The sequence below is a fragment of the Spirosoma koreense genome, assembly GCF_054777875.1.
Map to the genome: position 1 here is coordinate 2,768,233 of NZ_BAAHAC010000022.1, position 57,671 is coordinate 2,825,903.

General features: G+C 54.5%; 48 protein-coding genes (2 of these 48 only partly in view). 24 read left to right on the plus strand and 24 right to left on the minus strand.

Annotation, left to right across the window (positions count from 1 at the left end; translation table 11 throughout):
• The 6 genes from ACYVC2_RS25000 to ACYVC2_RS25025 all read right to left on the minus strand — a co-directional run.
• A protein-coding gene (locus ACYVC2_RS25000; protein ID WP_461106923.1) for a bifunctional YncE family protein/alkaline phosphatase family protein crosses the window boundary here: on the minus strand, positions 1-400 show its 5' end (the start). The gene continues 2,036 nt to the left of window position 1, outside the view; 400 of the gene's 2,436 nt are visible here — the first part of the coding sequence; it begins with the start codon at positions 398-400; its stop codon lies off the left edge, out of view.
• 115 nt (positions 401-515) lie between these two features.
• Positions 516-3,257, minus strand: coding sequence for a YncE family protein (locus ACYVC2_RS25005; protein WP_461106925.1), 2,742 nt, complete (start codon positions 3,255-3,257; stop codon positions 516-518).
• Positions 3,258-3,415: 158 nt separating this feature from the next.
• The gene (locus ACYVC2_RS25010) at positions 3,416-4,453 is read right to left on the minus strand and encodes an aldo/keto reductase (RefSeq protein ID WP_461106927.1); all 1,038 of its coding nucleotides are present in this window, start codon (positions 4,451-4,453) and stop codon (positions 3,416-3,418) included.
• A gap of 124 nt (positions 4,454-4,577) precedes the next feature.
• On the minus strand, positions 4,578-6,149 hold the full coding sequence (locus tag ACYVC2_RS25015) for a sensor histidine kinase (protein ID WP_461106929.1): 1,572 nt from the start codon (positions 6,147-6,149) through the stop codon (positions 4,578-4,580).
• 22 nt (positions 6,150-6,171) lie between these two features.
• Complete coding sequence (locus tag ACYVC2_RS25020) at positions 6,172-6,969, minus strand: alpha/beta fold hydrolase (RefSeq protein WP_461106931.1); 798 nt, start codon at positions 6,967-6,969, stop codon at positions 6,172-6,174.
• Positions 6,970-7,194: 225 nt separating this feature from the next.
• Positions 7,195-7,782 carry a methyltransferase family protein gene (locus tag ACYVC2_RS25025; RefSeq protein WP_461106933.1) on the minus strand — a complete coding sequence of 196 codons (588 nt, stop codon included), beginning with the start codon at positions 7,780-7,782 and terminating at the stop codon, positions 7,195-7,197.
• A 436-nt stretch (positions 7,783-8,218) separates the two neighbouring features.
• Between ACYVC2_RS25025 and ACYVC2_RS25030 the strand changes: the two genes are divergently transcribed.
• From ACYVC2_RS25030 to ACYVC2_RS25040, 3 genes are read left to right on the plus strand one after another with little or no spacing between them, the layout of a single operon-like run.
• Entirely contained in the window at positions 8,219-8,635 is a 417-nt protein-coding gene (locus ACYVC2_RS25030) for a YtxH domain-containing protein (protein ID WP_461106935.1), read from the plus strand.
• A 45-nt stretch (positions 8,636-8,680) separates the two neighbouring features.
• Positions 8,681-9,535 carry a hypothetical protein gene (locus ACYVC2_RS25035; protein WP_461106937.1) on the plus strand — a complete coding sequence of 285 codons (855 nt, stop codon included), beginning with the start codon at positions 8,681-8,683 and terminating at the stop codon, positions 9,533-9,535.
• Between the two features lie 32 nt (positions 9,536-9,567).
• A complete protein-coding gene (locus ACYVC2_RS25040) occupies positions 9,568-10,209 on the plus strand; it encodes a hypothetical protein (RefSeq protein WP_461106939.1) in 642 nt (213 codons plus the stop codon).
• A gap of 327 nt (positions 10,210-10,536) precedes the next feature.
• Here ACYVC2_RS25040 and ACYVC2_RS25045 read toward each other — a convergent pair whose 3' ends face one another.
• A complete protein-coding gene (locus ACYVC2_RS25045) occupies positions 10,537-11,553 on the minus strand; it encodes a bestrophin family protein (protein WP_461106941.1) in 1,017 nt (338 codons plus the stop codon).
• A gap of 232 nt (positions 11,554-11,785) precedes the next feature.
• Here ACYVC2_RS25045 and ACYVC2_RS25050 point away from each other — a divergent pair, with 232 nt between their 5' ends.
• The 8 genes from ACYVC2_RS25050 to ACYVC2_RS25085 all read left to right on the plus strand — a co-directional run bounded on the left by ACYVC2_RS25050 (position 11,786) and on the right by ACYVC2_RS25085 (position 19,205).
• Positions 11,786-12,670 (plus strand): DUF5694 domain-containing protein, encoded by an 885-nt coding sequence (locus ACYVC2_RS25050; RefSeq protein ID WP_461106943.1) that lies wholly within the window; start codon positions 11,786-11,788, stop codon positions 12,668-12,670.
• 156 nt (positions 12,671-12,826) lie between these two features.
• Positions 12,827-13,816, plus strand: coding sequence for a tRNA dihydrouridine synthase DusB (gene dusB / locus ACYVC2_RS25055; protein WP_461106946.1), 990 nt, complete (start codon positions 12,827-12,829; stop codon positions 13,814-13,816).
• A gap of 56 nt (positions 13,817-13,872) precedes the next feature.
• The gene (locus ACYVC2_RS25060; RefSeq protein ID WP_461106948.1) at positions 13,873-14,370 is read left to right on the plus strand and encodes an acyl-CoA carboxylase biotin carboxyl carrier protein subunit; all 498 of its coding nucleotides are present in this window, start codon (positions 13,873-13,875) and stop codon (positions 14,368-14,370) included.
• 58 nt (positions 14,371-14,428) lie between these two features.
• Positions 14,429-15,376: a sugar phosphate isomerase/epimerase family protein gene (locus ACYVC2_RS25065; RefSeq protein WP_461106950.1), complete on the plus strand. Its 948-nt coding sequence runs from the start codon at positions 14,429-14,431 to the stop codon at positions 15,374-15,376.
• Between the two features lie 73 nt (positions 15,377-15,449).
• Complete coding sequence (gene pyrH, locus ACYVC2_RS25070; protein WP_461106952.1) at positions 15,450-16,181, plus strand: UMP kinase; 732 nt, start codon at positions 15,450-15,452, stop codon at positions 16,179-16,181.
• 65 nt (positions 16,182-16,246) lie between these two features.
• Entirely contained in the window at positions 16,247-16,807 is a 561-nt protein-coding gene (gene frr, locus ACYVC2_RS25075; protein WP_461106954.1) for a ribosome recycling factor, read from the plus strand.
• A gap of 29 nt (positions 16,808-16,836) precedes the next feature.
• Positions 16,837-17,064 (plus strand): hypothetical protein, encoded by a 228-nt coding sequence (locus tag ACYVC2_RS25080; RefSeq protein ID WP_461106956.1) that lies wholly within the window; start codon positions 16,837-16,839, stop codon positions 17,062-17,064.
• Positions 17,065-17,213: 149 nt separating this feature from the next.
• Complete coding sequence (locus ACYVC2_RS25085; protein ID WP_461106958.1) at positions 17,214-19,205, plus strand: hypothetical protein; 1,992 nt, start codon at positions 17,214-17,216, stop codon at positions 19,203-19,205.
• Between the two features lie 266 nt (positions 19,206-19,471).
• Here the strand turns inward: ACYVC2_RS25085 and ACYVC2_RS25090 are convergent, their stop codons facing one another.
• Positions 19,472-19,726 (minus strand): hypothetical protein, encoded by a 255-nt coding sequence (locus ACYVC2_RS25090; protein WP_461106960.1) that lies wholly within the window; start codon positions 19,724-19,726, stop codon positions 19,472-19,474.
• Positions 19,727-19,864: 138 nt separating this feature from the next.
• On the opposite strand from ACYVC2_RS25090, the gene ACYVC2_RS25095 reads away from it, so the two are divergent.
• Complete coding sequence (locus ACYVC2_RS25095) at positions 19,865-22,465, plus strand: hypothetical protein (protein WP_461106962.1); 2,601 nt, start codon at positions 19,865-19,867, stop codon at positions 22,463-22,465.
• Between the two features lie 118 nt (positions 22,466-22,583).
• On the opposite strand, the gene ACYVC2_RS25100 is transcribed toward ACYVC2_RS25095, so the two are convergent.
• Together ACYVC2_RS25100 and ACYVC2_RS25105 are read right to left on the minus strand one after the other, a co-directional pair.
• Positions 22,584-22,709, minus strand: a complete 126-nt coding sequence (locus ACYVC2_RS25100; protein ID WP_461106964.1) for a 30S ribosomal protein THX — start codon at positions 22,707-22,709, stop codon at positions 22,584-22,586.
• An 83-nt stretch (positions 22,710-22,792) separates the two neighbouring features.
• On the minus strand, positions 22,793-23,785 hold the full coding sequence (locus ACYVC2_RS25105; protein WP_461106966.1) for a glycoside hydrolase family 43 protein: 993 nt from the start codon (positions 23,783-23,785) through the stop codon (positions 22,793-22,795).
• Between the two features lie 145 nt (positions 23,786-23,930).
• Between ACYVC2_RS25105 and ACYVC2_RS25110 the strand changes: the two genes are divergently transcribed.
• Positions 23,931-26,435: a glycosyl hydrolase gene (locus ACYVC2_RS25110; protein WP_461107239.1), complete on the plus strand. Its 2,505-nt coding sequence runs from the start codon at positions 23,931-23,933 to the stop codon at positions 26,433-26,435.
• An 18-nt stretch (positions 26,436-26,453) separates the two neighbouring features.
• Here the strand turns inward: ACYVC2_RS25110 and ACYVC2_RS25115 are convergent, their stop codons facing one another.
• From ACYVC2_RS25115 to ACYVC2_RS25125, 3 genes are all read right to left on the minus strand, one after another.
• A complete protein-coding gene (locus tag ACYVC2_RS25115) occupies positions 26,454-27,752 on the minus strand; it encodes a glycosyltransferase family 87 protein (RefSeq protein WP_461106968.1) in 1,299 nt (432 codons plus the stop codon).
• A gap of 125 nt (positions 27,753-27,877) precedes the next feature.
• Positions 27,878-28,999 carry a DNA-processing protein DprA gene (gene dprA, locus ACYVC2_RS25120; RefSeq protein ID WP_461106970.1) on the minus strand — a complete coding sequence of 374 codons (1,122 nt, stop codon included), beginning with the start codon at positions 28,997-28,999 and terminating at the stop codon, positions 27,878-27,880.
• Between the two features lie 111 nt (positions 29,000-29,110).
• Positions 29,111-29,488, minus strand: a complete 378-nt coding sequence (locus ACYVC2_RS25125) for a MerR family transcriptional regulator (RefSeq protein WP_461106972.1) — start codon at positions 29,486-29,488, stop codon at positions 29,111-29,113.
• 135 nt (positions 29,489-29,623) lie between these two features.
• Between ACYVC2_RS25125 and alaS the strand changes: the two genes are divergently transcribed.
• Together alaS and ACYVC2_RS25135 are read left to right on the plus strand one after the other, a co-directional pair.
• A complete protein-coding gene (alaS, locus tag ACYVC2_RS25130) occupies positions 29,624-32,284 on the plus strand; it encodes an alanine--tRNA ligase (RefSeq protein WP_461106974.1) in 2,661 nt (886 codons plus the stop codon).
• Between the two features lie 113 nt (positions 32,285-32,397).
• Entirely contained in the window at positions 32,398-32,772 is a 375-nt protein-coding gene (locus tag ACYVC2_RS25135; RefSeq protein WP_461106976.1) for a hypothetical protein, read from the plus strand.
• A 22-nt stretch (positions 32,773-32,794) separates the two neighbouring features.
• Here ACYVC2_RS25135 and ACYVC2_RS25140 read toward each other — a convergent pair whose 3' ends face one another.
• Positions 32,795-34,276: a capsule assembly Wzi family protein gene (locus ACYVC2_RS25140; RefSeq protein ID WP_461106978.1), complete on the minus strand. Its 1,482-nt coding sequence runs from the start codon at positions 34,274-34,276 to the stop codon at positions 32,795-32,797.
• A 143-nt stretch (positions 34,277-34,419) separates the two neighbouring features.
• Here ACYVC2_RS25140 and murI point away from each other — a divergent pair, with 143 nt between their 5' ends.
• The 5 genes from murI to ACYVC2_RS25165 all read left to right on the plus strand — a co-directional run bounded on the left by murI (position 34,420) and on the right by ACYVC2_RS25165 (position 40,294).
• Complete coding sequence (murI, locus tag ACYVC2_RS25145; RefSeq protein WP_461106980.1) at positions 34,420-35,238, plus strand: glutamate racemase; 819 nt, start codon at positions 34,420-34,422, stop codon at positions 35,236-35,238.
• Between the two features lie 402 nt (positions 35,239-35,640).
• A complete protein-coding gene (locus ACYVC2_RS25150) occupies positions 35,641-36,315 on the plus strand; it encodes an RNA polymerase sigma-70 factor (RefSeq protein WP_461106982.1) in 675 nt (224 codons plus the stop codon).
• Positions 36,308-37,396, plus strand: coding sequence for a FecR family protein (locus ACYVC2_RS25155; RefSeq protein ID WP_461106984.1), 1,089 nt, complete (start codon positions 36,308-36,310; stop codon positions 37,394-37,396). The genes ACYVC2_RS25150 and ACYVC2_RS25155 overlap by 8 nt, the downstream gene beginning before the upstream one ends.
• Before the next feature lie 109 nt (positions 37,397-37,505).
• Complete coding sequence (locus ACYVC2_RS25160; RefSeq protein WP_461106986.1) at positions 37,506-39,359, plus strand: STN domain-containing protein; 1,854 nt, start codon at positions 37,506-37,508, stop codon at positions 39,357-39,359.
• 221 nt (positions 39,360-39,580) lie between these two features.
• Positions 39,581-40,294 carry a GIN domain-containing protein gene (locus ACYVC2_RS25165; protein ID WP_461106988.1) on the plus strand — a complete coding sequence of 238 codons (714 nt, stop codon included), beginning with the start codon at positions 39,581-39,583 and terminating at the stop codon, positions 40,292-40,294.
• Positions 40,295-40,371: 77 nt separating this feature from the next.
• Here ACYVC2_RS25165 and ACYVC2_RS25170 read toward each other — a convergent pair whose 3' ends face one another.
• From ACYVC2_RS25170 to ACYVC2_RS25185, 4 genes are all read right to left on the minus strand, one after another.
• Complete coding sequence (locus ACYVC2_RS25170; RefSeq protein ID WP_461106990.1) at positions 40,372-41,397, minus strand: MlaD family protein; 1,026 nt, start codon at positions 41,395-41,397, stop codon at positions 40,372-40,374.
• 96 nt (positions 41,398-41,493) lie between these two features.
• Positions 41,494-42,252, minus strand: a complete 759-nt coding sequence (locus tag ACYVC2_RS25175) for an ABC transporter ATP-binding protein (RefSeq protein WP_461106992.1) — start codon at positions 42,250-42,252, stop codon at positions 41,494-41,496.
• 91 nt (positions 42,253-42,343) lie between these two features.
• A complete protein-coding gene (locus ACYVC2_RS25180) occupies positions 42,344-43,159 on the minus strand; it encodes an MlaE family ABC transporter permease (RefSeq protein WP_461106994.1) in 816 nt (271 codons plus the stop codon).
• A gap of 216 nt (positions 43,160-43,375) precedes the next feature.
• Positions 43,376-44,236, minus strand: coding sequence for a lytic transglycosylase domain-containing protein (locus tag ACYVC2_RS25185; RefSeq protein ID WP_461106996.1), 861 nt, complete (start codon positions 44,234-44,236; stop codon positions 43,376-43,378).
• Positions 44,237-44,466: 230 nt separating this feature from the next.
• Between ACYVC2_RS25185 and ACYVC2_RS25190 the strand changes: the two genes are divergently transcribed.
• From ACYVC2_RS25190 to ACYVC2_RS25205, 4 genes are all read left to right on the plus strand, one after another.
• Complete coding sequence (locus tag ACYVC2_RS25190) at positions 44,467-45,318, plus strand: CvfB family protein (protein ID WP_461106998.1); 852 nt, start codon at positions 44,467-44,469, stop codon at positions 45,316-45,318.
• Between the two features lie 11 nt (positions 45,319-45,329).
• Complete coding sequence (locus tag ACYVC2_RS25195) at positions 45,330-45,608, plus strand: Rdx family protein (RefSeq protein WP_461107000.1); 279 nt, start codon at positions 45,330-45,332, stop codon at positions 45,606-45,608.
• Between the two features lie 129 nt (positions 45,609-45,737).
• Positions 45,738-47,444 carry an IlvD/Edd family dehydratase gene (locus tag ACYVC2_RS25200; RefSeq protein ID WP_461107002.1) on the plus strand — a complete coding sequence of 569 codons (1,707 nt, stop codon included), beginning with the start codon at positions 45,738-45,740 and terminating at the stop codon, positions 47,442-47,444.
• 126 nt (positions 47,445-47,570) lie between these two features.
• Entirely contained in the window at positions 47,571-48,338 is a 768-nt protein-coding gene (locus ACYVC2_RS25205; RefSeq protein WP_461107004.1) for an SDR family NAD(P)-dependent oxidoreductase, read from the plus strand.
• A 52-nt stretch (positions 48,339-48,390) separates the two neighbouring features.
• Here the strand turns inward: ACYVC2_RS25205 and ACYVC2_RS25210 are convergent, their stop codons facing one another.
• The 6 genes from ACYVC2_RS25210 to ACYVC2_RS25235 all read right to left on the minus strand — a co-directional run.
• Positions 48,391-48,831, minus strand: a complete 441-nt coding sequence (locus ACYVC2_RS25210) for a carboxymuconolactone decarboxylase family protein (RefSeq protein WP_461107006.1) — start codon at positions 48,829-48,831, stop codon at positions 48,391-48,393.
• Between the two features lie 106 nt (positions 48,832-48,937).
• Positions 48,938-49,510: a Crp/Fnr family transcriptional regulator gene (locus tag ACYVC2_RS25215; RefSeq protein WP_461107008.1), complete on the minus strand. Its 573-nt coding sequence runs from the start codon at positions 49,508-49,510 to the stop codon at positions 48,938-48,940.
• 13 nt (positions 49,511-49,523) lie between these two features.
• A complete protein-coding gene (locus ACYVC2_RS25220; protein WP_461107010.1) occupies positions 49,524-50,447 on the minus strand; it encodes an EamA family transporter in 924 nt (307 codons plus the stop codon).
• Positions 50,448-50,565: 118 nt separating this feature from the next.
• Positions 50,566-51,996, minus strand: a complete 1,431-nt coding sequence (locus tag ACYVC2_RS25225; RefSeq protein WP_461107012.1) for a leucine-rich repeat domain-containing protein — start codon at positions 51,994-51,996, stop codon at positions 50,566-50,568.
• 143 nt (positions 51,997-52,139) lie between these two features.
• Positions 52,140-54,965 carry a M16 family metallopeptidase gene (locus ACYVC2_RS25230; RefSeq protein ID WP_461107014.1) on the minus strand — a complete coding sequence of 942 codons (2,826 nt, stop codon included), beginning with the start codon at positions 54,963-54,965 and terminating at the stop codon, positions 52,140-52,142.
• A gap of 147 nt (positions 54,966-55,112) precedes the next feature.
• Positions 55,113-57,671, minus strand: partial view of a M16 family metallopeptidase gene (locus tag ACYVC2_RS25235; RefSeq protein ID WP_461107016.1) — the 3' portion only. The gene runs 291 nt beyond the window's last position; 2,559 of the gene's 2,850 nt are visible here — the last part of the coding sequence; its start codon lies off the right edge, out of view; it ends in the stop codon at positions 55,113-55,115.

Sequence of the window (57,671 nt, forward strand, 5' to 3'; positions counted from 1 at the left end):
ACACAATGGGCTCATCGGGCACCAGCTTCTGCGCGTCGAGTTTATAGACCAGAATCTTGTTGTCGTTCCCACCCGATGCGTACAGCTTCGTTTCGTCGGCGCTGAACGCCAGCCCCAGATACGCTTTCCCGACTTTAGCGGTGTCGAGAATTTTCTCACTGTTTGCATCCAGCAAGGTAATGCTTTGCGTACTCTGCCCATTGTTCGTAACGGCCAGGTATTTTTTAGTGGGTGAAACGACCAGATTCAGCGGTAAGTCGTCGAGGTCGAGGCTGCGGCCGGGCGGTGTCAGGGCCCAGCCATTCGGTAGCTTGACCCGATTTGCCGATAAGGTTTTATATGTCTCCGTTTCTTCGGATGAGCTAACGGAATTGCTCCGCTGGCAACTGGCTATCGTCATAACCAGTGAAAGGAAAACCAGACCATAACCAACTCGTGTATACCTTGCCATAACAGACTAACTAAGTTGCGTGCGTAGTTGAAAATCAGCTTCGTTTCAATTTCTACTGTAGGCGTCAATCGTCGTCGTCATCGTCCTCTTCGGCGCCTGCCAGTTCGGCCGGATACCGCTTTTTCCCTTTGGCCGTAAACCATAATATGCGGTTGAGCAGGTCGTCGTGCCCCCGGTCGATCAGATGGAAGCCGTGCCGCATCGACTGATTGGCAAACCGCAGCGCTGGTCCTTTCAGGCTCGTTGGAGCCGGATTCATCTCGGCCAGATTGACTCGGTTGGGGAGGCTTTTATACCCAAACGTAAAATTAGGTTTGTCCACAAAACAGTCGAACATCGGCAGGGCCGTTGCATCGATGACGTTCATGGGCGGTAACCCCAGAATCTGCTCAATTGTCCGCACCATCGACGTCTGGTTATAATTGGTGTGAACGGTTTTCTGCAAACGGGAGTAAGGGCTGATGACAAAACCCGTAGTGCGGTACGCCGACACATGGTCCCAACCCGCCTGCGAATCGTCTTCGGTGATGAAAATAACCGTCGACGCGGCAAACCGGCTGTGCGTAACGGCGTCGACAATCCGGCCGACGGCCAGGTCGTTATCCGCTACCATGGCTCTCGGCACCGGAAAGGCGGGATTCATACCAGCCGTATGGTCGTTGGGTAAAGACATCACCATCAGGTTGGGCAGGTCGGCATTCGGGTTCGCGTTCAGTTCGTTTAGCTCCTTAATGAACGCATCGGCCCGCATCTGATCGCTGACGGCTTCGTTGTCGCAACCCGGAAAGTTGGCCGCCAGCAAGGGCCTGACGCGCGAGATGGTCGAGGTGTTGGTATACGAAAACGGTTTGCCTTCCTGCCGCAGTTGATAGAGCTTGCTCCAGTTTTGCTGTTTCTCGTCGAAGTGACAGGTGCAGGCTTCGCCATAAATCCGTACCGTTTTGCCGTGGTCAAGCGCGTTGTTCCAGATCAAGCCTTTTTTGTCGTACACCAGCGCATCATACAGCACGTGCGGGTAGCTACGAAACCAGGCCCGAACGCTCTTTTCGGTATAATCGGTTACCATAGCTGCGCTGGCCCAGTGGTGCCCCTCGGCCGAGGATTTGCCCGATACGTGGTAGTTATCCAGCAACAGATAATCCTGAGCCAGCCGGTGTTGGTTGGGGGTTATACTGTCGCCGAAGATGCACAGGTCGGGCATGCCGTTGCCCTGCGGCACATCCCCCAGAATCTGGTCGTAGGTTCGGTTTTCCTTGATGATGTACAGCACGTGCTTAAAAACTGACGGTTCGCCAATCCGTTCGGGAACGGGCCTGGGCGCAACGTTCGGACGCGGTGCTTGTTCAGTAAGGGCCAGCCGAAACTGAAGGCTTTGCCGTTGTACCTGCTGCGTAAACGTCTGTAACTGGCTCGCATCGGGAAGCGGAATAAACGAAACGGAAGCGAGTTGTCTGTGCGAATTGAATGCTTTGATCTCTTTTCGGGACGGGTTCCGGCCCTGGCTTCCCTGATCGACGGGGTTGGCAACTCGGGCACCGACTGCTTCCAGATTCGTGACGTATAGCTCGTTGTTATTCAGGACGATACCTGACGGATAGGCCTGGGTCGGGATGTAGCCCATGATCTGCGTCGTTCCTGTTCCGGCAGTAGCCAGTTTCTGGCCCAGCCGAACCACACAAACCGCGTTGTCCATACCGTTAGCTACGTAGAGCGTTGTACCCTGCGGGTCAATCGCCAGACCGTTTGGAGTGCTGCCAATGTAGCCGTTTCCCCGGTTGAAGAGCCCAACAAAAACCGAATCCGTTACCTGCTGCGTTCCGGCATCGATGACCGAAACATAATCGCTGTTGCCGTTGGCAACGTAGAGAAATCGACCATCGGGGCTGCTGACGATGGCGTTCGGGTGCAATCCGACGGGTATTTCTTTCTCGGGCTGTCCCTGTTTCAGGTCGATAACCGACACCGTCCCCCGAGCTATCGCCCCTGTTTTTGGATCGACGTAGGCACTTCCCCAGGGCACACCCGCCGTTTCCAGGCCATCGGCCGCATCCGGGACCGGTCCGGCCCAGTTCGTTACGTACGCTTTGCCGTTTAGCAGTGTCAGGCCGTAGGGGGCTACTCCCGTTGGTGTTTTCCAGATCACCTGCTGGTCGCGGACCCGTAGTTTCACCAGTTGATTATTCCCGTTCAGGACCGTGTACAGAAACAACTCCCCGGCTTCTTCTTTGACCACGACTTCGTTCGGCAGTGCGATGACCGCCGGGGCCTGAGCTTCAAAGGGAATAACCCGAACCAGGCGGGCGCGGGTGCCATCCCAGACGGCCTGCATGACGTACGAATTCGGTTTGCCGCGTCCGCCTGCGCTCCAGAAAACAAACGTCGAATCGTGGTGCACGATCGCTTTGATGCCCGAGAACGCACTCATGCTGCCTTTGTAGGGGCCACTCTGGCTATAATCCCAGCGGGAAATGAGTTTACGGCGACCCGCGTCGAAGAAAGCGATACCGAAGCGGTCTTCGACGACCAAAGTTTTTCCATCCGGCAGCATCACCGCGTCCAGGCTGTGGTTTTCCAGGCCCGCGTCGCCAAAACTGACCGATTCACCCGCAGCATCGATGATGCGGTTGTACGGCATCACAAACGGGGATCGGGTCGTATACAGCGTACTGTCATCCAGGGGCATTTTATAGCTGGAAGCGCTGGTGGTTGTCGATTTGGCCGACGAACCGAACCGATGGCACCCCGCCAGCAGGCCAAGGGCCAGAAGAGACATGAAACCGTAGAAGAGGAAGGTATGACGATTCATGCGGTAAAGTAACAACCAAATGCGGCTGTATACTTATCAAAATCGTAACTTAACGAAAGGATTATAGAAGTTGTATTGTAGAAGGGCGAAGGACATGTATAATCGTCCCCTGTAAACGCGGTCGATGGCTTACAGAAGACGATTGTAAAATCAAACAATTATGGTTTCTGGTTCGTTGTCGGCGCATCGGCCTCAATCAGTTGCTGCTCTTTAAGTGCCTGCCAGAACTCCTCCGGAATGCTCTCCTGCAGGGAATCGACGTTTTCTTTTACCTGCTCTGCCGTACGGGCGCCCGGAATGACCGAAACGGCTACGTCGGGGTACAGCGCGAACTGTAGAGAAGCCGTCCGCAAATCAACGCCGTATTGTCCGGCGACAGCCTGGAGACGGTCGCGCTTTTCCAGGTATTCCGGTTTGATCGGTTTTTTGGGGTCATAGTTGTAGCGCTCGCGACCCGACAGGAAACCCGCGTTGAGATTGGAGCCCATCACCAGCGACAGGTTGCGCTCACGGATGGCCGGGAATACGTGCTGGAGCGCATAACTGTGATCGATCAGTGAATACTGGGAGGCCAGCAGAAAAACATCGGGATTGGCCACTTGGATGGTTTTCAGTATCGGTTCCGGACAGTTGACACCCAGGCCCCAGGCTTTAATAACCCCCTCGTCACGTAACTGGCTTAGGGCCGGAAAAGCTCCCTTCTGAGCAATGGCGAACTGCTCGAGCCAGTCGGTTGGCAGCAGTTTATTGTCCGGCGACAGATCATGAACGAAAACGATATCGAGGCTATCGATGCCCAACCGCTGCAGGCTGTCTTCAATAGAGCGCCGGACGCCATCGGCCGTGTAGTCGAAGATAACGTCGTTGGGCGAATGCGCGTGGGGAAAGTAGTCGGCTCCTTTGTTGTGCTTACCGGCCTTCAGTAACTTCCCTACTTTCGACGAAATCAAATACTCCTCGCGTTTCTGATTGTGCAGAAAGTGCCCGTAACGCCGTTCTGCGAGGCCTAGCCCATACCAGGGAGACACATCATAATAGCGGACGCCTGCCTGCCAGGCCGCCTGCAACGTCTGCTGGGCGGCCTCATCCGACACGTACTCAAATTCATTGCCGATGGCAACGCCCCCCAGGCCTATGACTGGAATGTGTTGCTGAGCCCAGCTGGTCGATTCAGATTGAGTTGATAAAGCGCTCATGGTTATTCCGTTGTTTCGTTGAGATGATTACTGACAAAACAACTGAATACGCAGGGAGCTGTTCAGAAGAATCCGTTTATGGGCGGGTAAGCACTGCGCTAACTGACTTACCAACTGGCATTGGTTAATACAAAGCCTGACCAACGGCGTCCGGTTGCTGAAGGCGGATCATTTGGATGGGAAACAGTAACAAAAACGTGGTGCCGACAGCTACCGTACTGGTTACTTCGATCGTGGCGCCCAGTTTCTCGCTCAGCGCTTTCACAATGGAGAGTCCCAGGCCCGATGAGCCCTCATTGTTGGTTGGTTGAGCGGATAATCGCTGGAATCGCTTGAAAAGTTTACGTTGATCCTGGGGGGTGATGCCCGGGCCTTCATCCTGAATGGCAATGCGCAGATGCCGGTCCGTCAGGTCGGTTCGCAGGTAGATGTTCCGGCCAAAGGGCGAAAACTTCAGGGCGTTGCTGAGTAAGTTCTCGATAATTCGAATCAGTGATTTAGGGTCTGAATGCAGCATGACCGGCGAATGCGCATGATCGACATGAATCGATATCTCTTTCTGATAAGCCAGCACCGCAAAGCTGTCGGCAATGGTGTCGAGGAAAGAACGCAGGTCGATATCTTCGGTTGCCAGGGGTTCGGCGGTGCTGGCCAGCTTGTTGAAATAAACGATGCTATCGATCAGATTGAGGCCGCGTTTAATCGTTTTCTGGCCGTGATCAATGCTTTCATTCTGTTCCTCATTCAATGGGCCAATCATTGGAAGGAAGCTGAAAACGAAGCTGATGGTGGATAGAGGAGACTTCAGATCATGGGCAATGACACTAATCAGGCTTTCGATTTCCTCATGGGCTTCGGTAAGCTGCTGGTGTTTGGAGTAGAGCTCCGTAACATCCGTAAACAACCAGATCCGGCCCTTGAAAAAAGACGATGAGATGGGTTTGGTAAACACCGACAGTACTTTGTCTGGAAAGGTCCAGATCCATTCTTTACTGACGAATGCCGGATTATGAATCAGCTCCGAAGCAGTCCGGTTGATAGCCTCTTTATTGAGGGCCTGATTGCGCAGTTGCAGCATGCTCACCGACAAACTGGCGGTAGATGGACGGAAGCCACTGGCCTGTAACTTCAGCAGGTCGAGGGCAGATTGGTTGATCCAGCTGGTATCTTGGGCTTCGTTGATCAGCACGACCGCTTGCGGAACCACGCCAAACAGAAACTGGTATTGCTGCTCTAAGGCAATTTGCTGATAAGACAGGGTACAAATCGATAATTTATCCCCAAAGCGGTATAAGACATTCTCTATTTCGTCTGCTGGGCGGTCAGGCTCTTCTGCCCATCCCACGACAAGCCAGCCTTTAAACGTGTAGTGACTTAATCGGAGCCCGGCGAGGTGACTATGCGCGCCTAATAATCCTTTCAGCGATCGGCGGGGAACAAAGTGGGGCGCCCAGAAAAACGCAGCCGACTGGGTGAGGGTATTGAGCTGGTCAGGATTGAAATACGTAAGAGTCTGTTGGGTGTCGGTGGAAAAAAGCACGGAAGCCGTCCAGTCGTCGCGTTCCTGAAAGAGGTAGCAGCCATCGGCCCCGAGCACTGGCAATAATTCAGTCGCATAAGCCTCCAGAGCCTTTGGCCCCATATCGGCCTGATCAATGGCGCGCAATCGTCTTTCAAGAGTAGCAAAATCGATCATGGTCGTGGCGACTGGGGCCGAACTAATTAAGAAATGGTTTAATTGCCTGAATCACCTGGTGGGCACTACTGATGTGGGGCAGGTGCCCTTCGGTATCCAGAAATGTCAGGATGGCCTGAGGAATGTGTTTTTCCATAAAATACCCCACTTCATGTGGAACGGCCACATCGTCTACCGACTGAATCAGCAGGGTGGGGTGGGGAAGCCGACCGATATCTAACCGGTGATCGGAATGAAAAATAACTTTTGCGATGGCCAGTGCAACATCGGGTCGCATCGCTGAAAGTGTACGCGCAAAGGCATCGGCCAGGTGCGGCCGATCAGGGTTGGCCATAATCATGGGTGCAAACCCGCTGGCCCAGGCATGAAAATTCGTTTCCATCTGGCTAAAAAGAGCACTGAGTACCGCCGTACTGAAGCCACCCGTATAATCCGTCTGGTCGAGGTAGCAGGGAGACGAATTGAGTAAAATGAGCCGGGTAAACCAGTCGGGTTCCTGGATGGCCGCTAAGGCACCCGTCATGCCGCCCGCCGAATGGCCGACGAAGGTAATGTTTTGCAGGTCCAGTTCTTCGAGGATGTCTAATATATCGCTGGCGTACGCATGCAGATCCTTGTATTTCCAGGTGTTAAAAAAAGGCGTTGTGTGCTCATTTGTGCCTACGTAATCAAATAGAACCACTTTATAGTCTTCTGCAAAGGCAGTAGCCACCTCATGCCAGGCTCGCTGATCGGTACCAAATCCGTGCGCAAAGACGATCGTCTTATCCGATAATGCATTGCCGAGAACCTGCACATTGTTTCGGGAGGTGATGGACATGACTAAAATCTATTTTTGTTACTGTTTTATAATAAATGACAATAATAACTAAATAAATTCTCGCTTGCTATTCACCGAATTAAAATTCACCATTTCTGCTGCTCTGCGTGCGTCTAAATCGCCGAATCGATCCTTCACGGCCTGATCAGCCTACTTTCCTTCAGGGTAGGGGTTATTCGGACCGACCAAACGGAAAAGCGATTCGTTGCGAATGTCTTTCGTCTACTAGCGCCCAGACAGGCGGGGAAGCAACATGGGCACGCGCTGCCGATAGCGCTTATACGCATCCCCGAACGTGGCGACCAACTTCCGTTCCTCATAATGAATTCCGATCCGGATGTAAAGCGTAGCGGCCAGTAACAGGAGCAAATGAGCCCAGGTCGGGCTGTCGAGCCACACACCCAGCAAGCTGACAAGAATACCGGTGTATAGAGGATGGCGAACATACCGTAGCAGTCCATGCTGTTGCAGCGTCTGGCTTGGCGCCGATTTGGTCTCTATCGGCCAGCCGACGAATTCAGCCAGGTCATAGCTACTTAATGCAACAATACCGATAAGCAGGCCCAGGCCAACGACTAGTTTTCCTGCTATCGGTATGCCCTGCCAGGAGCTTACATACGAGTGGGGCGTAGCACGGTAAAGCCAAAGTACGGGCAAGACGGTAAGTATGGCTACCAAATTGTAGATCAATCGGTAAAACCGGTGAACTGGCTGAGCCTGCTGGGCGATTTTGCGTTTGAGCCACCCGGATGCCGTCGCACTATGGATGACTCCAAAGGCAACGCAGCTTAAAAGTAAGTATATGTAGATCATCCTGGCCGTGAGTGTCGAAGCCCCTGTCAGAATAAATGGGCTGGATTAACGAATGTAAGTATGTATTCCGCATACTTACCCAATAGCTTTATCGAACGGAAACTGCCGATAAATCCGAATGTCAACAAGGTCTGATCCTGTGACTGAATGCGTTATCGACAAGTGCTACTCCCTGACCAATTCTGGTAACGTTTTTTCTGATGAGCTCCTGAAGAGCAATCGATCCAGGCCTGGATCGATCACTAACTGTGGAACAAATCGGGCAATTATACCACATACTTGAGTATAAATACCTACATAATATATCGACTTATAAGTATATATACAGAATTGAACTGCCTGTCGATCAATAATTTAATCGGTAGCGCTAATTCCTGGCATTATTTTCCCCACCAATCTTTTGTACAACACAGGTAATATTAAGCACAGCACTACTATGCATTTTCAACGAAGAACGCAGCCTCAGGACTATCTTACGGAGCAACCTTATTTGTCGGGTTTATTGACCGGATTGATTGCCGGTCTGGCCGTTGGCTTTCTATTCGCTCCCCGGTCTGGTAAAGAACTCCGCAAACAAATTGCTGGCACGGTAAGCGATCAGACCAAAGAAGTTCGGCATCAATGGGACAAAACGAAGGCGCAGGCCAAAGAAACCGTCAATAACATCAAGACTAACGTGGGCTTGGCCACCGACAAGGTAGAGGATGAGTTTAATGTGTATGTCGATAAAGCGACGAAAGAAGCCAGAAAAGCGGAGGAAGAGGCTGACAAAGCAGTAAAAGAAGCCGGTCGCCTGGCCGACGAAGCAAAGTCGGCGATCGGTAAATTTAGGGACACCGATAAGATCGGCTAGCAAATCGCTGACTCGTGTCAGCTCATTCTGATTTACTCAACGACCATGAAAGAATCCCCGTTTCATGCCGATTCGGGGATTCGCTTTTTTCTCCCTGGCCCACCGCCGACTTTTCTACAAACATCGTTAGTCCCCTATGCAATGAAACTATCCGTTTTACACGTAGCACTCCTCGGGTTGTGCGCAGGCATCCCATCGTTGACCTGCGGTCAGGACTCGCTTTCTGTGGGTACGAAAGCGACTTATCAGGACCAGGCCAGGCATACGGTGTTTATAGGCTTGCAGGTTCCGTTGAACTACACGGCTGGGTATCGCTTCCGGATCAACCGGCGGGTATCCCTGCAAGCGCAGGGTGGCCTGATTGCCACTCCTTTCGATCGCTATACCCTCAAGCTCCTGGAGGGCTTTGGCTTAGACCCCAACCTGAGCCGCGTCATCGACCGGTCGTTCCGGCAGGGTAGTTCGGCTGGTCTGGGTATTACCGTGCATGCTAATTCGCCCTGGTATGGTACCCTGTTCGGCCAGTATGTTCACTTCTCGGCGGGACCCATCACCCCGGCTGATGGCCTGAGTGTTTATTTCAAACAGGACTTTTCTGGCTTTGGCCTGCTCGATTCCCCCACCTTTGTCTTCAACCTGCAATCAAATCTCTGGATTACCGGCATCCGGCTGGGGCGGGCGTTCCGGTTCGGCGATTCCCGTTTCGGACTTAACACTGAGTTAGGCCTGGGCAAGATTATAACCACTCACAACACCTTTTCGTCTAACCGACCCGGTATAGACGGGCTGGGCTTGACCCAGCGGCTATATACCGACCTGGATAACGAAATAGACACCAAACTCCGACAGCACGGTTTTTTGCCCACGCTCAACGTGCTGCTTACCTATCGGCTGCGTTAGCCGACCCGATACCCTCTCTTACTCGTCAGATCATGCGACAACTAGTCAGGCTGGTTCTTCTGGCCACCCCCGTTCTATTTTCCCAGTGCGGAATCAATCGGCAGGTTCAACAGGCAAAAGGGTTGAGCAAAAGCCAATACGCCATTCATTCGGCCGACAGCGTTACCATCGCCGGTTACGACATTCAGGAGTTTAAAGACATTCGTCAACTGGAAGATATCAGCCCCCTCAATTACCCCAGAATTGCGGCCGGACTGCTTGGAAAAGACATTCCTTTTCACGCAAACGTAAACCTGGAGATCGTTAATCCAACCCAGGACACGGCGGCCATCAATCAGTTCGACTACCGCTTGTTGCTGGCTGGGAACGAACTGGCCACCGGCACTGTCGATCGGCGGGTGGCGGTACCACCCGGTGGAGGAAAGGTACTGGTGGCCATCCCAGTAAATGCCAATGCGTATGGGCTGGTTGCCAGTTCGGCAACCCGGACTGCTTTCGTCGATTTGATCCGCAGTCTGGCGGGCAGCAGCCAGGTCACGCCTTCCCGCATTACCCTCAAGATCAGGCCCACCCTGACGCTGGGTAACAAACAGGTCAAATACCCGGGATATATCGATATTTATAAAGAAGTCACTCGGGATATGCTTCTGTCGAACCGGAAACCTACTCCATGACGCATCCAGCAAAGCTGGGTAGCCGTGTGGCGCCAAGGTAACCCTGACCGGGACCAAACGTACAGGAATCGAAATAAACCGGCCTTTCGACCAGGCTCTTGCTTGTAGGCGGTTTAGATGATTACTTTACTTTATGCGCTCCTTTTTCATTCGTTTTTTGCTGGTCTGTAGTTTAGTGCAGTTTGGTCTGAACTGGGCTGTGCTTTCACAGCCGGGCTGGCCATGCTTTTTGCCGACTCGACCCATAATAAAGCTGGTTTCTCTCCCGCCGGGAGGTGCTCTGGCAAAACGCTGTGCCCCATTTAGGCGGGCAGTAAAGGCAAGCTTCTAAAAAAGTACATTTTCGACCGGCTGTATGCGTTCGGGTAAGTCCGATTCTCCCAGCATGTCTCTCAGGTCGATCTCGATGGTTCGAACGATACTTTGAATCGGTACGTCGTTGATCATGCCTTCAAACGGATTTTCGCTGTAGTCGCCGGTATATTCCATCAGCGAAAACACCCACGATACTACCAGATTAAAAGGGAGCAGCAGCCAGATCAGTTCGGGGCCATTCGCTTCGAATTCTTTCAGCATACCGAAGGGAAGCAAAAACGTAAAAATGAGAATGAAGATAGCGCTCGAGGTTGCGTACTGCCGGGGTAAGGGCGAGTTCTTGATTCGTTCGCTCCGGCCTTGTTCGGTGTAAAGTTCGCTGATGATATTCTGTAAGGCGATGTGGCCGAAGTCGTTCAGCAACCCCCGGCTTTTGAGATCGGCCAGGTGCTGCGATTGCCGGTCGAGCAGTTGAGTCGCCTTATTTTTCTTCGTATCGATCCAGGCCAGTTCCTCGCTGCTCAGACAGCGGGCGGCTTCTTCTTCAAATGAAGAAAAGTCAATCCGCTGCCGAAAATAATTACGCTGCCGGATACTGTCTATTTGCTGGTGCTCCCAGGAAGTGCGTTGCCACATCGCGTGCTTCAACGCATAAAGCCAGGCTAAATGCCGATAAAGAAGCGTGCGGACCTCAGCATTTGCCGCTTCCTGCGTGGCCGTTACGCTGGCATTGTCGGGCCGAATGAAAGCCCGGCTGGTTGTCCCGAACGAGCGGCTGCTGTTGATAATGCCGCCCCAAACTTTACGGGCTTCCCAACTGCGGTCGTACGACTGGTTATTTTTAAAGCCTACATAAAAGGCCACCGCCGTACCGATCAGCGAGACCGGTAGCCAGGGAACGGCAACCCATTTCCAGCCCAGATAATCGTAGGAGAGTAAGGCGATCAGACCCGTAAAAAGCGACCAGAGGATGAGCCGCCAACTGATAAAATAGATGATGCTGAAATTGAAGTAGTGTTTTACGTACATACTGCTGACGGGTAGGTAAGTGAACGAGATGTTGGGGTGATCAGTAAGCCAGCGGGTTATCGTCTGTAGTGCCGGTCATTAACGCCTAAAAATAGACCAATAATCTGGATGACGTTACTGGATTCGTGAAATTCACGCTTTAGCTTCCTGGCTCATAGCGGGCAAAACTAAAAACCTTCCGGGTGCAGCTTTTCGCTGAAAAAATCGTCTCTGGAGAAAGTGTTCTCTATTGATGAAACTCTACGTATTGACCTTCCTGGGCCTTTTTGCTGGCGCAACTCAGGCGCAAACCGCGCTTATTCGCAGCCATATTGAAACCACCTTTAAGGAAACGACCGACAAACCTCAGGTTTTGCTACTGGGGCTGTTCCACTTTGCGGGCGAACAACTCGACGCCAGCACCACACCGAACAACCTGCGGGTAGACATGATGAGCCCCGCTCGTCAACGGCAAATCCAGGCGTTAATCAGCCAACTGGCTAAATTCAAACCGACCAAGATCGCCGTTGAAGCCTCGCCCCGATCCAAACCCTACATTGATTCAGTTTACCGGGCTTATTGCGCCGGTCAGTTTTTTGGCGACAAGCGGGTAAAAGCTAGCGACGAACTTTATCAGCTGGCTTTCCCCTTAGCGAAACGACTGGGGCTTACGGAGCTATTTCCTGTTGATGCTCAGCCGTTTCGCATTCATTTTGATCCGGCAGATTCGCTCGTGGTGTACAGTAAGTACGAAGGACAACAGGATTCTACGCTTGCTGACTGGGACGAGCGGTATACCCGATACGCCTTACAGCAGGATTCCCTGAAATATGGTTCGACCCTGAATCAATTTCTTACTTTTTTGAATGCCGACAAAACCCAGGCCCGAAGCATTGGCCGTTGGCTGGTGCCAACCAAACGGGGTACGAATCTGGAACCTGTTGGCGCCGATCGCTTCATCTCCCGGTACTACAACCGGAATATTCGCATTTTTTCGAATGTACAGCGGATTGTCAGCAACCCCACCGATCGAATTTTAGTCCTGTATGGAAATACCCACATGTACCTATTGAAGCACCTTTTCCAGGCCAGCCCCGAGTTTACGCTTATACCGGTTTTGCCCTATTTAAAAGACTGAGCGACTGCATCGGGGAACCATTTTGGGCTCTTGATTGTGCTAAAACAGCAAATAGCGCGTAAGTTGTCAGTCGCTACGCGTCAGAAATCGTCATTCGTTGTTTACGTAGCTATACATGACGATTTCTGACGCGTAGCAACTGACCCCAACATGATTATGGTTACGATTGGTACGATACAACTGCCGGAGTTTCCGTTGCTGCTGGCTCCCATGGAAGACGTCAGTGATCCGCCGTTTCGGGCGGTCTGCAAGGCCAATGGCGCTGATCTGATGTATACCGAATTCATTTCGTCGGAGGGGCTCATCCGCGATGCCGCCAAGAGCGTACAGAAGCTGGATATTTTCGAATATGAACGACCCATCGGTATTCAGCTGTTTGGCTCCGACGTAGAGACGATGGGCGAGTGCGCCCGCATTGCCAGCCGCGCACAACCCGACCTGATCGATATCAACTACGGCTGCCCGGTCAAAAACGTGGCCTGTCGGGGGGCAGGGGCCGCTCTGTTGCAGGACATCCCGAAGATGGTTCGGATGACCGAAGCCGTCGTGAAAGCTACGCACCTGCCCGTTACGGTAAAAACCCGGCTGGGCTGGGACGAACACACCAAAAACATCGGCGAAGTGGCCGAGCGATTGCAGGACATCGGTATCAAAGCCCTGACGGTACACGGCCGGACACGGGTGCAGATGTACAAAGGCGAAGCTGACTGGACTCTGATCGGAAGGATCAAGGAAAACCCACGGATACAAATCCCGATTTTTGGCAACGGAGATATCGACTCACCGGAAAAAGCACTCGAATACAAAAACCGGTACGGTGTAGACGGGGTCATGATTGGCCGGGCCAGCATCGGTTACCCCTGGATTTTCAACGAGATCAAGCATTTTGTTCAAACGGGGGAGCATTTGCTCCCGCCAACCGTTGCCGATCGGGTCGCCGTTTGTCGGCAACACCTCGATTTTTCTATCCGCTGGAAAGGAGAAATCGTGGGTTTGTTTGAAATGCGACGCCATTACGCCACGTATTTCAAAGGCTTGCCCGATTTCAAACCCTACCGGATGCGCCTGGTTACGTCCGATTCTTACAACGAGGTGAGCGCTATTCTGACAGAAATTGGGGAAAATTACCTGGTCGAGCTTGTTTAGTGTTGGCGGATGGCTAATTTTCAACCGCTTTTCACCTGGTCTCCTCACGAATCCTCATGTACAGCGCAGCGCTAGCCGATCAGTCCTTTACCGTCGACTTTACCCCCGAAGGGCCCCGGCTCAACGGCGAACCGTTTGCCTGGGACCTGGTCAGGCTCTCCGACCGGACGTTTCATGTGCTGCACCAGAATCGTTCCTACGCGGCTGAAGTCCTGGCCCTGAATGCGACTGAGAAAACCGTCAGCCTGAAAATAAATGGCCATATTCATCAGGTAAGCCTGAAAGATCGCTTCGACCTGCTGCTCGAAAAAATGGGCATGAGCAATGCGGCCCAGGCAAAAGTCAACGACCTGAAAGCCCCTATGCCGGGTCTGATCGTGGGAATCGGCGTGCAGCCCGGCGACGTGGTCCATAAAGGCGACAGCCTGCTGATTCTGGAAGCCATGAAGATGGAAAACGTACTGAAAGCCACCGGCGACGGAACCGTCAAAACCATCCGCGTAACCAAAGGGGAGCGGGTCGAGAAAGGGCAGGTGCTGGTAGATTTTGCCTAGCCTCCGGCTTTTAGGATAACCGTGCCGGATCGTTCAGCTATGGCTAAATTCATTCCCGATGTGCCCGTTACCTACCCGACGTCATTTTCTGAAACAAACCGCTGTGGCGGCTGGTGCGTTGCCGCTCTTATCCCTGCCCGAGCCCAGTAGCCGGAGCGCAGCTGAGTTACCCAAAATTCATATTTTCTCGAAGCACCTGCAGTTTCTGAACTATGCCGATATGGCCGATGCCGCGGTCAGCATGGGCTTCGATGGCGTCGATCTGACGGTCCGGCCGGATGGGCACGTGAAGCCCGCGCGGGTGGAGGACGAGTTACCGAAAGCGGCCGAAGCGCTCAAAAAAGCCGGTCTGTCCCCAAATCTGATGACCACAACTGTGGGCGACGCAAAAGACGCCGTCGACAGCCGAGTACTGACGACAGCCGCCAGACTCGGGTTTCAGGCGTACCGGATGAAGTGGTATCAATACGACCCGAAGCAATCGATTCCCGAAGCGATATTGGGATTCCAGCGGCAGCTTCAGACGCTGGGCGAGCTAAACAAAACCCTGAAACTGACCGGCTGCTACCAGAACCATGCCGGCGTACTGGTCGGCTCGTCGGTCTGGGAAATCTGGGAGATCCTGAAAACGGCGGACAAAACCCACACGGGCGTTCAGTACGACATCCGGCACGCGACGGTGGAAGGCGGAGAGTCCTGGCCGACGGGGCTACAGCTGGTGTTGCCGCAAATAAAATCGATCACGATAAAAGATTTTTACTGGGCCAACAAAGGGGGCAAGTGGGTGGTGCAGGATGTACCGCTCGGAGAAGGCATGGTGGATTTTAACGCGTACTTTAGTTTGTTGAAACAAAGTAACTTACGGGTTCCTATCACCCTGCACATCGAGTATCCGGCGGGTGGGGCAGAGCACGGCGCCACCAAACTATCGATCCCGCAACAGGACGTTTTTGCGGCTATGAAACGCGATTTGCAGTGGCTCAAGCAGCGCTGGAACTCGGTCTGATGGGTTGTCTTGCTGGCGGGCCCCTTTCCTGCTCCTGGCTTTTTCGCTATCTTTGTCGGCAAAACTTCCCTTCATGACATCACAAACAAAGTACAAACGCATCCTGCTCAAACTGAGTGGGGAGGCTTTGGCAGGCCCCACCGGTTACAACATCGATCCCGTCGTTTTAGAACAGTACAGCCAGGAAATCAGACAAGTGGTGGATCTGGGCGTCCAGGTAGCCATCGTTATCGGCGGAGGGAATATCTTCCGGGGTGTTTCGGGCGAGCGGTCGGGCATCGACCGGGTACAGGGTGATTACATGGGTATGCTGGCAACGGTCATCAACGCCATGGCGATCCAGAGTTCGCTCGAAAAACACGGCATGTATACCCGCGTGATGTCAGCCATTAAAATGGAGCAGGTCTGCGAACCCTACGTACGTCGGCGGGCCGTCCGCCATCTCGAAAAAAACCGGGTAGTCATTTTCGGCGCCGGAACCGGAAATCCGTATTTCACTACCGATTCGACGGCGGCACTGCGGGCTATCGAAGTAGAAGCCGACGTGGTGCTGAAAGGCACGAAAGTCGACGGTGTCTACACCGCAGATCCGATGAAAGACAAAACCGCCGAGCGGTATACGACCATCACCTTCGAGGACGTTTACGAAAAGAAACTGAGCGTAATGGACCTGACGGCGTTCACGCTTTGCCAGGAAAACAATTTGCCGATCATTGTCTTTAATATGAATGATCAGGGCAGCCTGCTCAAGATCGTTCAGGGCGACGACAAGGTTGGCACCCTGATTACGACGAAATTACCCTAGCTTAACCGTTTACGGACTGCGGCCGCTGACGCGCCCGTTCGCCGAATCCTGAAAACTATAAAAGAATGGAAGAGATCGAGCTATTTCTCGACGATGCAAAGGATACGATGGAGAAGGCCCTCAAACACTTGGCCATCGAACTAACTAAAATTCGGGCCGGCAAGGCCAACGTCGGCATGCTCGACGGGATTCAGGTCGAATATTACGGTATGATGTCGCCCCTGAACACGGTAGCTGCCATTTCGACGCCCGACGCTCGCACCATTGTCATCAAACCCTTCGAAAAGAAAATCATCGGCGACGTTGAGAAAGCTATCCGTAACTCCAATCTGGGGCTGTCTCCAAACAACGACGGTGAACTCATCCGGCTCAGCATTCCCCCGCTCACCGAAGAGCGTCGGCGCGACCTGGTGAAGAAAGTGAAACAGGAGGTCGAAACGGCAAAAGTAAACGTTCGGAACATCCGGAAAGATACCAACGACGACATCCGTAAGCTGGTGAAAGATGGCGTGTCGGAAGATGCAGTAAAAATGGGCGAAGAGCGGGTGCAGAAACTGACCGATGCTTTCATTGCCCGGATCGACGACACATTTGTTGCCAAAGAGAAAGATATTCTGTCGGTGTAAATGACAGGCATAACCAAATGACAGGAGGCATGAAGCGCACAAAAGGGATCATCCTGATTGCCCTGGGCTTGCTGGCCTGCGAAGGGGGCAGTTTCAAGAAAAAAGATTGCCAGACCTGCGTGACCGAAACGTTCGGACAGCAGGGACAGACCAACCGTATCGAGAATAAAGTCTGCGGTAAAGACGAGGTGGGTGCGTTTATCATCGCCAATACTACCCGCAACGCCAGCACGACGGTCGTAACGACCTGCCAGTGAGCCGCCAGACTAAATGTTCCTATACAGAAAATGACCCCAAAGCCGTTCATGTTTCGACGTGACCGGCTTTTTTTATGGATGTAACACGGGTGGGAAATCCGCTAGTTGGTTACCGATAAAGCGGGTTCCTACCCACGATCCCAGTCTTCATGAATAAACTTGCTGCTACACTTTTCAATACGTGCTGGATCTTGCTGCTGACCGGCTTAGTTCAGGCACAAACTGTCCGCTATAAATTGGCGCCGGGACCGGATAACACCCAGGTTATCAGCCGCGAATCGACGCCAGGCTCGAATCGCTTCGACCAGGTTATCGGTAAACTGCCCTCCGATGCCGTGCAGGGACGGTCGGCTGGCCGACTGATGTTGCCCTACGCGCCCGAACCCAAAGGGCAGATCAACATGACCCAGTTCGGAACGGGGAAATATTACTCGCCGAACTTTCATTTCTGCCTCGACATGCTGGGCAACAAGTCCGTCAACGAGCGGAAAGCGGTCGGGATCAACACATTCACGAGCTGGTCGGTGAAACCAGAACACAAATCGCAGCTGGCCTACGGCGATGAGATGGTGTACCTCACCGAAAACTTTCTGGGGCCGGTGCGCAACGCCGGGTTCTACTTCAGTACGTTGCAGGAATTTTTTAACTTCGCCTGGGGGGCGGTTCCGGCTCTGGGCTATGGCGATTTGACGAACGCCAAATTCCTGGTTTTCGACATCGAAAGCAGCCTCTGGCTGAACGCCGGCAACAACGAAGAGGGGCCGTTGCCGGGCTGGCGAGACGCCGGCTATTTCTCTAAGCAGGGAAGCAGCAATGGCAACTGGAACGAGGTGAAAAAGAAACCGATTCGGCTGGAAGGGTCGAAGGAAACGATTACCCTGGAGCAACTGGCGGCCCGCGGGCAGGATACATGGATGCTCGAAATGTATACCCGGCGGGCCAATCGGCTGGCGCTGCTTCAGGAAATCGCCCGCCGGAAAGGCAAACCTGGTACAAAAGTGGCCGAAGGGTCGTCGATGTTTCAGGGCGAGCCGCGTGTCGATTTTGAAAAAGGAACCAACCTGTTTTTTGAAGGCAACTGCAACGTCGCCAACATCGGGGGCGACAGTCAGGGAAACATTACGTTCAATAAACCTGGTGGAGGCACGATCTCTTTCCGGCTGAACGGTAGCTTTTACGCGCACGAAGATTTTAACCAGGCTTACTGGTATCGCTTCGATCCGGACTTCGAACCCTGGGATAAAGAAGCCATTTTCGATCAGCGGAAGCCCGGAACCCAAACCTATCCGTACCTCTGGAGTAAGATCAAACCCCTGCATATAGTCGGACTCGAAAAAGGGTATCTGCAGGAAAACCGGCGCCTGATGCGCGCCCGGACGGGTAACGTGCGCCCCATGTGGCGACAGATCGAAGCCTGTTACGAAGGAAACTGGCATGCCCCCTTTGCCGAGGTGCAGAACATCCGACGCTACGGAAACGATAAATTTCGGGATACGCCCCGGCTCTGGCAACCACCCTACGAGCAGTATTCGCGCTACGTCGTGACTCGTTTCTTCGCGGGCGACGAACCCGACTGGGGGTTTTACCTGTTCCCGGCCGATCCGCCCGATATTGTCAAGGACCTGAGCAATCCAGCCGATCCGGATACGAAGGCATACTATAATTTCGACATGCACCCGGTGTCGGCCATGCTGCAGGCCCGCGCTGATCTGCAGCCCTACGAAACATTTTATCCCGGTAGTATTCTGGTGGAAGATCCGGAGGTACAGGTCGGGCAGACCGGTAATTTTGCTGTATACAATGGCGTCGCTGCGGTCAACAACGACGGAGGAAAGCACGGACCTACCCGACCCGCCTTTATGCTACGTTACAAAGCCGTTCAGGGTGGCTGGCAGGTGCTGGTATTGGGCGGTATGCAGCAGAACTGGACCGACGAGCGGATCGACATCGTGCGCGTACCGGGAGGCAAACTGAATGGCAATCGGTTTAAAATCAAGCTCCGGGGACCCGCAGCGCAGGTGTACGAATTTATGGTCAAAGCCTCGGACAGCAACCAGCTTTACGAAGCGGTGCCCGCGGCAGCACCCGCCTGGGAGAAGCCAGGCTATGCCGGTCGGGTCGGAGCATTGCCAGGAAATTAATGAGCAAAAATAGGGCTGTATAATTCGCTATTGCTGCCGTTTAGGCAATAAGTGTAACCGATGAGTGACAATCTTGCGGTTTTTTCGTCTAAGCGATATGATTTACGCACATTTCCTTCTCTATCGTTTTCTGATCGCTCTGTTCATGGCTATTTTTCCGTTTTATTGGCTACTAAGGCTCTTTTGGCTTAAACTAAAGAGCTGGTAATGGCTTCTCTTTGTGTTTATCGGTAATAAACTAGTCGTGGCCAGTACCTGAACGGACCTTACTTCGTTTGCCGGACGGCCGACTTCAGGTAATCGAGCGCCGTGCGGCTAATGATCTGCTCGTCGACATCGGCGACGCGTTCGCCCCGGTGTTCGTAGGGCCAGACTTCCCCCGTCAGTACATCGAAGGTGCCATACGGTACCAGGTCGTACTCTTCGTAGCCCCAATACAGAAAATCATGCGCGTCCGAGGATTTGTCGAATCCGACGGCATAGCCAATTTCCTGCTGAGCGAAGACCACGATGTAGCGCATGGCCTCAATACGCAGAACCAGACCGTGAGGTTGCGTCGGCGGCTTCTTTTTCGTTGACTGGCCGGCTTCAACAATCCCCCCGCGATTCTGTCCGTTTTAGCACAAAGCCGTATCTTTGGGCTACGTATTGTCTTGACTATGGATCAACCAACCCTTTTTCAACGCCTGCGCCCCCACCTGATTGCGGTTCTGGGGCTATTTGTGCTGGCGGTTCTTTATTTTTCGCCCGTGCTGTCGGGCAAAACCCTGTCGATGCACGACGTGCAGGAAGCGTCGGCATCGGCCCGTGAAATTCGCGAATTTGCTCAGCAAACGGGCGAAAAACCGCTCTGGACCGACGCCGTATTCAGCGGTATGCCCGGCTACATGATCGACTTTAATTACCCCTATATCCTGGTTTATAAGGCCGTAACCGGTGTGGTCAGCCTGCTGCCCAATACCGCCAGCATCATCTTCGTGGTCATGCTGAGTATGTATGTGCTGCTGGTGGTTTTGGGCTGTAACGCCTGGCTGTCGGTGCTGGGTGCTGCGGCATACGGGTTCGGAACCTTCGCCATCGTCAGTCTCGAAGCGGGGCACGTTTCCAAGCTGTTTGCGCTCGGCTATGGCGCGGGTCTGCTCGCCGGAGTCATTCTGGCATTGCGGGGTCGATATTGGCTCGGTGCGGCTCTAATGGGCTTCTTTATGTGCATGGAATTGGGGGCCAACCACATTCAGATCACGTACTACCTGTTTATGACCGTCGGGCTCTACGTGCTCATCGAAGGAATCGCGCTGATCCGCGCCGGTAGAGGGCGGCAACTGGCGCTGGGACTGGCAACGCTGGCCATTGCCGGAGCACTGGGAGCCGGCAGCTTTGGTAAGCGGCTACTGGTGCTGAATCAATACACGAAGGAAACCATTCGGGGTAAATCGGAACTGACGGCCAAAACCACCAACCCCGACGGAAAGGCACCGAGTAGCGAATCGAAAGGCGGGCTGGATAAAGACTATGCCTTTACTTACAGCTACGGCCTCGGCGAAACTTTTACGCTGCTCATTCCCAATGCCTACGGGGGCGCGTCGTCGGGGGGCGGACTAACAACCGATTCGGAATTTTACAAGGCTATGGCCAGTCGGGGTATCGATCCGGCAGCGGCCAAGCAAATGGCCGAGTTGGGTTCACCCACCTACTGGGGCGATCAGCCTATCGTTGGTGGTCCGGCTTATGCCGGGGCTGCGCTGCTGTTTCTGTTCGTGCTGGGCCTGTTCGTCATTCGCGGGCCAATCCGCTGGTGGTTGCTGAGTGCCGCCGTGCTGATGATCATGCTGGCGTGGGGGAAAAATTTGCTGTTTTTCAATGAGTTTCTGTTCGATACCCTGCCGTATCTGAATAAATTCCGGGCCATGACCATGGCGCTCTGTCTGGCGCAGCTGTTCCTGGCCGCCGGGGCGGTCCTGGGCCTACAGACCATCGTGAGCCAGAAACTGACCTTTGCGCAACTGCGGCAACCCCTGTTCATCAGCCTGGGTTTGACGGCTGGGGTCGCGCTGGTGCTGGCTGTGATGGGCGGTGCTTTTTTCAGCTTTCAATCACCGAACGACGAGCGGATTCTGTCGAGTATTTTCGGGGAAGGCGGGCGCGATTTCCGGGCCGCACTCATCAGCGACCGGCAGAGTCTGCTGCGGTCCGATGCCTTCCGGTCGGTTATTCTGATTCTGCTGGCAGCCGGAGCCCTCTGGTTATTCATCACGGGTAAAATCAAAGCAACGATATTCTATCCGGTGCTGCTGGCGGTGGTCATCTTCGACCTGTTTGCGGTCGATAAGCGGTTTTTGAACACCGCCGACTTTGTGTCGAAAGCGCAGGCTAGTGTGCCGTTTGAACCAACCCCCGCCGACCAGCAAATCCTGGCGGACAAATCTCTGGATTACCGCGTGTTCGATCAGTCGGTCGGTTCCTTCATGGAAACCAACCGGACGTCGTATTTTCACCGCTCGATCGGTGGGTACAACACCACCCGGCTACGACGGTACAATGAGCTGATCAGTTTTGCGTTTCCGACCAATACGCTGAACATCCTGAACATGCTGAATACGAAATACGTCATTCAGGCCGGGCAGCCTGATCCGGCCAATCCACAGCAGCCCGGCGGTCCCGTCGCGATTCCGAACCCGGAGGTGCTGGGAGCCGCGTGGTTTGTCGGCACGATCCGGCAGGTGGGTAGTGCCGATGAGGAAATGGCCGCGATGAAAACCCTGAATCCGCGCGACAGCGTGGTGGTCGACAAACGATTCGCTACGGAGCTGGGGAGTCTACCCGGCAAACTGGACCATACCGGCAGCACGATCCAGATGACCAGCTACCGCCCCGATAAACTGATTTACCAGGCCAACGCGACCCGCGATGGGCTGGTGGTGTTCTCGGAAATCTACTACCGGGGCCATGAAGACTGGCAGGCGCTGATCGACGGCAAACCTGCTCCGCACCTGCGGGCCAATTACACCTTGCGGGCCATGCGGGTTCCGGCGGGGAAACACACCATCGAATTTCGTTTCGACCCGCCCCTGGCGCATACGGGCGATACGATCGACCTGATCTGCAATGTGCTGCTACTCGCACTGATTGGATTCGTTATCGTACACGAAGGCCGGAACCGGCGTTCTCAGCCAACACCCGAACCCGAGCCGGTCAGTCCGACACCGATTTCGGAGACACCCCGATCGACACAGAAGCCAAGCCGGTCGAAAACACGGTAAATACGGTGAGCTAATCGTCGGGATACTGCTTTATTCAGCCATCCTACACGATAGAAACACCTTCAAACACAAAGCGTCCTTACTTTGACAGTAAGGACGCTTTGTGTTTGAAGAAAAATCAGGATTTTGGCGTGTCCTCCGGTTTCGGAGCCGTAGCCGGTTTGCCGGGTTTGTGAGGCCGCGTGTTGCCGTAAGAACCTCGTGAAATCTTACCTTTTCGGGATCTACTATCGCCTTTGCCCATAACAGTTCGTTGGATTAGGGTTAATGTATCTACATAGTACTCGAAAAGGTAGGCTTTGGTTCGAGCCTGCTTCAGAAAATGCCTTATTTCAGCTTCCGGGCTTCGACCCCCTCAACCGTGATCTTGACGGGTTTGATGGCTCCTTTTTCGTCGAAATACATCCGGTCGATGCAGGTTTCGCGGTGGTTACCATCGGTCTCGGTCAGCGGCCGGCGGTGGTAGATAATGTACCAGTCGTCGGTTTTGGGCACCTGAATCACCGAGTGATGGCCCGCACCCCTGGCGACGGTAGGGTCCTGCTGCAGAATTTTGCCGACCCGCTCGAACGGACCAAACGGCGATGACGCCGTAGCATAGGCCACTGAGTAGTTCGGGCCCGTCCAGCCACCTTCCGACCACATAAAATAGTATTTTCCGTTGCGAATGAACATGATCGGCCCTTCGACGTAATTCTGTGGGGTTATTTCCCGGAAGGTAGTGCCATCGGCAAACGGGATGAAACCGGTGAAATCGTCCTTAAGCTGGGCGATGTTGCAGTGGCCCCAGCCGCCGTAAATTAGGTAATACTTGCCGTCTTTGTCTTTGAAAACAAACTGATCGATCGGCTGAGCGCCGTTGGTGATCTCACCTACCAAGGGTTTGCCCAAGTAGTCGCGGAAAGGACCCGCCGGATTGTCGGCTACGGCCACACCGATGCCACCCACTTCTTTTTTTGGATCGTGAATATCATTGGCTCCGAAAAAGAAAAAGTATTTCCCGCCTTTTTCTACGATAGCAGGGGCCCACATGGCCCGTTTCGCCCATTTTACGGCCGTCGAATCGAGGATGTGGCTGTGTTTGGTCCAGTTGACCAGATCCGGCGACGAGAACGCATCGAAGAAAATCTGCTGGTTATACGGGGCTGAATAGGTTGGATAAACCCAGTACTGCTTGCCGAAAATAACCCCCTCAGGATCGGCGTACCATCCCGGAAAAATCGGGTTGCCGGACTTTTTCGGGGATGCCTGCTGCGCCAACGCAGAGAGGGTAATCAGGATGAAGAAAGCCAGGGAGAACGTAAAACGAAAACGATGCATAAAATGAGTATTCGGGACGATTCAATGATTGAGTGGGTAAAAGTAAAAACAAAACCTGCTTTATCCACTCACCGCACTTGTCCAACTACATTCCGGCCGCATCGTGATCCATCGAATCCTGTTTTCATTTCTGCTGCTCTTGTCTATGGCTGTCACTGGTCAGCCTCTTTCGCAAACCAGTCGCCCCTGGACCTACTGGTGGTGGATGGGCAGCGCGGTCAACGAAGCCGACATAACCCGGCAACTGGAGCAGTTTGCGGGCGTCGGCATGGGGGGCGTTCACATCATTCCGATTTATGGTGTGCGCGGCTACGAATCGCAGTTTATTCCGTTCCTGAGCGAGCGCTGGCTGAATGTCTTTGCGCATACGGTTCGGGAGGCCAGTCGCCTGGGCCTGGGAGTCGACCTGACTACCGGCACCGGCTGGCCATTTGGTGGCCCCAACGTGACCCCGGCTATGGCCGCTAAAAAGTGGGTTGTCTCGAACGGTAAACTGACGCCGGACCTGACCCGCCAGCAGGTGAAGCGGGCGGCTCCGGGTGGGGCGGGGCTGGTAGTGGATTACTTCGATAAAGCTGCCGTGCGCCAGTATCTCACCCGCTTCGATTCGACCCTGGCCCGCCTGTCCCAGAAACCAAGAGCCGTCTACAATGACTCGTATGAAGTGTACGGCGCCAACTGGACCGCCCGCTTTGCCGACGAATTTCGAAAACGCCGTGGCTATGCGCTGGACAGTCAGCTTCCGGCCTTCCTGGATACGACCGGTACAGCGACGGGCATTCTGGTGAAGCAGGATTTTCACCAGACCCTCGCCGAACTTCTGCGGGAAGGGTTTACCGCTACCTGGACAGGCTGGGCCAGTTCGAAGGGCTATCGGACCCGGAATCAGGCACACGGTTCGCCCGGGAACCTGCTGGATCTGTACGCCCTGGCAGACATTCCCGAGACCGAGTCCTTTGGCAGCAGCCGCTTCCCGATTCCGGGCCTGCGGGTCGATGAGCACTACGATGTCGAGCGCTTCGGGACGCCCCATCCGTTGGCTATGAAATTTGCCTCGTCGGTCGCGCATTTACAGGGCAAACCACTGGTGAGTTCCGAAACGACCACCTGGCTGGCCAACCATTTTCACGTATCCCTGTCGCAGATAAAACCGCAGGTCGATGAGTTGTTTACGGCCGGCATCAACCACATTTTCTACCACGGTACCGCCTATTCGCCCGCTGCGGAAGCTTATCCGGGCTGGTTGTTCTACGCATCGACCCACTACGGCCCAACGTCGCATTTCTGGCCCCACCTGTCACTCCTGAACCAGTACATCGAACGCTGCCAGCGCCGGTTGCAGCAGAGCCGCCCTGACAATGACGTGCTGGTGTATTTTCCCATCCATGACCTCTGGGCCACACCGGCCAAATCAGCGGGGGGGATTCATCAGCTGGAGGTCCACCATGTTGAGCGGTGGTTACTGCCGTTACCGTTCGGGCGACTCGGCGAACAACTCCTGCAGCGGGGTTATTCTTTCGACTATGTCTCCGATGATCTGCTCCGAAAACTAACCGTCGATCAGCAGGGACGATTAAAAAGCGGTTCAGCAACGTACCGGGTGTTGCTGATTCCCCGCTCAACTTACCTGCCCGAGACAACCCTCGCGACCATTGAGAAGCTGGCCCGGCAGGGTGTACGGGTGGTGTTTGCGGAGCAACTGCCGCAGCAGGCGCCGGGCTTTTACCGGCATGCCGTTCGGTCCGGAATGGTAGAACAGCGCGGGCGGGCTCTCCGTCAGATGCAGTCGGTGCAGGTCAGCCAGCGGGTAGTCGAAACCCTCGATAGTCTGGGCGTACGGGCCGAAGCCCTGGCACCGGCGGGACTCTCGTTTATCCGGAAGCGGCTTGGCGATACGACGCAGTATTTCGTGGCCAATCTGGGGAATCGGTTTCAGCAGGGATGGATTGCGCTTTCGACCGCCGGAACCGTCGGTCAGTACGATCCGCTGACCGACCAGTCGATAGGCGTGCCAACCCGCCAAACCCCGACCGGAACCACGGAAATTTACCTTCGCTTAAAACCGGGGCAATCGGGCTTCATAAATGTCACACCAGCCGCAGCCCAGCCGGTTCCGGTGGCTGGCAGGGTGGGTTCAGAAGCGGTTGTTACTGAACTGGGAGGACCGTGGCAGTTTCAGTTCGAGCAGGGGCGACCGCAACTCGCCACGAGCCACGCCCTGCCGATACTAGCCTCTTGGACCACACTCAACGACTCGGCTGCGTATTTTTCCGGGCAGGCTCGATATACCACTACGTTCACCCTGCCGGCCTCCGTCGACGTTGCACTGCCTTATACGCTCGATCTGGGGGATGTCCGGGAAGTGGCCGAGGTGCGGCTCAACGGGCAACCGCTGGGTACGGCCTGGTGCCTGCCGTTTCGGCTTGCCATTCCGCCGAACCGGGTGCGGGCGGGTGCAAACCAGCTGGAAATCGTCGTGACGAACCTGTCGGCCAATTATATGCGGTTGTATGACCGCCAGAATCCCGGCTGGAAAAAGTTCTACGATATCAACATCGTCGATATTCGCTACGAACCCTTCGATGCCAGCCGCTGGCGACCGATGGAATCGGGCCTGCTCGGACCGGTTCAAATCAAATCGATGCCCTGATTCATGTTGTTCGAAAAATTAGCTGGATGGTACAGGGCTGTGAGGCTTCAAGGGAGCCGTGACTACATGCCGTAGTTTATCGGGATTACAGATCGCCAGCAGCACGCACAACCCAATTGTGGCAATGGTTAAGATCCGGAAATGTTGTAGTACATCGTAGGCATATCGACCGAGCAGATCGCTGGAAATGAACGGGGTGAAAATAAGCGCATTGATCGCGAAAATAACCCCTAAAGCGAAGCTATTCTGAGGACTGTTTCTGTACGAGAGCAACAGAAAATAAAGTAAATAGATCAGCGCCGGAGCGATGTACAGAAACGCGTATTTCTGCTGATGCGGAAACAAAAGCGGGGTGATCAGGAATAGATAAGCGCATTCCCAGAGCGTGTGGGTTTTGTCTGTATTTCGTTTGAACGGAAGACTCCGTAAAAAGAACAAAGTAGCCAGGACGAAAGCGAGCCGGACCAGGTTGGTGATGAACGCAGCCTGTTCGGCAGAGAGCTCCAGAAAATTCCGTTGGATATCGATTTTGTTATGCGTCTCGGTCAGGTAAACGGGAATCAGGCTAACCAGGCTATGCGGCCCCAGATCGGCTTCAATCGAATTCTCCTTGTTGCCCGGATTAATCACCTGCCACCATTCCTGCAAAAGAAAATCATTGAATGCATAGCCAATAAAGAGCGCTGGCAGGAACAGGAAAATAAGAAAAAACACGAGCGTAGATGCGAATCCTTGCCCATACCGACGGTAAAGCAGATAGGGTAAAAACAGAATCGGGAGCAACTTCGTCGTACAGGCGAAGCCCAGTAAAAGGCCACCGACAACGAACCGTTTTTTTTCGAAAAGAGCCAGACTTTCCAGCGTCGCCCACATCAGAAAAATGGTAAGCTGGATCATCGAATAATTGTACAGAAGAAACCGGATCGTCAGAAAAAAAACCAGAAAAATCCAGAGCCGATTTTCTTTCCTGGTCAGAACCGTTGTATCGAGATAGCTGACCGTGAGTTGCCAGATTCGATACAGAAAAAAAGTGGATAATAGCAGCCAGGCAAATTCCGGAATGACGAAGGGCAGATAACTGAACGGGATGAGCAGCAGGGCGAAAAACGGGCTGTAATAATACTGCAACCCCTTGATAAACGGCGGACGGTAAATGTTTTCCTGTCTGGCCAGTTTCTGGGCTGCGTCCAGAAACACGTCGAAGTCGCCCCCCTTCACGGCGCACAACAGACAATACGCGATGATGACGACAGTGATAAGAACTTGAACAATGGAAAATTTCCTGCCATTGCCTACCTCAATACTTCCTGCCCTCATTATGTATCCAACGATTTAGAATGCGGGGACCCTGGAATCAACCGGGCTTACCCAACGACTTATTCCGGTCAAAGGTACAAAGGTTCACCTTAGGCTTTAACTGTTGTGATCATTTCCGGATCAAATTATATATAAACAAGGCCGTATTTTTTGCCCGGCAGGGAACGTACGAAACCACGAAATTCGAGGTTGAGCAGGAGGGAAGCCAGCCTGCCCATCGGTATATGCGACTGCCAGCTTAACTCATCGATATGGATTTCGGTAAACTGGCGCAGCAACGCCATGATCTGACTTTCTTCCTCTGTCATGTCGATAGGCAGACTCAGCGACGGATTGATGGTAGCAGAACCCTTGCCGGTCGAACCGGCCTGGTCCCAGTTGAGGGCTTCGATGATGTCTTTCGGGCTGGTGTAAATCTGCGCTTTGTTTTCCCGAATCAGCTTATTGCAGCCCGCCGAAAAGGTTTGTGTGAGCTGGCCGGGTACGGCAAACACGTCCCGATGGTAGTTGTTGGCGTATTCAGCTGTGATCAACGCTCCGCCTTTGGCGGCCGCTTCGACCACCACAACGACGTCGCTCAGGCCGGCGATAATGCGGTTGCGGGCCGGAAACAGGTGCGCATCAGGTTTGGTGCCCGGTGGGCTTTCGGTGAGTAATCCACCCTGAACGAGCATCTCCTGCGCGGTTTTCTGGTGAACGTTCGGGTAAATGATATCCAGGCCGCTGGCCATGACACCAATGGTGGGCAGCCCCAGGGTCAAACTGGCCCGATGAGCCGCAATGTCGATGCCGTAAGCCAGGCCGCTGATCACGTTGACGCTGTAGGGCGCAATTGCTTCAATAATGTCGGAGGTAGTCCGTCGGCCATAATCTGTCGCCTGCCGGGTGCCGACCAGACCGATGGTGCGCGGGGTATTTAGATTGCCTGAACCAAGGAAATACAGCAGGGCCGGCGCATCGTAGAGGTTTTTCAGGCGGCTCGGGTACGCTTTGTCGGTATAAAACAGCGTTGTTGCGCCTATTTTCTCCACTCGGTGGAGAACCCGCTCGGCTTCTGTTAAGACATCGGGGCGCAGAATAGCGCGGGCGGTAACGTCGCCAATACCTGGAATTTTGATCAGCCGGGCCAGGGGCGAGCGAAACACCTCTTCCGCTGAACCGCAGTAACTAATTAGCTGACGAATAAGAATACTGCCAACGCCGGGAACCAGCGTAAGGGCAATCTGGTGGTGAGTATCGGTGGGCACGGAACGTTCGGTGATAGAACCGTTCTGACGGTAAAAGCTCCCGTGCGTCATGCTACCCGGTCGCTTTTCATCGGTAGGTAGCCAGTCATACCGAATTACGGTGAAACAGAATCATTTGTAGGGCTCAGGCTGCCGGTCGGACCCGATCGTTGCTTCGTCTGAATGATCCAGCCCCCGACGCAGTTGCTCCAGAAACGTTTTCAACTTGGTGAGCTTGCCGATGTAGCGGGCATTTTCGCGACGGCGGGCGTCGCGGGTTTCCAAAAATTCGCGGGCACCGGGCAGGGTAAACTTCTGACGGGTAACCAGATCGATAATTTCGGTCAGGTGGTCGATGTCAGCTTTGGTATAAACGCGGTCGCCGGAACGATTTTTCTTGGGTTGGAGAGTTGGAAACTCTTTTTCGTAATAGCGGAGTTTCGACGCGTTGATGTTGAACATCTCCGCAACCTCCTTAATCCCATAATACAGCTTGCCCGACTCTTCCATACGACAAACTTCTTCACCTTCCACCAAACCTGCAAGTTTTGGCGTAATTTTGCAAAATAAGTGGCTAGTGGATAGTCGACAGTAGTTAGTGGCTGACGACTATCCACTAACTACTGTCGACCATCTACTTATTTTATGACTTCCCACGAAATACGTCGGCATTTTCTCGACTTCTTCCGCTCAAAAGATCACCTGATTGTTGCTTCGGCTCCGCTCGTTGCCAAAAACGACCCGACGCTGATGTTCAATAACTCGGGTATGGCCCAGTTCAAAGATTTTTTTCTGGGCAACGGCACCCCACCGTCCCGGCGCGTGGCCGATACGCAGAAATGCCTGCGTGTGTCGGGTAAGCACAACGACCTCGAAGATGTTGGCTTCGACACCTATCACCACACCATGTTCGAAATGCTGGGCAACTGGTCGTTCGGCGATTATTTCAAGAAAGAAGCCATCCACTGGGCGTGGGAACTGCTGACGGACGTATACAGCCTGCCCAAAGACCGTCTTTACGTGTCGGTCTTTCAGGGCGACGAGAAAGACAATGTCCCCTTCGATCAGGAAGCGTTCGATCTCTGGAAACCGATCGTCGGCGAAGACCGGATCATCTACGGCAATAAAAAAGATAACTTCTGGGAAATGGGCGATACGGGTCCCTGTGGTCCCTGTTCCGAAATTCACGTCGACCTGCGTTCGCCGGAGGAAGTAGCCGCCAAACCGGGAAAAGAGCTGGTCAACGCCGATCACCCGCAGGTGGTTGAAATCTGGAACCTGGTGTTCATGCAGTTCAACCGCAAAGCCGACGGGTCACTGGAGCCGCTGCCTGCCCGCCATGTCGACACGGGCATGGGCTTCGAGCGGCTGTGCATGGCTATTCAGGGTAAGAAATCCAATTACGATACGGATGTTTTTTCGGGTACGATTCGGGTCATCGAAGACCTTTCGGGAAAGACCTACGAAGCTGGTACCAGCATGACCGATGTGGCCATGCGCGTGATTGCCGACCACATCCGCGCCGTGTCATTTGCCATTGCCGACGGGCTCGTACCGTCGAATGCGAAAGCCGGTTACGTAATCCGCCGGATTTTGCGCCGGGCTATCCGCTACGGCTATTCGTACCTGAACCTTTCCGAACCGTTCATGACGAAACTCGTGCCGACGCTGGCCGATCAGTTTGCCGATGTATTCCCTGAGCTGACTGCCCAGCGCGACTTTGTCGCTACGGTCATTCGGGAAGAAGAAAGCGCCTTTCTGCGGACGCTCGGAACCGGCCTGGGCCGACTGGACCACATCGTGGCCGAACTGACAGACAAAGGCGAAAAAACGATTCCCGGCGATACCGTCTTCGAACTGAACGATACCTTCGGCTTCCCTGCCGACCTGACCGCGCTGATTGCCCGGGAAAAAGGGCTGAGCATCGACGAAGCCGGGTTTCAGAAAGCCCTGCAGGAACAAAAAACCCGTTCGCGGAAAGACGCACAGTCGTCGGCCGGTGACTGGATCGAACTGGCAGAAATAGATGGAAAAGTCGAGTTCGTCGGCTATGATCAGCCCGACAGCTACGCACAGCTTGTGAAGTACCGCAAGATTCAGAACAAGCAGGGAACGCAGATCCAGGTTGTGCTCGATAAAACCCCGTTCTATGCCGAATCCGGCGGACAGATTGGCGATACGGGGACGCTGGAGTTGTTTGCAGGCTCGGATCAGATCGGCACGCTGACCGTGCTGGACACTAAGAAAGAAAATGATCTGGTCATCCACATCCTGCAGGACGTACCGGGAATCGACGACCTGCTGACCGAAGCCGACTCGGTGTATGCCGTTATTAATACCGCTCGCCGGAGCCTGATTGCCAGTAACCACTCGGCAACGCACCTGCTGCATTCGGCCCTTCGCCAGGTTCTGGGCAACCACGTGGCCCAGAAAGGTTCGTACGTCGGTCCCGACGCGCTTCGCTTCGACTTTTCGCACTTCAGCAAAGTGACCGATGAACAACTGGCGGAAGTCGAGCGGATTGTGAACGAGAAGGTGCGGGAAGATATTCCACTCGATGAAAAAAGGAATGTTCCCATCGGGCAGGCAAAGGCCCTGGGCGCTACGGCGCTTTTTGGTGAGAAATACGGCGATTTCGTCCGGGTCATCACCTTCGATCCGAACTACTCGGTGGAGCTTTGTGGGGGCACGCACGTGTACCGTACGGGCCACATTGGGCTGTTCAAATTCACGGGCGAAGGCTCCGTCTCGACAGGAATTCGGCGGGTAGAAGCCAAAACCGCGCTGGGTGCCGAAAGCCTGGTCAATGAGCAGATGGCCGTCGTTTCAGAACTGAAAGAGCTGCTAAAAGCGCCGAAAGACGTGGTCAAAGCGGTGCAGACGTTGCTGGACGAACGAAGCGCTTTGCAGAAGCAGGTCGAAGCGTTGCAGAACGAGAAAGTGCAGCAGTTGAAAAACCAGCTGTTGAGTAAGGTGGAAACGGTGAACGGCCATTCCCGCCTGGTCGAGCGCGTGGACGTCCCCTCGGCTGATGCGCTCAAGCAACTGGCCTACGATCTGAAAGCGAAAGTCGATAACCTGGCGGTCGTGCTCGGGGCCGACATCAACGGCAAGCCCCAACTGGCGGTCATGCTGCCGGACTCGCTCATTCAGGAACGAAACATGAACGCCGGACAGGTCGTGAAAGATCTGGCTAAAAACATCAAAGGTGGGGGCGGTGGTCAGCCGTTCTTCGCCACGGCGGGCGGCTCCGACCTATCGGGTCTGGATGCGGCTCTGGCGCAGGGGAAAGAATTGCTGGGCTAAACAGTATAGAAACAATTATGGAAACAGAACACCCCGTAAGCGCTCAGCTTACGGGGTGTTCTGTTTTTACGTAAATTTTGGTAGTTTGGCTCCGCATAAACACCGTAACGGCAATGAATTACCGACTAGCTAAAAACCTGAAATATGGGTTCTTAATTCTCCTGAGCACCCTCTTCGTTTACGCCTGCAGCAATACGGCTCGCGAGGTTAGCCTGGACCGATTTAAGCAACTGGTGAAGGATAAGGAAGTTGAACGGATAACCATTGTCAACGGTGGGTTGGTGAAAATATGGCTGACGCCCGAAGCGCTTGCCAACCCTAAATACAACGATGTCTTTACCGACAAAAGCGAGCCAGAAACAGGCGAACCGCATCTGGAACTGGTGATCGACTCTGAACCGGAGTTTCGGACCGATCTGGCGACTCTGCATCCGACCTTTCCCATCGCTACCGAAAAACGTGAGCTGTTCGGGTCGACAAAAAAGTAAACGCAGGGTACCGGTCCACTTTTCACCAACTCTTTTTCAGACCGACGTAACCGCCCACGGCGTTGGTATACAGGCCACCGTTATCGAGGGCCAGTTTGAGCAGCAGGGCTGTTTTGGGCCATTGCGTTACCGGAACCTGCGCCGAGAGTAAAGCCGAAAACTGGGTAGGGTAGCTGGCGGGCGGTTCCCGAAACGTGCCGTAGTTCCGGCTGTACGAGGTTCGTAACTGGAAGGTCGTCTGTCGGAAGGATCCCTGCAAACCGACGTACCACATATTGACGCGGTTGTTGGAGAAAAACTGGCCGTTGTACAGCACCGAGGAGGGGTCGAAATCCTGCCGGGGCGCAATGAATGGCGTACCGATGGTTCGGTCGAAATAAGACCAGCCTTCGGTATACTGGCTGTGGTTGTAATAATTATCTCCACCCTGATACTTACTGCCGGGAACCTCAAACGTCGGCGCCGTCTGGTTTTTAGTCGTTAGAAATTCGAGCAGCAGCCGATTGATCCGAAAGGCAGTCGGGTGCTCAGGGGTAAAGGCGAAACTCAGGCCCCACAGCCCGTCGGGCATGTTCAGAAACACAATTCCCGACACATCTTCGTAGGCATGCTGGTAATAGGCCAGCAGCCTGGTACGGTTCAGGGTTAGCTCGGCTCCGAAGTCGATACTCCCAACGCTGTTGCCAACCCGGTAGCTGTCAAAATACGTGTAGCCCGGCACATTGGACCAATCCTTGGGGGTGTAGGAGAAAACTACGTACTTATAAAAACTCCAGTCGGAGGGGAAATAACCGTTCGCATCGGCAATGTCGGGCCGCTGTTTCAGGTAGTCGGCGTGTCCGGCCCACTGCACCTGGTGGTTGACGCCGGCGTAGATTTTTAATCGGGAAGCGGGTTTGCCGAAGCGCAGGTACAGGTGTTTCTGGTGAAGCCGAACGCCCTGAATATACGGCACGTTGAACCAGCCGTGCGCAAAGCCCGCATTGACGGCCAGAAAATCCCGGGTAAAATGAAGCGGAGCGTACCCGATGGTCGACAACTGGAGCTTAGGAATCGGCAGCGAATTGCCCGAAACGGCATAAAAGCCGGACGACAAGGTCGTATCGCCCAGGCCCGTCACCTCGCGTCGGCGGCCAACGTACAGTTCGATCGCTTTAAACCGAATTTTCGCATTGGCCTCCACCAGCAGCAGTTTCCCACGATTGGTCGCGTCGTAAGTCAATACGGGATTGACCGAGAAGCCCCAGTCGACTTTACGCCGATGCGTCGAATCGGGCGCGGCATACTGCTTTCGGATAGCTGCCTGCAGCAGTCCCGACGGAGCCCGGTTCGGAACGATACCGTACTGGTTGGTGCGGAGCCAGAAAGGCGTAGCCGACTGCGATGAGAGCACGCTGCCCGCTTCGATCTCAGCCTGAAAGCCAGACCGTTGCTGGCTGATTCCGATGACCGGAAAGCCTAAAATGAACAGGATAGCAGGAACGTAACGGTGGAATGCTGACATGTGGTAGACAACCCAAAACGACGACCAGCGGGGATCTGACGACGAAGGTACAGTACGTTGGGTTGTTTCGGGGTTAATATTAGCCGATTGTTTTGATTTCTCAATGATTTGGTGGCTTCTGCTTATCGACCGTACCTTTGCCCATGCATCAACCCATTGGCGTTTTCGATTCGGGCTACGGTGGCCTAACCATCCTGCGCGACATTGTCCGGGAACTTCCGCAGTACGATTATGTGTATCTGGGCGATAACGCCCGAACCCCTTACGGCACCCGCTCATTCGATACGGTCTACCACTATACGCTCGAATGTGTCCGGCATCTGTTCGACCGGGGCTGTCGGCTGGTGATTCTGGCCTGTAACACGGCCTCGGCCAAAGCCCTGCGCAATATCCAGCAGCTCGATCTGCCCACGCTGGCACCCGACCGGCGGGTGCTGGGCGTGATCCGGCCAACGACCGAAGTCATCGGCGCTTATTCGCAATCCGGTCAGGTCGGGATTCTGGCAACGCGTGGCACCGTGACGTCGGAATCGTACGTGGTGGAAATTGAGAAATTTTTTCCGGAGATGATTGTTTTTCAGGAAGCCTGCCCCATGTGGGTGCCACTGGTCGAAAACGGCGAACACGCCAGCCCCGGTGCCGATTATTTTGTTCGCCAGCACATCGACCGGCTGTTGCAACGGTCGCCCGATATCGATACACTGTTGCTGGCCTGCACGCATTACCCGCTTTTGATCGACAAAATCCGGCAGGCTACCCCGGCGCACATCACCATTCTGAGTCAGGGCGATGTGGTGGCCCGTAGTTTGGCCGATTACCTGCACCGCCATCCCGAGATCGAAGCCCAATGCACTAAATACGGACAGCGAACCTTTTTGACCACGGATTCGACCGACGATTTCGACCGGCAGGCAACCCTGTTTTATGGTGAGCCGGTTCAGTCGGAACACCTGGCTCTGTGATTTATTGAACACAGAGCGGTCCGTCGCTACGGCACGGAGGACACGGAGATAGATTGGAATGCTTTCGTGTATCCATTTTTCTATTAAAGAGGGTTCATTACAGGAGTATTTTTTGTCATTCCGACGAAGGAGGAATCTTGAATTATCCTGAGCCTCAAGATTCCTCCTTCGTCGGAATGACAAACTCGCTCATTTTCCAAAATCCTGAATAGCTTAAATGAAGCTGTTCATACTCTGTGTTCTCCGTGCCGTAGCGACGGACCGCTCTGTGTTCAATAAATGAAATTTAATGTCTAGCTTCATAGGGGGCCACCGGTAGATAAGTGTCATAGCAGGAATCCGAGAGATGTCCGGCCAAAAATGATAGCTTTACAGCCTACTTTCATTTATCCAGGTAAATCTGTGCCTTCAACCGAGCAGGACGTCATTGCGGCTATCCGGGCGGGTAGCGAACGCGACTTTGAAGCCCTATTCCGACAGTATTATGCGCCCCTGTGTGGCTATGCCCGACAGTTTCTGGCCGATCCCGACGAAGCCGAAGAAGAAGTGCAGGCTATGTTTCTGGCGCTTTGGGAAAAGCGTAACGGACTTATTATCAGCGTTTCCCTTAAATCGTATCTGTTTCGATCAGTGCATAACCGTTGCCTGAATCGGATCAAACACGCTGCCGTTCGCGACGAGCACCGCGAGCACACCCGCTACCGGAACGAACAGGCGGTCGAGTCGCCGATGCAGACTCTGATTGGTGATGAGCTGTCCGATCGATTGCAGGCTGCCATTCAGAAACTACCCGAGCAATGCCGACTGGTATTCACGTTAAGTCGGTTCGACGAATTGAAATACGCTGAAATCGCTCAGCAACTGGGTATTTCGATTAAAACGGTAGAAAATCAGATCGGGAAGGCGCTGCGCATCTTACGAACCGAACTGAGCGACTATCTGCTGATCGCCCTACTGCTAATGAATAATGCACAATGGATAATGAATAATTTCGCCTGGCTACCACCTGCGGAACTGCTTCCATCGGTCATTATCCACTATTCATTATCCATTATTCATTATCCTGCTCATGGCTGAACAACTACCCATTGATGATGCTCTGCTGGGCAAATTCCTGGCGGGCGAAACCGATCCGGCGGAGTCGGCGCGGGTGCGGCAATGGCTTGCCAGTCAGCCAGGTAGCCCCGGCGGGCCTAGTCCGGACGACTTCGCGAAATTCGAGCGTATCTGGGAAGCTACCAGTCGGTTGAGTCGTTCACCGGATACCCCATTGGCACAACCCGGCCAGGCAGGGTTCGATACCGATGCCGCCTGGCGGGCGGTTCAGCAGAAGATGCATTTGGGAAATGAGCGAACCGACGCCGGTTCGATGCCGGTCGTCCGGCCGTTGCGGCAACCCGAACGAAAGCCCGACTGGACACCGGCCCTGTACCGCGTGGCCGCTGTGCTGGTGCTGGCAACCAGCTTTGGCTGGATGGTCTACCGACTCCTGTTTATGAGCCAGGATCATCCGGAGGCTTACCGCGTCACTCTCGTCACCGCCGACCAGAAACTGAGCAAAACCTTACCCGACGGAACCAAAATTTTACTCAACCGGCATTCGACTCTGAGTTATCCGGCTGCCTTTGCCGACGATCGTCGCGAGGTGACCCTGACCGGCGAAGCTTTTTTCGAGGTGACCCCCGACACGACCCGCCCGTTTCGGATTCAGGCGCGTCCGACGGTGGTGCAGGTGCTGGGCACGTCCTTTACCGTGCGGGCTTACGACGACAACGTTCAGGTTGCCGTGCAATCGGGAAAAGTGCGGTTCGCAGGAGGAAAGAAAACCATTTTGCTGACTAAAAACCAGGAAGCCACGTTCGATCCTCAGGTCGATACCATCCGACGGTTCCCCCAGCTGTCGGCCAATGCATTTGCTTTCCGAACCGGGCAACTGGTCTTTGTCGACGAGCCGCTGCGGGAGGTTGTCAAAGCCATCAACGAGTATTACAATACCGATGTACGCCTGGCAAACGACCGGCTCAGCAACTGCCGCCTGAAAACCCGCTTCGATCAGTTGCCGCTGGATACCGTACTGAACATCACCGCCGAAACCCTCGGCCTGCGGATTCGTCATGAAGGAAAACAGGTCATTCTGGACGGCGCTGGCTGTCCGTAAGCATGAGTCTGCCGCTCACCGGGGGCGGGTAGACCATAAACTTCAGCCAGGCCAATAGGGGAAACTGCTCCGATGATTGTCTGTGGAGTAAACGCTTCTGCCAATGATTATGCTTCGTGGTTTTCTTGTCCTGTTATATATCTGTTTCCATCTTTCCGCGAGGGCTCAGCCTGCATCGCCCCTCGACCGACTGATCTCGGTCGACATCCGCAACGAACGCGTGGAGAACGCACTGGTTCAGATCAGCCGCGCCGGGCGGTTCGAATTTTCGTATAACCCAGGTCGGATCGATGCCGGCACGGTGGTTACCCTACGGTTGACAAACGTGCCCGTCCGGGAGGTGCTCAACCGGATTTTTCAGAACCGGGTAAGTTATAAATCGCGGGGGAACTACGTGATTCTGGTGCGGGCTGAACCGTCGACTTCGGCGCCTAAAAATTTTATGCTGGATGGATACATTCTGGACGAAACCACCGGCGAACGCATTGCCAAAGCCAGTATTTTTGAAAAAACGACCCTGGTGTCCACCATCAGCAATCCGTTCGGCTACTACCGGCTGGAGTTGCCCACCCGCCTGGCCACGGTTCGGCTGGACATCCGGAAACAGGCTTACCTGGGGGAATCGGTGCTGGTACGCTCCCGGTCATCGCATTCGGTAACGATCCGGATGACCCCTCAGCCACCAAACACAGCATCGGTTGAGCCGCTACCGGTTCGCCTGACGGAAGATACGCTCCGGCCCACCGAATCGATGCTGGCCTCGGTATCGGTTGAGCCGCCCGCTCCACAGACCGACACGACCCCGCCCCAACCCGCGTCGATTGGCGAACGGGGGCTGGCTGGCATTACAACGTTGTTTCTGTCGGCGCAGCAGGCCGTTCACGACATCAACCTGAACCGCGACACCCTCTACCGCGACTGGCAGGTGTCGCTGCTGCCGTTCATCGGGACGAACCATCGGCTCAGTGGGCGCATCAGCAACCGATTCTCGGCTAATCTGCTGGTGGGGTATTCATTCGGCGTACGAACCCTGGAAATCGGTGGGCTGGTCAACCTCGTCCGGGCCGACGTGCACGGGGTTCAGGTGGGTGGGCTGGCAAACGTGGTAGGTGGACAGGTCGATGCCGTTCAGGTAGGTGGGCTGGCAAATTACACAGACAAAAGCGTCACGGGTGTTCAGATCGGTGGGCTGGCGAATACGGTTGGGCAGTCGGTCGATGGAATTCAGCTGGCCGGCCTGGCGAACTATGCGAACCAGGATGTCCGCGGGATGCAGATCGGCGGCTTAGCCAACGCGACGGGCCGACGGTTTTGGGGCGTTCAACTGGCGGGTCTGGCCAATTACACCCGCGACGAAGTGAATGGCTGGCAAATTGCCGGGATTCTGAACTGGGCGCACCGGGTTCGGAAGGGACATCAGGTTGGTCTGGTCAATTTTGCCGATACGGTGGGCAGCGCCCCGATCGGGCTGTTTAGTTTCATCCGTCAGGGTGGCTACCAACGCATCGAGGTAGCCGCTAATGAAGTCAATTTACTGAATGTCACCTTCCGAACGGGAGTTCGGCGGCTGTATAACATCGCAACCGCAGGCCATAGTTTCGATCGGGCAGGGAGCCCCCGGCTTAGTGCAGGCTACGGACTGGGAACCGCCGTTACTCTCTCGCGCTCGACCCTGCTGAACCTGGAAGCAATTTACCATCACCTGTTTTACTTCGATAGAACCCATCCGGAGGAGTGGAACAACCTCATCCGGATCAACACCCTGCTGGAGACCCGACTCAGCGATCGATTCTCCCTGGCTTATGGCCCTTCGTTCAACTGGTATTTCAGCACCGACGACCATCCACGGCCCTTGCTTCAGCCGGACGTAACGCTTTTTGCCGATCGTACCGATGCCTACAGCAGTGCACTCCACTCCGGCTGGATCGGCTTTCAGATCGGGCTGCGGTATGGGAAGTGGTGAGGGGAAAGGGCATAGGGGGAAGGGCTGAAGGAGTTTATTGGATAAAAGCCGTGCCATGGTTTGGAACCGTGGCACGGCTACCACCACACGGGTGAACCGTTGACGAAAAATGCTAAAAAAATGTAGTGTTGAATAGGGGGGAGACCGTTCGAAGTTGTCATGCTGGTAAAAGGACGCCAGAGAGTTCGTGGCGTCGATGGTTCTACCTTATCGCAAACACAATGACATACGCACGCATTTACGGAGTGGCCCTGGTGGCTTTATTGATTGGCTTAACGGGTTGCTCGTTACGGCGGGAAGACGTCGGTCCGTATCAGAGTGACCAGCAAACCTACGCCCTGACCAACTTCGACCGGCTGGATATGGGCAGCGCTTTCACCATCAACGTACAGCAGGGACCAACGTTCGCCGTTCGGGTAGAAGGCGACCGCCGGAATCTGGATGATCTGCAAGTGTTTACGCGGAACGGAACCTTACAGGCCGAGTACCGCGTCGCCCGGAACCGAAAATATTCCACCACATTCTGGATAACCATGCCGACCCTGCGGGGCGTCAGCTTTTCGGGGGCCAGTAAATCGACGATTACGGGGTTCACCAACCTGACGAATCTGGATATAACCCTTTCGGGAGCTTCGGAAGGGCGGTTTTTGGGGCAGGCTACCCAGGCCGGTATTGAGTTGTCCGGCGCATCTAAACTGGAACTGATCGGGGCAGGAGCGTCCTTTTCAGCCGATTTATCCGGCGCTTCGAATTTGCAGGCGTTCAGCTTTCCGGTGGCCAATGCTGCCGTAGAAGCCAGTGGAGCCAGTAAAGCCAGCATCAGTGCAGCTTCGTCGCTGGTGGTGAATGCCAGCGGAGCCAGCTCTGTTCGGTACCGGGGCACGCCAACCATTCGCCAGCACGTGAGTGGGGCCAGCACCGTTCAGCAGGAGTAGTAGCGACCGGGGCGGTCGGGTGAGTTAGTGATATCCACCCGACCGCCCCGGTCGCTACTACTCGCCAAACCCGGTTATTATGGCTTGGCGGCCGCGGTGCTATCGGCTTTTTGTTTGGCTTCGGCCTTTGCCCGTTTTTTGAAAAAGCCTCGAAGCAGAAAATTACTCTGGGCCGCTTTCAGATCTTCGTTCAGCAAAACCGTTCCCTGGCTCAGGTTGCTGAGCGTGGTGCGGAGGTTAGTGGCTGCCTGCTGATCGGAGAGCAGCACGCCCAATGGCGTATTGGTGTTGTTGAGCTTTTCGGAGGTGCGGTACAAGTTGTCGGAACTACGGTTGAGGTTCGTCACCGCATGATCGGCCGAGTTGGCGACGGATTCGAAACGGGCCGCCGAACGACTGAACCGCCGGAAAACGGCGGTGTCCGAAACCAGTTCATTGGCCAGCGTACCGGGGGTGTTGAGTCGCGAGGCAAACTGGCTGACCGACCCGGTAACCTTCACCGTATTGGCCGACGCCCGCTCCATATTCTGCATGGCTCGTTTAAAATTTTCGGCCACCATCGAATCGGTCAGTACGGCCCCGACGGTCCCTTTCCCCCGTTTCAGATTACCCACCAGCTCTTTGAAATCGTTGGTTACCCGGAGCAGGTTGTTGTTGTTCTCCTGGAGCGTCGCCATGATCTGATCCGAACTCAACGCTTCCGAGGTCTTCAGCCGGTCGCCGTCTTCTACTTCGGGATGGCTGTTGGTGCCGCCGGCAATGACCACGATCTTGTTCCCGATCAGTCCATCGCTACCGATGCTGGCGCTGGCATCTTTCCGGATGTATTGCTTCGAGCTTTCCTCGATGTTCAGGTCTACTTCGACCTGGGCTGTGCCTGAGAAACTGATCCGTTTGACCGTGCCAATCTTAACGCCCGAGAACCAGACGTTGTTCCCGGCTTTAAGGCCACCGACGTCTTTAAAGATAGTGACGAGCCGGATGCTCTTGGTGAAACGCTTCTGCTGGCCACCCAGCACAAATACGCCTGCGACGAAAATAATGATGCCCAGCAGGACAAAAATGCCGACGACGACGGTGCGTTTGTTGGATTCGGTACTCATAGAAAGTCAATAGTTGAAAGTCAGTAGTAATGGGTGGTCAGGTAAAGTATACGGTCAACTAGTTACTAATGCCTAACGGTTGACAGCTCATTCTGTTTAATCGACAAACTTGTATTCGTAGAATTGCTGGATTCGCTCATCAGGACTGGCAAAAACTTCATCGAAAGGGCCGATTTTGGCGAACTTCCCATCCAGCAGCATCGCTACCCGATCGCCGGTGGATTTCGCACAGGTCAGATCGTGGGTGATGATGATGGACGTAGCGCCCAGCCGTTCCCGAACATCGTTGATCAGGTTATTGATCTCAACGCTCGTGATCGGGTCCAGCCCCGCCGTCGGTTCATCGTACAGCATGATCTCTGGTTTCAGAATCAGCGTGCGGGCGATGCCGATGCGTTTCCGCTGACCACCCGAGAGTTCCGATGGCATCTGGTTGATCGTCTGCGACAGGCCGACGTCGTCCAGCGCTTTTTCAACGGCTTTGTCGATTTCGTCACGGCTCAGGTTGCGAATGTTTCGTACCAGTGGAAACTCCAGATTCTCCCGGATGCTCATGCTGTCGTACAGGGCGCTGCTCTGGAATGAAAACCCGACTTTCTGCCGAAACGCATCCAGTTCTTTGCCGCGCAGGGTTTCGACGTCCTCACCCAGCACCATTACACGGCCTGCATCGGGTTTGAGTAAACCAACCATAATCTTGATCAGAACGGATTTGCCCGTACCTGATCGCCCGAGAACGACCATGTTTTCGCCCCGGTTGACTTCCAGGTCGACCCCCCGAAGCACATGCAGGTTACCGAAGGACTTTTTCAGTCCCTGTATGCTAATGATCGGATTCGGTTTCTCTTCTGCCATAAAACATAAAAAGTAAACGTATGCATAAGCGAATGAATAGTGTCCGGCAGGCTGATTCGCTCCGGCGCTCATTGGTTCGGTCCGGCTTTGGTTAGCTTCCGCGGATGGCACTGACAATCTGTAGAGAAAGCAGTTCTTCGATGAATACCAGGAACATAGCCGTGACGACCGATGAATTGGCCGCCTTGCCAACGCCCTCGGTTCCTTTCGAAGAGTGATACCCTTTGTAACAACCGACCATGCCGATCGTAAACCCAAATACTATGGACTTCAGAACAGACGCAAATATGTCGAGGTACGTAATGGCACCGAAGACCTCCTGAATATAGGACGGAAAACTAGTCTGTTCGTTCTGGTTGACATTGATGTAAGCCCCGATCAAGGCCACAAAAATGGTGTACATCGTCAGGAGCGGGATCGTGAACGAGGTGGCAATGACGCGGCTGACTACCAGAAACTTAAAGGGGTCGGTGCCGGACACCTCCATGGCGTCGATCTGCTCCGTCACGTTCATAGACCCCAGTTCGGCGCCAATGCTGGAACCGACCTTCCCGGCCGCAATCAGTGCCGTTACGAGAGGACCCAGTGCCCGTACAATGGCAATGGCAATCAGCGATGGAAGCCAGGAGGTGGCCCCAAAATCCGATAAAGACGGGCGCGACTGGTTGGTAAAAACGATGCCGGTAATGAATCCCGTAGTAGAAATCAGCAGCAGAGACCGGTAGCCGACCTCATAGCACTGCCTGACGATTTCCTTAAATTCGTAGGGCGGCAGGAGCGCTTCCCGAAAGAAACGACCCACGAAAGAGGCTACATCGGCCAGTGACAGAAAAAAACGATCGAAGCGACGGGAGGTTACTGGGCGGCCCGTCGCCTGGTTTCCAGAGTTAGTGGTGTCAGATTGCATTCAAGAGCTAATCAAGCATGCCGGCAGACGTATAGAGCCAACAGTACCCTAATAACTCATTTCGAAAGCTCTGGTTTTAATTTGGTAACAAATTGATGAGCTAAGGATTTTTTTAGCGGTTCGAAGGGGAAATCACTAACGAATTTTGCCTGGCTACCGGGTTTCAACGTAGGAGTAAGCCGACGCGCTGTCTGCGCTGAAACCCGGTAGAATAGTTTACGCAGCCTGCTGAAACGACGGGCGTACCCAGGCCTGGTAGGCCGTCTGCAGGGCCGGATTGGGCGTTAGAAACGACGAATAATCGGCAGGGCGCGACATCACTTCCTTATATAACAACACGCGGTAAAGATAATAGCGGGTTTCGCGAGGTAGCGTCATGCGGTAATAATCGCGGTGATCCTGGCTTTTCAGGCGGTTTTTCATCAGACCCGGACCGGCGTTGTAGGCAGCCGCCACCAGGGACCATGAACCCAGCTGCGTATACAGCTCCCGTAGGTAACGACAGGCCGCTTCCGTCGCTTTGTGCACATTGAATCGCTCGTCGACCCGTTTGCCGACCTTCAGGCCCAGCGCCCGGGCCGTTCCAGGCATCAGTTGCCAATAGCCAGCCGCGCCGGCCCGCGAAATAGCGTGCGGCTTGAGGCCGCTTTCGGCCAGGGGCACATAGCGAAAATCGTCGGGGATATCGTACTTCTCCAGGATGGGGTCGATGATGGGAAAAAAGGAATCAGCCCGCTGGCGCAGACTACCCAGGTCGCTGGCATGGGTCCGGAACAGGGTGAACACGTGTTTCCAGCGATCGACCACATCGGTTTGCTCAAGGGGTAAACACTCCCCGCAAAAATTGACGTCGAGTAGGGGAAGCTCGGGGGTTGTATCGAGCAGCGGCTTCAGCAGGGCTCCTGTCCGAACGAATTCGGCACCCGATGCGGTGGCATCCGATTTAGCAATCACGTTGATTCTGGAGAGACTGAGCAGCGAAGAGGGGCACGCCTGAAGGGGAACTAATTTGGCCGCAATGGCGAAAGCCGGGCGCAAAGCGGCCATCAATACTGAAAATCCGATACGCTTAATCAAAACACAAGTCAGGATGGTATTGACTGAATAACGTACCGGTTGACTGAATTAGTGCCCTGATTATCAAGGGGCTACTCATGTAGTGCAGGCCACTCCGGTAAAACTGACTGAGGGTCAGGGCCTTATCCTGCATTAAAAAGTCAGTAAACGAAGACCTTGCTGTTCGGGTAGCAGGCTGGGCGAAAATGCATATCTTTCGACCCAGATACGGTGTAGCAGCCTTTATCAGTATGATTGAAATTGGACGAATGAATACTCTGACCGCCCTGCGTCAGACCAGTGTCGGTTTTTTTCTCGGTGATTTGTCGGATCGCCGATCGCAGGATTTTAACAACGATATTCTACTCCCGAACAAATACGTGCCCAGCACGCTTGCGGTAGATGATGAGATCGATGTATTCGTGTATACCGACTCTGAAGACCGGCCCATCGCTACTACCCTGACGCCCGCCATCCAGCGGAATGAATTCGCCAGCCTGCAGGTCGTGTCGGTTACCAGTGCAGGCGCTTTTCTGGACTGGGGGCTGGAAAAAGACCTGCTGGTGCCCCACCGCGAACAACAGCGTCCCATGGATGTCGGGCAGTGGTACGTGGTGTTTATGTACCTCGATCGGCGAACGGACCGGCTGGTCGCTTCGAGCAAGCTTAGCCGGTTTCTGGACCCCGATGTGGGCGACCTGTACGTGGGCGAAGAGGTGCAATTGCTGGCCTACGAAACAACCGATCTGGGCATGAACGTGATCATCAACAACCGCTACAAGGGGCTGATTTATGCCAACGAAATTTTTCGCACCGTACGGCCCGGCGATCCGCTCATTGGCTACATCAAAACTCTCCGCGACGATGGTCTCGTGGACGTGAGCCTGCAAAAAGCCGGGTATGAGAACGTTGAGCCCAACGCCCAGCGGATTCTGGCCACGCTGAAAGCCGAAAATGGGTTTCTGCCCCTGACCGACAACAGCCCGCCCGAAGCTATTTACAAAGCGCTGGAGATGAGTAAGAAAACGTTCAAAAAAGCCATCGGTACGCTCTACCGCGAACGCAGGATAGTGCTGGAAAAGACCGGGATTCGACTGGTCTAAAGCATCCGATTATGAAACCTACCATTACCCTGGAATATTGCCCAAAATGCGGTTGGCTCTTGCGGGCGGCCTGGATGGCTCAGGAACTGCTGACCACTTTCACCGACGACCTGCATGGCGTGTTGTTGCACCCGTCCGCCTTCAATGGCCGCTTTTCCGTCCGGATCGACGATCAGGTGATCTTCGACCGCAAGGTCGAAGGGCGGTTTCCGGATATCAAGGAATTGAAACAACTCGTTCGCGACGTCGTCAACCCGGCCAAAGACCTGGGGCACTCGGACCGCAAATAACGGTCAATCCAGTAACATACGAACGGATAAATTCCCGGGCTTTCCGCTCCTGCCGTTGAGTGCGGTAGATTAACGGAACGATGGCCTTTTCTCCGCAGTAATCAATCCGTGATTTAACAGACAGTTATAATGCCATTACGCTCCCGAGAATGGTTTGGCCGCACCGGAAAAGACGGCTTTATCTACCGCGCCTGGATGAAAAACCAGGGTTTTCCACATCACGAATTCGAAGGAAAACCCGTTATCGGCATCTGCAACACCTGGTCGGAACTAACTCCCTGCAATGCGCACTTTCGCGAGCTGGCCGAAGCCGTCAAGCGGGGAGTTTGGGAAGCGGGCGGATTCCCGCTCGAATTTCCCGTGATGTCGCTGGGCGAATGCCAGATCAAACCCACGGCCATGCTGTTCCGGAACCTGGCCAGCATGGATGTGGAAGAAAGCATCCGGGGCAATTCCATCGATGGGGTTATTCTGATGTGCGGCTGCGACAAAACGACGCCTTCGCTCGTCATGGGGGCCTGCAGCGTCGATATTCCGACGATGGTGATTTCAGGAGGACCGATGCTGGCGGGCCGGTTTCAGGGACGCAAAATCGGGACGAGCGATCTCTGGCGGTTTGCCGAAGCGTATAAAATTGGGGAAATGAGCCAGAGCGAATTCGTGGCGGCCGAAGCCAGCATGGCCCGCTCGCAGGGGCACTGCGCCGTGATGGGCACCGCCAGCACCATGGCCGCCATGGTCGAATCGCTGGGGCTGGCCCTGCCCGACAACGCCACCATTCCGGCGGCCGATTCGCGCCGGAAAGTGCTGGCCCACCTGACGGGAGCCCGCATGGTCGAGCTGGTGCGCGAAAACATCACTCCGTCGAAACTGCTGACCCGGCAGGCGTTCGAGAATGCGATCATGGTCAATGCGGCCCTCGGCGGTTCCACCAATTTTATCCTGCACCTGACGGCCATTGCCGGGCGGGTCGGCGTCGATCTGTCGCTCGATGATTTCGATACCTTATCGGCCAGAATTCCTCTGCTGGCGAATCTGCAGCCCTCGGGCGAGCACTTTGTCGAAGATTTGTTTTACGCGGGTGGGCTGCCAGCCGTCATCCGCGAACTGCGGCAATACCTGCATAATGATGCGCTGACGGTCAATGGCCGCTCGATCGGCGATAACTGCGCCGAAGCGCAATGCTACGATCCTACGGTGATTGCGTCGGTCGATAACCCATTCAAACCCGAGTCGGGGATTGCCGTGCTACGCGGTAATCTGTGTCCACACGGCGCGGTCCTGAAACCCTCGGCGGCCTCGCCCGAGCTGATGCAGCATACCGGTCGGGCGGTGGTGTTCGAAAACATCGACGATTACAAAGCCCGCATCGACGATCCCGAACTGGACGTCGATCCGACCTGCGTACTGGTGCTGAAAAATGTCGGGCCGAAAGGATATCCCGGAATGCCCGAAGTGGGCAACATGCAGCTGCCGGCCAAGATTCTGGCGCAGGGCATTCACGATATGGTGCGGATCTCGGACGGGCGCATGAGCGGCACCGGTTTCGGGACGGTGGTGCTGCACGTATCACCCGAATCGGCCGTGGGAGGCAATCTGGCACTGGTACAGAACGGCGACCTGATCACGCTCGACGTACACAACCGGAGCCTGCACCTGCACGTATCCGATGAAGAGCTGGCTGCCCGCCTGGTCGCCTTCAAACCGCTCGACCTGGGGTACGACCGGGGGTACGTGAACCTGTATATCCGCCACGTTACCCAGGCTCACGAAGGCGCTGATTTCGACTTTCTGCGCGGAGCTTCCGGCAGCGAAGTCAAACGGGACTCGCACTGACGAATCACCGGAGCTTGCTGACGCCAACTACTCTGGCGTCGGCAAGCTCCGGTTTATCCATTAAAAGTGTTTTGCAACTTGCTGTGGCAGAGCCATCTCAGGCCGAGGTGACTGCCTGGAAATAGTATGACAGATTTTACCAATCAGACGGTATTGATTACCGGTGCCGGGCAGGGAATTGGTTTTGCCATTGCTCAAGCCCTGACGCGTCAGGGAGCCAATGTCGTGCTCAACGACTATGACGACCTGTTGGCCCGGCAGGCGGTAGAGACCATCCAGGCCAGGGAACCGGCGGGCCGCTGCGAAGCGTATCCCGGCGATGCGTCCGACGTGTCGTTTATCCGGCAAATGGTGGCTGAAACCGTTCGCCTGTTCGGTTCGCTGGACATAGCGATCGCTAATGCGGGCATCACGATCTTCGGGGATATTTTCACGACGACGCCCGATGCGTTTCAGAAAATCGTGAACCTCAACCTGCGGGGGAGTTTCTTTCTGGCGCAGACTGCGGCTCTGCAAATGCGGGAGCAGGGGCGGGGCGGGAGCATACTGTTTATGTCGTCGGTGGTCGGGCATCAGGCGCATCCGGGCTTACCGGTCTACAGCATGACCAAAGCTGGGCTGGAGATGCTGGCCAAACAACTGGTTATCGATTTTTCGCCCCTCGGCATCACGGTCAACGCCATTGCGCCGGGCGCTACGCTTACTGAACGGACCCTCGACGACCCCACTTATATCCCGATCTGGTCGCGCATTACCCCGATGGGTCGCCCGGCCACGGTAGACGACATCACGAATGCGGCCCTGTTTCTGGTAGCTCCCGCATCGCGGCACATTACCGGTCAAAGCCTGGTGGTCGACGGAGGCTGGACCAGCATCAGCCCTCCGCCGGTGTAGTCGAGTCTGTTCAGCCGGTCGCGCATTGTTGTGGCCGGCTGAACAGACTCGTTCAATTGAGTGCCGGACTCATACCGGTTGTAATGGCCATCCGATTCCAGGCATTGATGGTAATGATGGCCATCAGGACCTGCGCCAGGTACTTATCTCCCAATACCGTAGCCGCCCGCTTGTAAGTTTCGCTGGAAACATGGTGCCGGATAAAGGTTACTTCTTCGGTCAGGGCCAGAATGGCCTGCTCTGCTTCTGTGAAGAACGGGGTATCCTGCCAGGCGTTCAACGCATAAATACGCTGCTCGGTTTCGCCATGCTGGCGGGCCTCTTTGGTGTGCATATCGATGCAGAAGGCACAGCCATTGAGCTGAGAAGCCCGGATTTTAAGCAAGTCGATGTGGGTGCTTGTCAGGCTGGTCGTGCTCAGGTATTTTTCAAGAGCCATCATCGCTTTGTACGCATCGGGCTCCGTGGCCTGCAGATTCATTCGCTTTTCCATGATTGTTTTCCTGTTTTGTTTGCGACAAAATTGGAACAGGATTCTTCGGGAAATCTTAACCTGGATTAAGAAATGACGCGGAACAAATTGACCCTACGGATACTACTTATCCGCGCCGGCGCCGGATTTTGCTGAGAAACTCGGGCGTAAAGCCCAGATAGGAGGCCAGCATGTACTGCGGAATGCGCTGGACAAACTCGGGAAAGGCACTATTGAACTGATGATAGCGCTGCTCACCCGACTGGTTGTAGATGAAGTACAGCCGCATCTGCGAAGCTGCGTACGCTCGTTGCAGGACGATCCGGAAGTAGCGTTCCATCTGCGGAAGCCTCTCAAATAACGCATCCTGCACCTGCCGCTCCAGAACGACCAGTTCGGAAGGTTCGAGGGCCTGAATATAAAACGCAGACGGCGTTTGCCGGTCCAGGCTCCCGTAATCGCTGATCCACCAGTTGTCGATTCCAAACTGGGTAATCTGCTCATGCCCCTGATCGGTAATAAAAAACATCCGGACGCAACCGCGCAGGATAAAATAATTGGCCGTGCACGTCTGTCCTTCCCGAAGAATAAATGCTTTTTTAGGCCGGGGTTCGTAATTTAAGTAAGTAGCTAGAATAGCCTCTTCATCGCTCGTGAGGGGAACGAACTTTCGGATGTGCGCGTAGAAACTGGCGTACATAGCGGTGGTATAGTCAATATTTACGACCCAGGGTGATGAACACGACCCCCACCAGGGCCACGATGGCGCCCAGAAACGACTGGCTGGAAAAAACTTCGCCCGCAAACAACGTGCCCAGCAGCATGGCTACCACCGGATTGACGAAGGCATAAGTTGCCAGCAAAGGCGGGGGCGCATTCCGGGCCAGCCACGAATACGACGAAAAACCAATGATGCTGCCGAAAATGACCAGATAGATCATGGAGCCAATGGCTTTGATGGGTGCGTCCAGGATGCTCCAGGGCGTGACCGGCTCGATGATCAGGCTAACCACCAGCGAAGCGATACCGCCCACGATCATCTGAATACCACTCGCGACAGGGCCGGAGGGCAACGACAGCCGTGGAGTCAGCAAGGTGCCGATGGCCCAGGCAAAGTTACCGAAGGCCACGAGTCCAACCCCGATCAGCCGCGCGTCGATGCCCGTTGTCGGCTGTAACTTATCAGGTTTAATAAGCAGATAAATCCCGATCAGGCCAATCACCAACCCCGCCAGCGACAGATTACTCGGGCGCTGGCGGCCAAACGAAACCCAGTTGAGGGTGAGCAGGTAAACGGGTAACAGGCCACCCAGCAGAGCCGCCATACCGCTGGGAATGTATTGCAATCCCACCGACAGACACCCATTGGAAATTGTCAGTAGGATGATTCCGAGGAAACCCGCCGAGCGCCACTCCCCCCGCGTCGGGGCCGGGGTACCCGTTAGCCGTGCATAGCCATACAGAATAGAACCGGCGATCAGATACCGCATGGCAATCATATACAAGGGGGGCATCTGTTCGGTCATGAGATGAATGAACAGATACGTCGATCCCCACAGGATATAAACCGAAATTAAATTTCCCCAGAGCGCCAGGCGATTCGGGGGCGGAGAAACAGGTGAGCTAACGGCTTGCATACAAGAGACTTACTAGTGCCGGTATAACCGCAAAATAAGCCAAATTTATCCGCTTCCGGCCAGTTTCTTCAGTCTTTCTAAGATTGATTATGAAAATTCTAAGCAGAATTTTATTTGGTCAGTACGTTACCTGCGTGTGGTTCGCTTCGAGCTGTTTAAGTTGAGGAGCGTAAGGGCTGGTCATGGCTTCCCGGCTAAACAACGGATTGCTGCCCATGTACACTTTTTTTAGGTTTTTGATGGACAACAACACGTTCGGAAATTCCTGTAAATTGTTGTTATTCAGGTCCAGCTCTTCCAGGGAGGGCAGTGCCCCCAGCACGTTCGGCGCTACCGAAAACCAGTTGTATCCGACGTCCAGAACCCGTAGCTGGCGTAGGCGCTGGAAATCGGTCGGTAACTGGCTAAGCCGGTTGTGGTGGGCAAAAAGCACCTGCAACCGGCGTAATTTTGCCAGCGAAATAGGTAATTCTTTCAGGTCGTTGTGGGCAATGGCCAGTTGCTCCAGCCGCTTCATACGGCCAAGCTGACGAGGCAGTTCCGTTAGTTTATTGTAGTATAAATCCAGTACTTTCACGTGCTTCAGTCGCCCCATGCTGTTGGGAAGTCGGGTGAGGCTCGCATTGTACAGGTTCAGGTCTGTCAGCCGGTGGAGCCGACGTAATAACCGTACATCGACTTCCTTCAATTGGTTATTGCCCATCCATAGGCTTTCGAGCCGTCGGTTCTGGCGTACCGCTTTTGGAATGTGGGTCAGGCGGTTGCTCTGCAGATTCAGCGAGCGCAGGTGTTTGTTGCGGGTGATGAACACACTGTCGTCGGGGATTGCGTTCCTGTACACGCTCAGCCGTTTCAGACTGGGAATATCGGCCGTCAGGCGGGCAGGCAGCTCGGTTAGGGCGTTGTTCGAAAGATCAAGCTCTTCCAGTTTTGGGAACTGGTACACCAGGTCGGGTACGGTTGAAAGATTCAACTGGTTCAATGCCAGCATCGTAACGGTATCTGGGCGGGTTGTTGCCCGGGCCGCTTCCAGCGTGCTGATGATGCCTGGACCACGCCGGACCGTCCGTTTCTGGGGAATGCTGCCCAACTGCATCATGTTGGTCCAACTGAAACCAGCCTTCGTTTTAATTGGAAATGGATGTTGCTCATACCATTGAGTCATAAGCTGTAGCAACTGAGTTTCCTGCTCGCTGGTCAGATCTTTACCCAGGAATTCGCAAAAGACTCGGTCGAACGTACCATCCGGCGAAATGAACTCGTGCGCCTGAAGAATGATACCGGTAACTGGTAAGCGGGTTTTATTTCGGTTGACGAATGAGAAAAACTGTTGTTGCCGGGCATTGATCGTGTCGAGAAATGGCCGTCCGCGACCAGTAAAAACGGCCCGCTCCCCGGCCGCTCTGGGCAGCGCCGATGGGTATTTACTCGTCAAATGGGAGGGGAACAGGTTTAACCGGGTGGTGTCCTTCAGCAAAACGATACGGTCCTGAGCGTAGCCGGATAAGGTCAACAACCCAGTTACCATGCATAAAAGTAGGGTTTTCATGTGATAAACGATGGTTATAGGTATATGACTATTTTTATAGTTAATTTCCACAAAAAAGTACCGGGATTTTTTTGATTTTACTGACCGTCCACGTTACAAAGACTCAAGGTCGGTCGATCAAATCACATAAATCCCGGTTATGATTAATTCTTCGAACCGCCACTCACCGACGAAGCGGGTTGTTTCTCCGCCATTTTCTTCGCGGCTTTGGCAAAATCACCCGCTTTAATGATCGAAATCTTGGCGGGATCGATGTGCTTTTTCATAGCCGCGTTGACCTGCTCCGGTGTCAGCGATTCGATTTTCTTTTCCAGATCGGCATCCCAGTTCATGGTTCGGTTCAGGTACAGGTAGTTGTTCAGTGTACCGACCAGTGAGGCATCCTGCGCACGCGAAACCATCCGGGCCTGCAAAAGACCCGACCGGGCGGCTTTGATCTCATCGGCCGTAAAGCCTTCTTTAACCGCCTTATCCATTTCTTCCCGGAACGCTTTTTCCAGTCGTTCTGCATTTTCCGGGTTGTAGATGGCATAGGTCATGAACATCCCCGTTTTATCGAACGGGTTGGCCTGCAACTGCGAGCCTACCCCGTAGCTGATCCCTTCTTTCTGCCGAATCCTGACGGCCAGGCGCGAATTCAGGAAACCGCCACCGAGCATGTAGTTGCCCAATACCAGCGCCGGATAATCCGGGTCATCGTCGCGCAGGGGCAGGTTTACACCCGCTACCATAAACGCATTGGCTTTGTCGGGGGCTTCAATGGCCTGGGGCGTCGGTTTGATGTCGTTGAACGGGGTTACCAGTCGGCTGAAGGGTTTCTTGGCTTTCCAGGTGCCGAACTCATCCGTGATCACTTTCCGAATGGCTGGTTCGTCGAAATCGCCGACGACAGCCAGAGTGGCATTTTGAGCACCGTAAAAATCCTTGTGGAACTGCTTCAGCTCATCGAGCTTCAGCGCGTTCACGTCGGCCACGTCTTCATCGGGCGTCGAAGTATAGCGAATGTCCTCTTTGGGGTAGGGGCTCATCTGCCGCTGGAAAGCCGTGAAGGCCAGCGACTGCGGCTCGGACCGCTGCGACTCGATCGACGCCAGTTGTTCCTGCTTCAGCTTATCGAATTCGTTGGCGTCAAAAGCTGGGTGTTTAAGGATATCACCGACAATCCGCAACACAGCGGGCAGGTTTTCTTTCGTGGTTTTGATGCTCACGTTAGCCTGGTTGCCGCCCCCTGACACGCTCACCTGGGCTTTCAGCTTATCCAGCTCATCCTTGATCTGCTGACGCGAACGGGTCGTCGTGCCTTTATCAAGCATCGAGGCCGTAAAGACCGAAACGGCGCTTTTGTTCAGCAGGCTTTTCTGATCGCCATATCGAAGTGTCAGGCGGGCATTCACCTCGTTGCCGCGTGTCGATTTGGGCAACAGCGCCAGTTCGATGGTGTTCGGTTGCTCCGACCGGCGGGTGCGCCCGTCGATATTGGCGGGCGATGGATCGAAGGCTTCGCCCGCGGCTACCAGTGCCCGCCCTTTGTAATCCTTCACCATAGCCGCAATGTCCGGTGCGTTCGGCACATCGACGCGGTCGGGTGCCGGGTCAGGTACGAACAGCCCTACGGTGCGGTTCGAGGGTTTGAAATAGTATTTAGCCACCCGTTGCACATCGGCAGGCGACACTTTTTCAAGCGCATCGCGGTAGAGAAAACCCAGCCGCCAGTCGCCCGTGGCAATGTATTCGCTCATGGCCAGCCCCACGCGCTCGGCGTTTTTAAAGCTAAGTTCGACGTCTTTCAGCAGCTTGGCTTTCGCCCGGTCGATTTCTTCTTTGGACGGGGTTTTGATCGCTACCGAATCCAGAGTCGACAGCAGCGCTACTTTAGCGTCATCCAGCGGCTTGTCTTTCAGCATTTCGGCCGCAAAATATACGTAGCCCGGATCTTTGGTTGTGAACGAATACCCATATTGCTGCGACGCTTTCTTTGTTTCTACCAGCGCTTTATAAAGCCGCCCCGAAGGTTCGTTGGTGAGTAATTCGATGACTACGTCCATCGTCGGGTAGTCGGGATGGGAGCCGGGCATAATGTGGTACAGGGCCGACACCACCTTTGTGTCGCCCACGCGCCGGAGGGTTACCTGCTTTTCGCCGTCCTGCGTCGGTTCGATGCTGTAGGTTGGTTGCAGCACTCGCGTGGGTCGCGGAACTGCCCCAAAATACTCATTGACCAGCGCCAGGGTTTTCGACTCGTCGATTTTACCGGCCACGACCAGTACGGCGTTGTCGGGCTGGTAGAACTTTCGGTAAAAGGCCTGTAGGTTATCAATGGGGACTTTCTCGATGTCCGAGCGGTTTCCGATGGTCGATTTGCCGTAATTGTGCCACAGATACGAAGCCGATACAACCCGTTCGTTCAGCACGTTCTGCGGGGAGTTTTCGCCCATTTCGAACTCATTCCGCACCACCGTAAATTCGGTCGCCAGATCTTCTTTTTTGATAAACGAATTCACCATCCGATCCGCTTCAAGGTCGAGTGCCCACTTCAGGTTCTCGTCTGTGGCGGCAAAGGTTTCGAAGTAGTTTGTGCGGTCGAGCCAGGTTGTGCCGTTGGGCCGGGCACCGTGCGAGGTCAGCTCCTGCGGAATGTTGGGGTGCTTGGTGGACCCTTTGAAGACCATGTGCTCGAGCAGGTGAGCCATACCGGTTTCGCCCAGCCCCTCGTGGCGTGACCCCACCAGGTAAGTGATGTTGACGGTGATGGTGGGTTTGGAGGGATCAGGAAACAGTAGGACTTTGAGTCCGTTTTTGAGATTATACTCCGTGATCCCTTCCACGGAGGCTCCTTTGGTAACGCCCGCGGGCAGCGTAATGGCGGCTGGTTTGTCCTGCGCCGACGCGAACGTCAGACTGCCGATCAGCAGCGAAGCGGCTACAACCTGTCTTCGGGCCCAGGTTGGCAGGGTAAGATGATTTCGCATAAAAAAGTTAGTTGGGTACTAAAAAAACGAATTGGGTATAGATATGAAAAAAATGGGCTATAATCAACCGATTTTACAGTGACGTGACAAAAAAAGGATGAGCGGTCGGAAGTTAAGCCGCCCATCCGTCCGAAAAGTCCCGACAGGTTAGTTTTTGGTGCCTCCGCCCACCGACGAAGCAGGTTGCTTTTCGGCTACCTTTTTCGCAGCTTTTTCAAAATCACCCGCTTTAACCATCGTCAGCTTGTTATAATCGAGGTATTTTTTGAGAACCGCGTTGATTTGCTCCGGGGTCAGGGCCTCGAGTTTTTTGTCGAAATCGGCATCGTAGGCGAAGGTGCGTCCTTCTTTCCTGGACAGGTATTGTGCCCATTTGTTCGCCAGGGCACCATCTTGCGACCGCTCCAATTGTTTTTCCTGCAGCATCGCCGATTTGGCGGCTTTGACCTCGTCGGCCGTTACCCCATCTTTTACCATTTTCTGAATTTCTTCCCGGAACGCATTGTCGAATTTCTCGCCATTCTCTGGATTGTAGATGGCATAAGAGCCGAAGTTGCCGACCTTGTCGCTATCGTCGGCATACACGTACGAACCAACGCCGTAGCTCAGCCCATCTTTCACCCGAATCCGGGTGGCCAGCCGCGAGTTGAGCATGCCCTCGCCCAGAATGTAGTTCGCCATGGCGATCGCGGGGAATTCCGGATCATCGTCGCGCAACGGAAACTGCATACCACCCGCAAAAACGGCACTGGTTTTGTCGTTCGTCTGAATCGACTGCGTTTGTGGCTTCAGGTCAGCGAAGAGCGTCTGCGGAATGCGGGTAAAGGGTTTGGCTGCTTTCCAGCTACCCAGTTCATCTTTGATCATCTTGCGAAGGGTCGGTTCGTCAAACGCACCGACCACGGCTATCGTGGCATTGCTGGCCCCGTAGAAGTTCTTATAGAACTCCCTGATGTCGTTGATTGTCAGTTTATTGATCCCCTCGATCTCTTCGTCGAAGGTCATGGCATAAAATGGGTGGCCTTTCGGGTACGGTTCTGTGATGCGCTGCAGGGTTTTCCACGCAATGGCTTGTGGTTCTTGCTTCTGCGATTCGATCTGGGCCAGGGCTTCCTGTTTCAGCTTATCCAGTTCCGCCTGCGGAAAGGTCGGGTTTTTCAGGTAGTCGGTCACGATCTTCAGCACCGCCGGTAGTTTGTCTTTTTCGGCTTCGATGCGCACTGTGGCCGACTGACCGTACCCATACACATAGGCCTGGGCTTTCAGCTTATCGAGCTCATCCTTGATCTGCTGGAAGGTGCGGGTTTTGGTGCCCCGGTCCAGCATCTGAGCCGTAAACCGACCGGCGAGGCTCTGGTTCATCAGGCTTTTTTCGTCGCCATAGCGCAGCCGGATCTGTATGTTCACCGAATTCCCGCGGGTGCTTTTGGGCAAAAGCGCGTATTTCAGCCCGTTCGCTTCGGCCCCGCGTTTGGTACGCGCGTCGATATTAGCGGGCGACACATCGAAGGCTTCACCGGCGGCCACGGCGATTTCGCCTTTGTAATCCTTTACCAGCGCGGCCACGTCCGGCGACTCCGGAATGTCGGCGCGGTCGGGTTTCTGTTCGGGAATGAACACCCCCACCGTCCGGTTCGAGGGTTTGAAATAAGCAGCCGCTACCCGCTGCACGTCGGCCGGCTGGACCTTACGCAGGGCATCGCGGTAGAGAAACACCAGCCGCCAGTCGCCGGTGGCGATCCATTCGCTCATTTGCAGACCCACACGGTCAGTATTTTTGAAAAGCAGGTCGATGTCTTTCAGTAACTTGGTTTTCGCCCGGTCCACCTCTTCCGCCGTTGGCGCTTTGCGGCTTACCTCATCGAGTGTGGCCAGCATGACCGTCCGCGCCGAGTCGAGCGACTGATCTTTTCGGAGTTCGGCGTAGAAATACGCGAAACCAGGATCGTGCAGCGCCGGGGTCCAGCCATACTGAGAAGCCGCTTTTTTGTTTTCGATCAGCGCTTTGTAAAGCCGTCCCGAAGGCTCATTGGTCAGCACGTCCATCAGCACGTCCATGACCGCATAATCGGGATGCGAACCCGACGGCGTGTGATAAGCAGCCGCAACACCCTGTGTGTCGCCCACGCGCCGGAGGGTCGTCTGCCGTTCGCCATCCTGCGTCGGCTCGACCGAGTAGGTTTTGGGTAATTGGCGGGTAGGGCGGGGGATCGGCCCAAAATACTGACTGACCAGATCCAGGGTTTTGGCTTCGTCGATCTTGCCAGCCACCAGCAACACGGCATTGTCGGGCTGGTAGTAGGTCTGGTAAAAGGCTTTGAGTTTTTCGATCGGTACCCGCTCGATATCTTCCTTCGAACCGATGGTCGATTTGCCGTAATTATGCCACAGGTAGGCCGACGATAGTACCCGCTTTTCGAGGGTCCATTGCGGAGAGTTTTCGCCGATTTCAAACTCATTGCGTACCACCGTAAACTCGGTTTCGAGGTCTTTTTTAGCAATGAATGAATTCACCATACGGTCCGATTCGAGGTCGAGCGCCCACTTGAGATTGCCCTCGTCGGCAGCCGAAAAGGTCTCGAAATAATTAGTCCGGTCGTACCAGGTCGTGCCGTTGGGCCAGGTGCCGTGCTCGGTCAGTTCCTGCATGATGTTTTTGTGCTTCGGCGAGCCTTTAAACACCATATGCTCGAGCAGGTGGGCCAT

Excerpts from the sequence above, each read along its gene's own strand:
- ACYVC2_RS25090 (WP_461106960.1), bottom strand. The coding sequence starts at position 19,726 with ATGCGCTACATCGTGGTCTTCGCTCAGCAGGAAATTGGCTATGCCGTC.
- murI (WP_461106980.1), top strand. The coding sequence starts at position 34,420 with ATGCATCAACCCATTGGCGTTTTCGATTCGGGCTACGGTGGCCTAACC.
- ACYVC2_RS25155 (WP_461106984.1), top strand. The coding sequence starts at position 36,308 with ATGGCTGAACAACTACCCATTGATGATGCTCTGCTGGGCAAATTCCTG.
- frr (WP_461106954.1), top strand. The coding sequence starts at position 16,247 with ATGGAAGAGATCGAGCTATTTCTCGACGATGCAAAGGATACGATGGAG.
- ACYVC2_RS25110 (WP_461107239.1), top strand. The coding sequence starts at position 23,931 with ATGGCTGTCACTGGTCAGCCTCTTTCGCAAACCAGTCGCCCCTGGACC.
- ACYVC2_RS25100 (WP_461106964.1), bottom strand. The coding sequence starts at position 22,709 with ATGGGCAAAGGCGATAGTAGATCCCGAAAAGGTAAGATTTCACGAGGT.
- ACYVC2_RS25050 (WP_461106943.1), top strand. The coding sequence starts at position 11,786 with ATGAAACTCTACGTATTGACCTTCCTGGGCCTTTTTGCTGGCGCAACT.
- ACYVC2_RS25215 (WP_461107008.1), bottom strand. The coding sequence starts at position 49,510 with ATGTACGCCAGTTTCTACGCGCACATCCGAAAGTTCGTTCCCCTCACG.
- ACYVC2_RS25025 (WP_461106933.1), bottom strand. The coding sequence starts at position 7,782 with ATGATCTACATATACTTACTTTTAAGCTGCGTTGCCTTTGGAGTCATC.
- ACYVC2_RS25170 (WP_461106990.1), bottom strand. The coding sequence starts at position 41,397 with ATGAGTACCGAATCCAACAAACGCACCGTCGTCGTCGGCATTTTTGTC.
- ACYVC2_RS25140 (WP_461106978.1), bottom strand. The coding sequence starts at position 34,276 with ATGTCAGCATTCCACCGTTACGTTCCTGCTATCCTGTTCATTTTAGGC.
- ACYVC2_RS25165 (WP_461106988.1), top strand. The coding sequence starts at position 39,581 with ATGACATACGCACGCATTTACGGAGTGGCCCTGGTGGCTTTATTGATT.
- ACYVC2_RS25015 (WP_461106929.1), bottom strand. The coding sequence starts at position 6,149 with ATGATCGATTTTGCTACTCTTGAAAGACGATTGCGCGCCATTGATCAG.
- ACYVC2_RS25210 (WP_461107006.1), bottom strand. The coding sequence starts at position 48,831 with ATGGAAAAGCGAATGAATCTGCAGGCCACGGAGCCCGATGCGTACAAA.
- ACYVC2_RS25230 (WP_461107014.1), bottom strand. The coding sequence starts at position 54,965 with ATGCGAAATCATCTTACCCTGCCAACCTGGGCCCGAAGACAGGTTGTA.
- ACYVC2_RS25065 (WP_461106950.1), top strand. The coding sequence starts at position 14,429 with ATGTGCCCGTTACCTACCCGACGTCATTTTCTGAAACAAACCGCTGTG.
- ACYVC2_RS25180 (WP_461106994.1), bottom strand. The coding sequence starts at position 43,159 with ATGCAATCTGACACCACTAACTCTGGAAACCAGGCGACGGGCCGCCCA.
- ACYVC2_RS25160 (WP_461106986.1), top strand. The coding sequence starts at position 37,506 with ATGCTTCGTGGTTTTCTTGTCCTGTTATATATCTGTTTCCATCTTTCC.
- dusB (WP_461106946.1), top strand. The coding sequence starts at position 12,827 with ATGGTTACGATTGGTACGATACAACTGCCGGAGTTTCCGTTGCTGCTG.
- ACYVC2_RS25095 (WP_461106962.1), top strand. The coding sequence starts at position 19,865 with ATGGATCAACCAACCCTTTTTCAACGCCTGCGCCCCCACCTGATTGCG.
- ACYVC2_RS25010 (WP_461106927.1), bottom strand. The coding sequence starts at position 4,453 with ATGAGCGCTTTATCAACTCAATCTGAATCGACCAGCTGGGCTCAGCAA.
- ACYVC2_RS25020 (WP_461106931.1), bottom strand. The coding sequence starts at position 6,969 with ATGTCCATCACCTCCCGAAACAATGTGCAGGTTCTCGGCAATGCATTA.
- ACYVC2_RS25200 (WP_461107002.1), top strand. The coding sequence starts at position 45,738 with ATGCCATTACGCTCCCGAGAATGGTTTGGCCGCACCGGAAAAGACGGC.
- ACYVC2_RS25115 (WP_461106968.1), bottom strand. The coding sequence starts at position 27,752 with ATGAGGGCAGGAAGTATTGAGGTAGGCAATGGCAGGAAATTTTCCATT.
- pyrH (WP_461106952.1), top strand. The coding sequence starts at position 15,450 with ATGACATCACAAACAAAGTACAAACGCATCCTGCTCAAACTGAGTGGG.
- ACYVC2_RS25220 (WP_461107010.1), bottom strand. The coding sequence starts at position 50,447 with ATGCAAGCCGTTAGCTCACCTGTTTCTCCGCCCCCGAATCGCCTGGCG.
- ACYVC2_RS25080 (WP_461106956.1), top strand. The coding sequence starts at position 16,837 with ATGAAGCGCACAAAAGGGATCATCCTGATTGCCCTGGGCTTGCTGGCC.
- ACYVC2_RS25195 (WP_461107000.1), top strand. The coding sequence starts at position 45,330 with ATGAAACCTACCATTACCCTGGAATATTGCCCAAAATGCGGTTGGCTC.
- ACYVC2_RS25135 (WP_461106976.1), top strand. The coding sequence starts at position 32,398 with ATGAATTACCGACTAGCTAAAAACCTGAAATATGGGTTCTTAATTCTC.
- ACYVC2_RS25030 (WP_461106935.1), top strand. The coding sequence starts at position 8,219 with ATGCATTTTCAACGAAGAACGCAGCCTCAGGACTATCTTACGGAGCAA.
- ACYVC2_RS25105 (WP_461106966.1), bottom strand. The coding sequence starts at position 23,785 with ATGCATCGTTTTCGTTTTACGTTCTCCCTGGCTTTCTTCATCCTGATT.
- ACYVC2_RS25045 (WP_461106941.1), bottom strand. The coding sequence starts at position 11,553 with ATGTACGTAAAACACTACTTCAATTTCAGCATCATCTATTTTATCAGT.
- ACYVC2_RS25005 (WP_461106925.1), bottom strand. The coding sequence starts at position 3,257 with ATGAATCGTCATACCTTCCTCTTCTACGGTTTCATGTCTCTTCTGGCC.
- ACYVC2_RS25040 (WP_461106939.1), top strand. The coding sequence starts at position 9,568 with ATGCGACAACTAGTCAGGCTGGTTCTTCTGGCCACCCCCGTTCTATTT.
- ACYVC2_RS25225 (WP_461107012.1), bottom strand. The coding sequence starts at position 51,996 with ATGAAAACCCTACTTTTATGCATGGTAACTGGGTTGTTGACCTTATCC.
- ACYVC2_RS25035 (WP_461106937.1), top strand. The coding sequence starts at position 8,681 with ATGAAAGAATCCCCGTTTCATGCCGATTCGGGGATTCGCTTTTTTCTC.
- ACYVC2_RS25085 (WP_461106958.1), top strand. The coding sequence starts at position 17,214 with ATGAATAAACTTGCTGCTACACTTTTCAATACGTGCTGGATCTTGCTG.
- alaS (WP_461106974.1), top strand. The coding sequence starts at position 29,624 with ATGACTTCCCACGAAATACGTCGGCATTTTCTCGACTTCTTCCGCTCA.
- ACYVC2_RS25125 (WP_461106972.1), bottom strand. The coding sequence starts at position 29,488 with ATGGAAGAGTCGGGCAAGCTGTATTATGGGATTAAGGAGGTTGCGGAG.
- ACYVC2_RS25060 (WP_461106948.1), top strand. The coding sequence starts at position 13,873 with ATGTACAGCGCAGCGCTAGCCGATCAGTCCTTTACCGTCGACTTTACC.
- ACYVC2_RS25175 (WP_461106992.1), bottom strand. The coding sequence starts at position 42,252 with ATGGCAGAAGAGAAACCGAATCCGATCATTAGCATACAGGGACTGAAA.
- ACYVC2_RS25190 (WP_461106998.1), top strand. The coding sequence starts at position 44,467 with ATGATTGAAATTGGACGAATGAATACTCTGACCGCCCTGCGTCAGACC.
- ACYVC2_RS25205 (WP_461107004.1), top strand. The coding sequence starts at position 47,571 with ATGACAGATTTTACCAATCAGACGGTATTGATTACCGGTGCCGGGCAG.